Source organism: Pseudomonas sp. GM33, from assembly GCF_000282295.1.
Classification (GTDB): Bacteria; Pseudomonadota; Gammaproteobacteria; order Pseudomonadales; family Pseudomonadaceae; genus Aquipseudomonas; species Aquipseudomonas laurylsulfatiphila.
The window spans coordinates 1-57671 of the sequence record NZ_AKJO01000035.1 but is presented as its reverse complement, the minus strand read 5'-3'; the positions used below and the strand labels follow the sequence as shown (position 1 = coordinate 57671).

Below are 57671 nucleotides of genomic sequence, written 5' to 3'. Positions count from 1 at the left end.
GAGGCCTGGGCAGGTCCGGCACGATAGCAAATTGTTCGAAAAAGCACATAGAGGTGCATTTTTGACGGTCAAAATGAGAACCGGACGGTCGTCGCGGAGTCTACCGACCGATATACTCGCAGCCTTGCTCCGGTTTTTGAGGGTTGCTGTGCGAAAGCGCCTGTCAGGTTCATAGGCGATTTCGCAGAGTTTCCCTTTAGGCGCCTGATGGAAAACGTGACGAACGTAGTATGTTCGGTGCTGAATCGTTTTTCCCGAAGACGGCTACCACCAGCAATACCAACGAAGAGTCACGGGTCAGAGGCACCCCCGGCATGATAGAGCTCGAACAAGAAGATCCGATCCCGCAAGGCGACCTGGCCCTGCAAATCACCGCACTCCCTCGCGAAACCAACGGCTTTGGCGACATTTTCGGCGGCTGGCTGGTGGCGCAGATGGATTTGGCAGGCACTGCGATGGCCAGCAAGGTCGCCGGCGGGCGCGTTGCCACCGTTGCCATCGACCGCATGGCATTTCTGGTTCCGGTGGCAGTGGGCGCTCAGCTTTCCTTTTATACCCAGGCACTGGAAATCGGCCGCAGCTCAATCAAGATGATGGTCGAGGTCTGGAGCGACGATCCACTGTCCAGCGAGTGGCGTAAAGTAACCGAAGCGGTGTTTGTGTTCGTTGCCATCGACGGCAGCGGCCGCACCCGCTCGGTTCCGCCCAGGGCTCGATAAAGAGTTTCTAAACCTGGAAGCCGTTTTGCGGTCGATAGTCGTCCACGTTACTGATCGAGAGCTGTCCCATGAGCACGCCCAATGTTGAAGCCGTAAAACTGGATGAACTGAACTGCTGGCGCATCCGCCACGGTCAGGCCGAATTACTGGTGGCCCAGCAAGGTGCGCACATCCTCAGCTATCAGCTGGCCGGCCAGCCGCCGCTGATCTGGCTCAACGACGAGGCCGTCTTCAAGACCGGCAAGAGCATCCGTGCCGGCGTGCCGGTGTGCTGGCCATGGTTCGGTGTCTTCGACCGCAACCCGCAAAGTGTCAAGGCCATGCGTGTCAGCAATGACGCGCCATCGGCTCACGGCTTCGTGCGAGCGATGGATTGGGAACTGGGTGGCATCGAAGCCGAAGGCGAAAGCCTGAAGGTCGAATTCCTCCTGCCCTACCCCGAAGGCGGCTTTCCCGGCTGGCCGCACCAGGTGGACTTGACCCTGACCATTCGCCTCGACGAACAATTGCACATCCAGCTGACCAGCCACAACCGGGGCACTGATACCGTCAACATCAGCCAGGCGCTGCACAGTTACTTTGCCGTCAGCGACGTGCGCGAGGTGCACGTCGAAGGTGTGGACGGCCTCAACTACATCGAAACCCTGGACAACTGGAAAACCGTCACCCAGACCGGGGATCTGCGTTTTACCGGCGAGACCGACCGCATCTACCTCGACGCCCCGCCACAGTTGAGCATCGTCGATCCAGCCTGGGAACGGCGCATCGTACTGACCAGCAACGGATCGCGCACGGCGGTGATCTGGAACCCGTGGACCGACCGCGCCGCTGCGTTCAGCGACATGGCCGACGACGGCTGGCAGCGCATGCTGTGCATCGAGACGGCGAACGTGATGGGCGATGTGGTGAGCCTGAAACCAGGGGCAAGCCATACTCTGGGCGTGAGCCTCGGTAGCGCGCCGCTCTAAGTTACACCTGAAGCCAATGTGGGAGCGGGCTTGCTCGCGAAAGCGGTGTATCAGTCAGCATTGATGGCGACTGACACTCCCTCTTCGCGAGCAAGCCCGCTCCCACATTTACATCACTACAAGTCCGACTCCTGCACCACCCGCACCTTCTGCGCATCCAGCGCATAGGCCGCATCCGCCAGGTCATTGCTGACCTTCTCGATCTTCAGCGTGCCGGTCACCCACAGCGGCGTGTAGATATCATCCAGCTTCAGGCCCTTGGGATAACGCACCAGCACCAGTTGATTGGGTGGCGGTGGCGGCACGTGGATGCAGGCACCCGGGTACGGCACCAGGAAGAACAACGTACTGCGGCCCTTGGCGTCGGACTCCAGCGGCACTGGATAACCGCCAATGCGGATGCTTCTGTCGTTCATCGACGCAACGGTCTTGGTCGAGTACATCACCGCCGGCAAGCCTTTGGCCTGTTTCATCCCACCCTTGTCGGTGAAGGTGCCATTGGCTTCAGGGGAGTCGTGGTCGATTTCGGGCATGGCCTCAAGGGCCTTCTGGTCCGACTTGGGCATCAGTTCGAGCCAGTCGGTCTCCGGCAGTTCGCCGGCGTGGGCAAAGCCCGTACCCAGTAAAACGAGAGTCAGCAAAAGACGGCGCATGAAAGTGCTCGGCAAAGGGAAGAACAGAAAACGCCGAGCATTCTAGCCCTCCCGACCGATTTGGCGGAGAGGGCTTTATCGACTGGATCAGCTCTTTTTGACCAGTCCGTAGATCACCAGCAACACAACGGCGCCCACCAGCGCACCGATGAAGCCTGCGCCTTGGCCAGCCTGATAGATGCCCAGGGCTTGACCGCCGTAAGTGGCCGCCAGCGAACCGCCGATACCGAGCAGGATGGTCATGATCCAGCCCATGCTGTCATCGCCCGGTTTCAGGAACCGCGCCAGCAGGCCGACGATCAAGCCGATAAAGATGGTTCCGATAATTCCCATGGCATTTCCCTCTGATTTGGTAGATATGCCAAAGCCTAGTCAGACTTTGGCATCCTGCCATGAGAGAACGGCGGTCCCTGAATGGTTCCGCCGCTGCCACATGAAACTATTCAGCGATCAGCACTTCGACCTTGAGGATCTGCGCGGTCAGCGTTTCGCGATCCGCACAACGCAGGTTGGCGTGACCGACCTTGCGGCCGACCTTGAACGCCTTGCCATAGTGATGCAGATGGCAATCGGCGATGGTCAGGACCTTCTCGGTCTCTGGCACTTTGCCGATGAAGTTGAGCATCGCGCTTTCGCCGACCTTGGCCGTCGAACCCAGCGGCAGACCGGCAACGGCCCGCAGGTGGTTTTCGAACTGGCTGCACTCGGCGCCTTCGGTGGTCCAGTGCCCGGAGTTGTGCACGCGCGGGGCGATTTCGTTGGCCTTGAGACCACCGTCGACTTCGAAGAACTCGAACGCCATCACGCCGACGTAATCCAGCTGCTTGAGCACACGGCTGGAGTAGTCTTCGGCCAGGGCTTGCAACGGGTGATCGGTGCTGGCCACGGACAGCTTGAGGATGCCGCTTTCGTGGGTGTTGTGTACCAGCGGGTAGAAACGGGTTTCACCGTCGCGGGCACGCACGGCGATCAGCGAGACTTCACCGGTGAACGGCACGAAGCCTTCCAGCAGGCAGGCCACGCTGCCCAGCTCGGCGAAGGTGCCAACCACATCTTCAGGGGTACGCAGGACTTTCTGGCCCTTGCCGTCGTAACCCAGGGTACGGGTCTTGAGCACCGCTGGCAGGCCGATGGAGGCCACAGCGGCGTCCAGGTCGGCCTGGGACTGGATGTCAGCGAACGCCGGGGTAGGAATCCCCAGGTCCTTGAACATGCTCTTCTCGAACCAGCGGTCGCGGGCAATGCGCAAGGCTTCGGCGCTCGGGTAGACCGGGACGAATTGCGAGAGGAACGCGACGGTTTCCGCCGGAACGCTTTCGAACTCGAAGGTCACCAGATCGACTTCATCGGCCAGCTGGCGCAGGTGATCCTGATCGCCGTAATCGGCTCGCAGGTGTTCGCCCAACGCGGCTGCGCAAGCATCCGGCGCCGGGTCCAGAAAAGCGAAGTTCATGCCCAGCGGAGTGCCCGCCAACGCCAACATGCGACCCAACTGGCCGCCACCGATTACACCGATCTTCATCGTCAACAACCTCAGGCGATGCGTGGGTCTGGATTTTCCAGGACGCTGTCTGTCTGCTCAGCACGGAAGGTTTTCAGCACCGCATGGAACTGCGGGTGCTTGGCGCCAAGGATACTCGCCGACAGCAGCGCTGCGTTGATCGCACCGGCCTTGCCGATGGCCAGGGTGGCAACCGGAATGCCTGCCGGCATCTGCACAATGGAAAGCAGCGAATCAACGCCCGACAGCATTGCGGACTGAACGGGTACGCCCAGCACCGGCAAGTGGGTCTTGGCTGCACACATGCCTGGCAAGTGGGCCGCGCCGCCGGCACCGGCGATGATCACCTCGATGCCCCGCGCTTCGGCCTCTTCGGCGTACTGGAACAGCAGGTCCGGGGTGCGGTGGGCAGAAACCACTTTCACCTCGTAAGGGATGCCGAGCTTTTCCAGCATATCGGCGGTGTGGCTAAGGGTGGACCAATCGGACTTGGAGCCCATGATCACGCCAACCAGTGCACTCATCGTCGTGCCTCTTCTCTCTGGGCGCCCGCAGGCGCATCAAAAAACAACAAGCCACGCAGGATGCGTGGCTTGATTGTACGAATTATGGCCAGTCGTAACCGGCCGAAGGCCGCGCAGTATACCTCAATGAAGCCAATAAACAGCCCCCGTGGCGACCATCTGTCATCCGATGAAAAACAGCTGTTTTATTGACTCAAAAATCAAGAATGCCATCCCTGAACTACACCCACTAAGAAGTCAGATAAAGAACACCAGGAAATAAAAGCTAAAACACTGACACGCCCACCATACGTACTAATGATATATAAATATCATCAAAATCCAACAACTTAACTAATTAAACCTTAACAACACCCTACATATTTACCACCTTATAAATACTTCCCGCCGCCCACTACCCAAACCAGAAACCTATTGGAGCATTTTCAATGCCACGCCCATTACTGTTAGTTGTTTTCATTCACAAAGACTTAGCGGATCATGACGCTGACGATATTTACGAAAAACAATTTAGATGGCTGTCCAAGGAATTCGAAATAATTTCCGGACGGCCGCTCGCGATCATCTTCAAGTCACCTTCAGATGCGCCGGCCCTCACCCACCTTTCCTACAAAATTGACAGCCCTGACCAGACTCTTTTTTCCTGGTATCAAAAAGTCGACCAGTATAAAGATGACTATACAATCGGCAGTTATAATGATCACACTCGTAAATTTCTTCTGCTGACACGTGACAACCTCAGCAGCACCGTTGCAGGGAATGCAAGCCAAAAGGGCTATTGTGCAATTTCATCTATTAACGGTGACCAGACGCCAGCTCATGAAGTGGGTCATATGTTCGGAGCACGACATGAGGGCTTCGAGGTTTATTACAATGGCTGGTGGGACGAAACCATCATGACGCCTAGTACAATTGCATCCACTCTCAGAGGGAATGCCAAGCGCTTCAGCGACAAAAACAGGGAGAACATCCGCAATTATCTCGAAGAACATGATTGAAACGCTTTGAATCATGCGATTACAAAGAGTGAAACTCTTTTTTTGGCTTTCACTCTTGCAGGCCCCTCAAGTGGTGGAGCCCGCTGCCCCACCCTCCAATTTTCGCCATAACAACCGCACGTTCGCCTTGCGCACCAACGCACAGCGATACAGACGAATCTCCAGTGGCACATGCCATTGCGGGCCGCCGCATACCACCAGTTCACCACGCGCCAGTTCGGCGCGCACGCTGAGTTGGGGCACCCAGGCAATGCCCAGGCCTTCCAGGGCCATGCTTTTCAGGCTGTCGGCCATGGCGGTTTCGTAGATCGTGGTGAAGCGCAGTGCCCGTTGGCGCAGCAGCATGTTCACCGAGCGGCCGAGAAATGCCCCGGCGCTATACGCCAGCAGCGGTACGCTGGCTTCGCCCTCCAGATCGAACAGCGGTTTGCCGTCGGCGTCCGCCGCGCAAACCGGCAGCATTTCGGTGTGGCCAAGGTGCAGGGAGGGGAAGATTTCCGGGTCCATCTGCATCGCGGCGTCCGGATCGTAGAAGGCCAGCATCAGATCGCAACCGCCTTCGCGCAAGGCATGCACCGCGTCGCCAACGTTGGTCGCCACCAGTCGCGTGGCGATGTTCAAGCCTTCGTTGCGCAACTGGGCAATCCACCGCGGAAAGAAGCCGAGTGCCAGGGAGTGTGCGGCCGCTACCTGCATCACTTCGCCCTGCCCGCCTTCCAGATGATGCAGATGGCGCAATACTTCGCCGAGCTGCTCGACCACGGTGCGTGCCGTGACCAGAAACAGTTGTCCCGCCGCCGTCAGTTCGATCGGCGTGCGCGAGCGGTTGACCAGGGTCAGCCCCAGCGCCGCCTCCAGGCTGCGGATTCGCCGGCTGAACGCCGGTTGCGTCACGAAGCGCCGTTCGGCTGCCTGGGAGAAGCTGCGGGTGGCAGCCAGGGCACTAAAGTCCTCCAGCCATTTGCTTTCCAGATTCATCACGTCCTCCCGGACACGCACCAATTTAGGTCACACGCTCGCCGTCAAGCCGGCGTCACACGGGCATTATGCCGAATGTGCATAGGCTAGTGTTTAACAGCATTGGCCCAAAATTCTGCACAAGCCTAGCATTCACAGCGTTCCGGCACAGACCGGGTCCATATTGAGATGATTTCTATCATGTCCTCCGCTGCATCATTCCGCACAGAAAATGACCTGCTTGGCGCCCTCGAAGTACCGGCTCAAGCGTATTACGGTATCCAGACCCTGCGAGCGGTGAACAACTTCCGCCTTTCGGGCGTTCCGATTTCGCACTACCCGAAACTGGTTGTCGGTCTGGCCATGGTCAAACAGGCCGCTGCTGACGCCAACCGTGAGCTGGGTCACCTGAGCGAAGCCAAGCACGCTGCCATCAGCGAAGCCTGTGCACGTCTGATCCGCGGCGACTTCCACGAAGAGTTCGTGGTGGACATGATTCAAGGCGGCGCTGGCACTTCGACCAACATGAATGCCAACGAAGTGATCGCCAACATCGCGCTGGAGGCCATGGGTCACCAGAAAGGCGAATACCAGTACCTGCACCCGAACGACGACGTGAACATGGCGCAGTCGACCAACGACGCCTACCCGACGGCGATCCGCCTGGGTCTGTTGCTCGGTCACGACGCCCTGCTCGCCAGCCTCGACAGCCTGATTCAGGCATTCGCGGCCAAGGGTGAAGAATTCAACCACGTCCTGAAGATGGGTCGTACCCAGCTGCAAGACGCCGTACCGATGACCCTGGGTCAAGAGTTCCGTGCATTCGCCACCACCATGGGCGAAGACCTGGCCCGTCTGAAGACGCTGGCCCCGGAACTGCTGACTGAAGTGAACCTGGGCGGCACCGCGATCGGCACCGGCATCAACGCCGACCCGCGCTATCAGGCCCTGGCTGTACAGCGCCTGGCCCTGATCAGCGGTCAGCCGCTGGTTCCGGCCGCCGACCTGATCGAAGCCACCTCCGACATGGGCGCCTTCGTGCTGTTCTCCGGCATGCTCAAGCGTACTGCGGTCAAGCTGTCGAAGATCTGCAACGACCTGCGTCTGCTGTCCAGCGGCCCACGCACCGGCATCAACGAGATCAACCTGCCAGCGCGTCAGCCAGGCAGCTCGATCATGCCAGGCAAGGTCAACCCGGTTATTCCGGAAGCCGTTAACCAGGTGGCCTTCCAGGTCATCGGTAACGATCTGGCGCTGACCATGGCGGCCGAAGGCGGCCAGCTGCAACTGAACGTGATGGAACCGCTGATCGCTTTCAAGATCCTCGATTCGATCCGCCTGCTGCAACGCGCCATGGACATGCTGCGCGAGCACTGCATCGTCGGCATCACCGCCAACGAAGCCCGCTGCCGTGAACTGGTCGAGCATTCGATCGGTCTGGTCACCGCACTGAACCCGTACATCGGCTACAAAAACGCCACCCGCATCGCCCGTATCGCCCTCGAAAGCGGCCGCGGCGTGCTGGAACTGGTGCGCGAAGAAGGTCTGCTCGACGAAGCCATGCTCGCCGACATCCTGCGCCCGGAAAACATGATTGCTCCGCGTCTGGTGCCCCTGAAGGCCTAACCCGACGCGTTACTTGTAGCACCGCTCACCAGGTCGAGGGACTAGACACCTCTCACCTTTTGAGGGCTTGGAGATCATTCTTCAGGCCCTTTTTTTTAACTGTTTACCAGTGAAAACCGTATGTCTGGGGACTGACCAATGTGGGAGCGGGCTTGCTCGCGAAGGTGGCGGCACATTCAACAATGATGTTTTTGATACACCGCTTTCGCGAGCAAGCCCGCTCCCACCCAGAGCAGCTCCCACATAGCCTGACAGCAAAAATGTCAGGTGTTTCAAGGGCTTCGTTTCACCACATGCACCACAACCGTGCAGACGGACGGCACTGTCATCGGTATAGTGCCGCCCCTCTTCGCGTGAGCGGTCGTCGGTAGCGAGGCCTCAACCCATGCGAAACCCGAACTAATAACAAACCCGCGATATGAAACCGGGACGAACTTCGAACCGCCCGTTGTGCCGTGCGCCCACCGGTGTAACTCGATGTGTCTGCCCGGCAAGCATTTGCCAACACAAAAAACAGCGAGGAATAATCCATGCTCGAAGTCATTAACGACTTCCTCTCAGGGAAAGTACTGATCGTGCTCATTGTCGGGCTCGGTAGCTACTTCACGATCCGCTCGCGTTTCGTTCAACTGCGTCACTTCTTCCACATGTTCGCGGTGTTCCGCGACAGCCTCAAAAGCAGCGCCGGGCAACTGAGTTCATTCCAGGCCCTGATGCTGAGCCTCGCCGGCCGCGTCGGTGCGGGCAACATTGCCGGTGTCGGCATTGCCGTGACCCTCGGTGGACCTGGCGCGGTGTTCTGGATGTGGGTGACCGCACTGGTCGGCATGTCCAGCAGCTTCTTCGAATGCTCCCTTGGCCAATTGTACAAACGCACCGACTCCGACGGCACCTTCCGGGGCGGCCCGTCCTACTACATCCAGCACGGTCTGCAGAAGCGCTGGCTGGGCATGCTCATGGCATTCCTGTTGCTGGTGACGTTCGGCTTCGCCTTCAACGGCCTGCAGGCCCACGCCGTGACGCATTCGCTGAACAACGCGTTCGGCCTCGACACCACTTACACCGGCATCGGTCTGGCCGCGCTGCTGGGCCTGGTATTCATCGGCGGGATCAAGCGCATCGCCAAGGTTGCCGACCTGTTGGTACCGGTGAAAACCCTGGTGTACATCGGCGTGACCATCTACGTGATCGTGCTGCAATTCGACCAGGTGCCGGGCATGCTGATGACCATCGTCAAGAGCGCCTTCGGTCTGGACCAGGCTTTCGGCGGCCTGATCGGCAGCGCCATCGTCATGGGCGTGAAACGTGGCGTGTTCGCCAACGAAGCAGGCCTGGGCAGCGCGCCTAACGTGGCGGCGGTGGCGGCGGTCGAGCACCCGGTGGCACAGGGTGTGGTGCAGGCGTTCAGCGTGTTCCTCGACACCTTCGTGATCTGCACCTGCACCGCGCTGCTGATCCTGCTTTCGGGCTTCTACACCCCAGGCTTCGAAGGCGACGGCATTGCCCTGACCCAGAACTCCCTGGCCGCCGTGGTCGGTGACTGGGGCCGGATGTTCATCTCCGTGGCCCTGGCGTTGTTCGTGTTCACCTCGATCCTCTACAACTACTACCTGGGCGAGAGCAACCTGCGTTTTCTGATCGGTGAAAACCGCAAGGCGCTGATGGGCTATCGCGCGCTGGTACTGGTGCTGATCTTCTGGGGCGCCATCGAAAACCTCGGTACCGTATTTGCCTTCGCCGACATCACCATGACCATGCTCGCGTTCGTCAACCTGATCGCGCTGTTCCTGCTGTTCAAGGTCGGCATGCGCATCCTGCGTGACTACGATGACCAGCGCGCCGCCGGCATCAAGACCCCGGTGTTCGACTCCGCGAAGTTCCCGGACCTGGATCTGGATCGCCAGGCATGGCCAGCCAACCCGCCAGCCGCTGCCGGCAAGACTGAAGTTGAGCCGCAAGGTGTACCCGCAGCGCAACGCTGACAGGTGAATGACGGGCGCATCTCGCGCGCCCGTCAGTTAAAGTTCGAAAAACTGTGGGAGCGAGCTTGCTCGCGATGGCGCACTGTCAGTCAACATAGCGATGTCTGACATACCGCTATCGCGAGCAAGCTCGCTCCCACAGGAACTCTTCCTTTCGGAGAATCTTCATGAATTCGTCGACCTACCCTGCCGCCCAGCACGTCATGGTGCTCTACACCGGCGGCACCATCGGCATGCAGGCCAGTGCCCACGGCCTGGCACCGGCGTCCGGTTTTGAAGCGCGGATGCGCGAATACCTGCACAGCCAGCCCGAACTTGTCGTGCCGCAGTGGCGTTTTCGCGAGATGTCGCCGCTGATCGACAGCGCCAACATGACCCCGACGTACTGGCAGCAGTTGCGTGAAGCGGTGGTCGATGCGGTGGATGTTCAGGGCTGCGACAGCGTGCTGATCCTGCATGGCACCGACACGCTGGCCTACAGTGCCGCCGCCATGAGCTTCCAGTTGCTCGGCCTGCATGCCCGCGTGTGTTTTACCGGCTCCATGCTGCCGGCCGGTGTCACCGACAGCGACGCCTGGGAAAACCTCGGCGGCGCGCTGGTTGCACTGGGTCAGGGCCTCGCGCCGGGTGTGCATCTGTACTTCCACGGCGAACTGCTGGACCCGACCCGTTGCGCCAAGGTTCGCAGTTTTGGCCGTCATCCGTTCAAGCGCCTGGAGCGTCAGGGCGGCGGTGTGAAAGCCTCTTCGCTGCCAGCAGCGTTGAATTACAACCAGGCAAAACAACTGGCGAAGGTTGCCGTGTTGCCGCTGTTCCCCGGCATCGGTGCCGAGATCCTCGATGGCCTGCTCGACAGCGGCATTCGAGGTCTGGTGCTGGAGTGCTACGGCAGCGGCACCGGGCCGAGCGACAACCCGGATTTCCTCACCAGCCTCGGCCGTGCGCGGGACAAGGGCGTGGTGGTGGTGGCAGTCACACAATGCCACGAAGGCGGGGTTGAACTGGACGTGTATGAGGCAGGCAGTCGCTTGCGCGGTGTCGGTGTGCTGTCCGGTGGCGGCATGACCCGTGAAGCGGCGTTCGGCAAGTTGCATGCACTGCTGGGCGCAGGGCTTGAAACGGACGAAGTCCGTAGGCTTGTCGAGCTCGACCTTTGCGGCGAACTGAGCTGACAACACACAAAACCTGTGGGAGCGGGCTTGCTCGCGAAGGTGGCGTGTCAGATGACATCAATGTTGACTGACACGCCGCTTTCGCGAGCAAGCCCGCTCCCACAGGGGGCGTCGGCACACAACTTGCTCCGCATTCCAGCATCTCAAGGCTGGAAGTCCTCATGCTCCACTCCCACCTCACCACCCTCAATGCGGTCTCCCTGGTACTCGATGCCTTCAAGGCACAAGGCTTGTCCAGCGAAGCGCTGCTGGCCGGCAGCGGCATCAGTGCGGCGGATCTGAACCGGGCCGACACGCGCATCACCACCAATCAAGAAATGCAGGTCTGTGCCAACGCCGTTGCCCTCAAGCGCGACATCGGCCTGGAACTGGGTCGGCGGATGCACGTTTCCTGCTACGGCATGCTCGGTTACGCCCTGCTCACCAGTGCCACCTTCGGTGACGCATTGCGCCTGGCGATACGCTATCCGGCGCTGCTGGGAACACTTTTCGAGCTGAGCCTGGAGGACGACGGCGAGCGCATCTGGTTCGCCGCCGCCGATTACCGCGAAAGCCCGGCCATGGCGGTGTTCAACGCCGAATTCTGCCTTGTGTCGCTGAAAGTCACCTGCGATGACCTGCTTGGCCATCCCCTGCCCTTGCTCGGCGCACGCTTCGAACATGCCGCGCCCGACTACGAGCCGAGCTACGCCGAACACTTCAACTCCCCGCTGGATTTCGGGGCGCGCAACAATGCCTTCGCCTTCGACAAACGCTGGCTCGACCAGCCGTTGCCGCTGGCCGATGTCATCACCCATCAAGCCATGGCCGAGCGCTGCCGCAAACAGAACATCGAGTTCACCGGGCGTCAGGCATGGCTCGGACGGATCCGCCAATTGCTCAGCGCGCAATTGAATGCGGCGCCGGGGCTGGAGGGCCTGGCCGAACAGATGAATTGCTCGGCGCGAACCTTGCGTCGGCATCTCAAGGACATGGGCTGCAGCTATCAGGAATTGCTCGACGAACTGCGCTTCGAACAGGCCAAGCAAATGCTGTGTGAGGATCAATTGCCAATCTACCAGATTGCCGAGGCGCTGGGCTTCAGCGAGACCGCGAGTTTTCGCCATGCGTTCGTGCGCTGGAGTGGTGTGGCGCCGAGCCAGTTTCGACCACACGGATAACCCTGTGGGAGCGGGCTTGCCCGCGAAGAGGCCGGTACAACCGATACATCTCCATTGGCTGGAACACCGCTTTCGCGGGCAAGCCCGCTCCCACAGGTTTAGCATTTCATGCACTCACCCGGAACTCAGCCGTGAGCAAGGGGCGAATTTCGGTCAAATGTTTTGGCCATATCGATCCCCTTTTGGCCTTTCCTGCCGTTCTCCGAAATCGTCCGTGCCGCAAGACTGTGTTCAACCGAATCAGCCTGCGGAGAACAACAAAATGCTGACGATCTACTCGAACGATCACCACCTGCACCACGGCCGTTGTGAATTGATAGACGGGCAACTCAAGCCCTGCTTCGAAATGCCTTCACGTGCCGACCACGTGCTGGCACGGGTGCAAAATCAAAATCTCGGCCCTGTCGAAGCGCCGAAGGATTTCGGCCTCGGACCGATCGAACGCATCCACAGCCGCGACTACCTCGACTTCTTCAAAGGCGCCTGGGCACGCTGGACCGAGTTCAACACCGACGGTGACTTGCTGCCCTACACCTGGCCGGCCCGCACCCTGCGCCGGATCAAACCCGCCAGCCTGCATGGCGAACTCGGTTACTACAGCTTCGATGGCGGCGCCCCGATCACCGCCGGTACCTGGCAGGCGGCGTATAGCGCAGCGCAAGTCGCCCTCACCGCCCAGGCGGAAATCCAGCGCGGCGCCCGTTCGGCCTTCGCCCTGTGCCGTCCACCGGGACACCACGCTGCCAGCGATTTGATGGGGGGGTATTGCTACCTCAACAACGCGGCCATTGCCGCCCAGGCTTTCCTTGATCAGGGCCACAAAAAGGTCGCGATCCTCGACGTCGATTACCACCACGGCAACGGCACACAGTCGATCTTTTACGAGCGCAGCGATGTGCTGTTCACTTCGATCCATGGCCACCCGGAAGCCGAATTTCCGTTCTTCCTCGGCTATGAAGACGAATTGGGCGAAGGCCCCGGCGAGGGCTTCAACTTCAACTATCCTCTGGCCGCCGGTTCAGGCTGGGACACCTGGAGCGCGGCGCTGGAACAGGCCTGCAAAGAGATCGAAAGCTATGGCGCCGACATCGTCGTGGTCTCCCTGGGCGTCGACACGTTCAAGGACGATCCGATCTCGCAATTCAAACTCGACAGCCCGGATTACCTGGCCATGGGCAAGCGCATTGCGGCTCTCGGCAAACCGACGCTGTTCGTGATGGAAGGCGGCTACGCGGTAGAAGAAATCGGCATCAACGCCGTGAACGTTCTCGAAGGTTTCGAAAGCGCCCAATGAGGATTAGAACAATGACAAGACTCAAGCGTTTGATCGTTCCAGCCCTGGGCGCCCTGGTGCTCAGTGGCGTTGCCCATGCTGAAGAACGAACGTTGCGTGTCTACAACTGGTTCGACTACATCACCCCCAAGGCCCTGGAAGACTTCAAGGCCCAGAACAGCCAGACCAAGCTGGTCTACGACATTTTCGACACCAACGAAGCACTGGAAGCCAAGTTGCTGACCGGCAACTCCGGCTACGACGTGGTGGTGCCGTCCAACGTGTTCCTCGCCAAGCAGATCGAAGCCGGCGTGTTCCAGCCACTGGACCGCAGCAAGTTGCCGAACTGGAACCACCTCGATCCCAAGCTGATGAAGCTGATCGAGGCCAACGACCCAGGCAACAAATTCGCCGTGCCGTACATGTACGGGACCATCCTGATCGGCTTCAACCCGGACAAGGTCAAGGCCGTGCTCGGCGACAACGCGCCAGTGGACAGCTGGGACCTGATCTTCAAGGAAGAGAACATCAGCAAGCTCAAGCAGTGCGGCGTCGCCCTGCTCGACTCGCCCTCGGAGATCTTGCCGCTGGCCCTGCAACACCTCGGCCTTGATCCCAACAGCAAAAAGCCTGCGGACTACGACAAGGCTGAAGCGCTGCTGATGAAGATCCGCCCGTACATCACCTACTTCCACTCATCCAAGTACATGGCCGATATCGCCAACGGTGACATCTGCGTCGCGGTCGGTTATTCCGGCAGCTTCTCGCAAGCCGCCAACCGCGCCAAGGAAGCCAAGAACGGTGTGATCGTCGACATGCGCTTGCCGAAGGAAGGCGCGCCGATCTGGTTCGACATGCTCGCAATACCCAAGGGCGCGAAGAATCCGGAAGACGCCTACACCTTCATCAACTACCTGCTGCAACCCCAGGTGATTGCGCCGGTCAGTGACTTCGTCGGCTACCCGAACCCGAACAAGGACGCCACGGAACTGGTCGACCCGGTGATCCGCAACAACCCGAACCTGTACCCGACCGACACGGCAATGAGCACGCTCTACACCCTGCAACCGTTGCCGCGCGATGCCGAACGTGCGCGGACCCGAGCCTGGACCAAGATCAAGTCCGGCACCTGACAACCGTCTGGTTTGCACCCTCACCAGGACCTGCGCTCGCGCAGGTCTTTTTTTGCCCGCGATATTTATTTACCGCCAACCGCGCTTTGCCCGCCACTACTTTGCAACGGATTGCGCACCGACCCTTCGACGGTGCCTGCCGCCTCACAAAGGATGTGACCATGACCGACGTTTCCAGCCCTCCCGCCCAACCCGGCCTCCCAGCCGATCAGGATGCCCTGCTCACCCAATTGGTGGCCGGGCCGTCGATCAGGGAGGTTGCCACCCACGCACTGCAACCGGCATTGAAAACGCTATACCCGCAGCTGTCGATCGACCCCCGACTGGCGATAGTGGTGACGCCGACCTGGACGCTGCACGGGCAGCGCGTCATCGCCGGGCCACGACACTTCGAATCACTGACCGACACCCTTGTGCGCCACGGGGTCACGAAAACACCGGTGGTTTACCTGGATGGCGAGCACTACCTCACCCTGCAACCGCTGGAGCCGACACCGGCACAACTGCCCGTCAGCATCGAAGCCATCGGACGCCTGCTCAATGAGTTGGCGCCACTGCTATTCGACGCGTTTCAAGAGCAGCAGGTCGACTACTGGAACCAGTTCACCGCCCCCTCGACCCCGCGCTGGCAAGGCCTGTCCCACTCGCTGCGCGAACTGTGGAACATCCAGACCCAGCCGAACTGGCAGAACGACCAGTCTGCGATGGCCCGCAACCTGTTCGCCTACCCGGACAAAAGCACGCGCATGAGCCACGACTCCTACCGGTCCCGCGCCTGCCTGATCGATCTGGACTACAAGAATGAGGGTGTCTCGACCCACCTCAACACCCTGGACATGGCCGTTTTGATCGGGACGCTGGGCAACCGCACGTTGATCCTCAGCCACACCATCACCCAGGGCTTCCAGACCTACGAGTCGCTAGAGGAGCTGGGCAAGTCCCTGCTGACTTACACCAACGGGCAAGTACCCGGTGATACCTTGCAATGGCGTCTGATCGAACCAGAGGGCAACTTTTTCGACCACTTGGCGTGCACCCTGATCGCCCTGCAAGCGGATTCGATTGCCGCGCTGGCAAACGAGTCCGCAGACGAAAACCCCGACCTTGCACCGCACATCAGCCGCACCACCAATGAGCTAGCCCCATCGGACAAGCAGGCGCCCTCGCGCTTCAAACTGGTCGAGCAGGCGCTGCCGGACTGGATGGCCAACGCGTCATCGGGCGATCTCACTGCGTACAGCCGTCACCTGATGGATCTGGTAACCGTACAGAACCAGAACGCCGGGCAGTCCTTCCGGGACGGTATCAAACCGATCCGCGAATTCGCCCTCGATCAACTGCGCGAGGCCATGCTCGCCGAGCATCCCGAGGCCACAAGCTTGCAACTGGCGGACATCGAGATCGTGATCGACAGCGTCGTGGTCTGGGGCAGCTTTGTTCCGCCAGAGGAGCCTGAGCGCACTACGCTGAGCCTGGTCGAGCTGGCACTGCAAAACCTGATCGCCTTGCCACCGGGAAACAAATCCGTACGCAGTACCGGCACCACGGAGCTGCCGGGCTGGCTGACGGTCAGCTACCTGGAAGCATTGATCGTCAGCGTCAACATCGGTCAAACCTATCCGACGCTGATCAAAAGCAAACTGCTCGACGATCCCCTTGAAAGCCTGCGCCGTCAGAACCTGTTCACCAGCCGACTGCGCGTCGAGTTACCGCTGCTGGCCTTGCAGCAAAAAATCCGGACTCAGGGCGGGATCGATGAGCTGGGTTACCGCTACGTCGCAGCCGTGGTTCAGGTTCTCGACGCCAATCGCTGGGTCGACAGCCAGGAGATCGTCATTCGCCCACTGGCGTTCAGCCCCGCCTGGCGCCTGGGATCATCCACGGACGAAGTGAGCAACATGTTCGTGATCGGGCCGCGCCAGATGGACAAGGGACCGTGCCTGCTCTATCGGCCGTTGCTCGACCCTCCCCTGATCCAGTACCCGACGCCGGCCAACCTGATCTATGCCATCCGGCACGCTCCGAAGCTGCGCCAATCCGTGCTCGCCTGGCTGCCGGACAGGGTTCGCGCCAATTACGCCAACTACGTGTTCACCGGCGAGCTGCCTTCGGTCTGGAGTGTCTCGCAACTGCTGGCCGACCCGCTGACGTCCCTGCAAATGAGCGGCCCGCTGACGTTAGGCTCGCGGGTCCTGGCCACCGACTACCTGGCCAACCTGTACAAGGCCAACGTCAATGCGCTGGTGGAGTTGGCACAACGGCAATCGGTGTCCAACGCGCAGAGTCGCTGGGCAACGCTCAAGCAGGCAGCCTGGAAAATCCTCAACGGGGCGCTGCCTTTTCTTGGTCGGACCGTCGGCACAGCCGCGTGGATCTACCAGGTCCTCGATGACCTGCAACAGACCCTCGACGCGAGTGAGGCCGGCAACGACGAACAACAGAAAACCGCCATTACCGACCTGTTGCTGACCCTGGCCATGGTCCTCGCCCATCACGCCAGTACGCGCCGCTCAATGGCCCGCAGAACCGAGAAAAATCCCACGAGAGAGCCAACGGCCGAACCGGCGGAAAAACCGACAGCCACACCCATAGCCTTCGTTCAGCTGCCCGATATCATCGGCGCACCTACCGAATCACAGCACCGCATTTCAGTCGCGACCGATGCCGCTCTGAACCTGACCCGCACCCTGGATCGCTTCAAGATCGCCAAACCGGAAAGCCTTACGTCAGCCATCAGTACCCCCGGCATCCATCAACACCTCTATCAGCTCGAAAACCGCTTTTACGCCCCCGTCGGCGAGCGCTGGTTCGAAGTGGCCGTTGAAGAAACCGGTGAGGTGTCGATCGTCGACTCAAGGGCTGAGTCCCCGGCCAATGGTCCTGCATTGATCGGCAATCAGCGTGGTCAGTGGTTTGTCGACACACGCCTGCGCTTGCGTGGCGGTGGCTTGTCGACCCGGCGCAAAGCGTTGAAACAGCAAAACCGTCAACGCATTGCCGAACTCAAACGGCAACTGGCCGAATTCGATAACGAACGCGAGCGCGCACGGGATGAATTGATCGGCACCTACAACCAATTGAAAGCGGCCAGCGAAGATGCACGCGCCGGGATAAAACAGCAGTTTCTGGACAAGCTCGACCGGCGAACCGACGACTATGCCGCCCCCATCGAACAGTTGAAATCACTGAACCTGCTGGACTCGGTCCCCAATTACCGCACCGCCATGGTCGAGATGCTCGGCACCCAGTTGTTCTTCAACCAGACCTGGCTTGACCAGCAGAACGCGGTGTTCGCCCAGACCCTGCGTGAAACCCTGGCATTGCTGGAGGCGGAAGAAACGCCGGGAGGGACTGGCGATCGTGTGACGTACCAGAAAATGATCGACCTGACCGAGGGTGTGATCGACAAGATCCAGTTTGCCCAATCGCGGTTCGAGGAACTGAGCCGACTGGGCAGAAGTGCCGCCGAGGTCGCCAACACCTACAAAGCCAAACTGCCGGCCTACAGCCTCAACGATCTCAAGGCGCTACAGGTTTCGCTGGCGCGCGAGGCCTGCCTGAAGGAGGGCGACAGCGTTGCGCTGAGCGAAGCCCGAGGCGAATTCGCCCGGTTACTCGACTCCGCCAACCTGGTGATCCAGACCTCACAGGAGCTGATGCTCGAAGGCAGTGTCTGGAATGACGGTGAACGTACTGAAGCACTCAACGGCATGCTTGAACAGTTTGTCGCCATCGACCAGTCATTCGAAGACTTCGCTGTCAGCCACAAGGACGCCGTGGTGGAGCAACCGCTCAAGCATTTGCGCGCGCGGGTCAGCGAATTCCAGCAGCACGCCGAAAGTTACCTCGGGCAGCTACTGCGCGAGCAACAGCCGCCGCAACCTCAGCCCGGTCCCTCAAGGCCGGCACCGACGCCCGGCAAACGCGTGATCAAGACACGCTTCAAGGGCACGGTCGTGGGTGAAGTCCGTCGCTCGGCACCGGGGGAACCGGTGTTGCTGGATGTGCGTGCTCCCGTGACTGGCAAGGTCATCGCCACCTTTCATGAAAAGACTCCCGGCGTCTGGGTTGAGCGAGTGCCCGCAAAACGTCCCCGGCCAACTGCGCAACCTCCCGCACTCGATGTGCAGATCACCCAGGGGCAGGCGCTGCTCGATGGCGTGGAAACCTTCATCAGGCAAACCGAGGCAAGCTCTAAAAAACCGGGGCGTAGCCCGGTTGAAATCGAGGAGCTGCTTCAACACAAAGCCGATCTGCTCGACCAGGCTGCCCGAACGCTGGAGCGGTCCCTGACCGAATCGAACACCACCGAAAGCCCGGAAGTTGCCGCGACAACCCTGACCCGGGAACTCAACGAAGCACGCGACCGGTTGTACACCGAGGGATACCGGTTACGGGTCCAGATGATCAAGCAGCAACCGCCCACGGCAGCGCGCGTCGAATGGCTTGTCGGCAAAGGTGAAGTCGACATTGTGCGCAACGGTGAACAACGTCGCCTCAAGGGCCCGCGCAAGGATTTCCTGCAGGAATACGAAATCCGCGAGCGCAAGTCCAGGCAGGTGCTGTGGTACGCGCACTTCCACTACCCCGCCAAGAACGCCGCCCTCGACACCTTTACCGCTGCACATCTGAAGCTGCGTGATCAACGGCTGCTGGCAGGCGCCCTCGACCTGCGCTCGGCTGCCACCAACCCGCAACTGATTGCCATCTATCGCAGCGAGATCAGCCCGCAACTGGCGCGCTCGCTGTTCTTCTCACGACACTGAAACGTCAAAAAGGACAATGACGATGACCCCACATCCCGAGAATACCGAGTCCCCGGCCCTGCTGACCAAGAGCCTGGTGATCCACCAGACGAGCCAAGGGCCGACCGTCGATGAAGTCGCCGCCCAAATGCTGCGCAAGGCCCTGAAAACGCTGTTTCCCGACCGGGATCTCGATCCCGACCATTCGCTGATCGGCACACCGCAATGGCAAACGCTCGAGGGCGCGCTCGTGGCGCTGCCGACACGGTTCGAGTCGCTGACCCAGGCACTCGTGCGACAGTTTTTTACCTCCACCAACGCCAATTACCTGGAAGGCGAACACTTCCTGACGTCGAACCCGCAGGCCACGCCCGTGGTGCATCTGGACGTCAGCATCGAAGCCATCGCCGAGATGCTCAACGACTACGCACCCCTGCTGTTCGTGGCATTTGGCGAGCGCCAGTTGGCCTACTGGAACAGCCCCGGAAAACACGCACCGCACTGGCAGGAACTGTCCGATGCATTGCGCAAAGCCCTCGACGTGCAACACGTCACAGGCTGGGATGATGCCCAGTGTCGCGCGGCCAGGGCCGTCTCGCTTGAACCTGACAAAACGCAACGGCAATCGAGTGATCCGACGCTGTCGGCCATCCAGACCTGCCTGATCGACATCGACACTGTCGATGCCAATGGCAGCACCCGGCACCTGTTACTGGGCGGCGCCGCCGTGCTCACAGGGCGCTACGAACAACGTGACCTGGTGATGATGTACACCGTGGAAGACGGGTACGAATCGTTCGACTCCCTGAAGCAACTGGGTGACTCATTACCGGCGCGCATCGAGACGCGCCTGGCCGGCCGCGACATGAAGTGGCAGTTGTTCGAGCCCGAGGGAAATTTTTTCGACCACATGGCCTGGGCCCTGATCACCAGCCAGCTCGATACCATCACCGCAATCACCGCCGAAACGACGGATCCTGCCGAGCCTGCTTTCCCCTCCGATAGCACCAACGCTCGGGAGAAAAACACCCTCATTGGCCTCGACGATTCCATTCCCGACTGGCTGTTCGGTGCTTCGGCCGCCGACCTGGATGCCTACAGCCAATCCGTGAATGCGCTGGGCAAACTGTACAAGCAGGCCGACAAAAACCTGTTCCGGATTCAGCCCATCAACACGTTCGCCCAGCAACGCATGCGTGAAGCGATCGTTGCCGACACGCCCTCTGCGGCAACGCTACCCCTGGATAAACTTGAAATCACGATCACCCACAGTTTCGAATCCGGCGGGCTGACGCTGCCCAACCCGCATGACATCCACACCGAAACCCTGGGCGAATACGCCTTGCAAAACACGGCACCGTATCAGGCCAGCGTTCGATTCAACCCACCACAGCCTGTACCTGATTGGCTGACTGTGGCCTATCTGACGCAAATGGCGAGCAACGTCGATATCGGCGCGAACTACCCCAAACTGATCAAGGACAAGTTGATAGAGGACGCCGTGCAGGCCGGCTTGCAGCAGCACTTCTACATCAGTCAACTGCGTGCCTTGCTGCCGCTGATTGCACTGGAATGCAAGATCCGTCGCATCGGCGGCATCAATCAACGGGGTTACGGCTATATTCGCCAATGGCTCAACCCAACGCCAGGTTACCCGCAACCGATCGCCATCCGTCCGCTCGCCTTCCGCCATGCCGGGGACACCAGCGCAGACATTGTGGCGAACATGTTCATCATCGCTCCACGCCAGGCGGAAAACGGGCCGTGCCTGCTGTATCGCCCGTTGTTTGAACAGCCGTTATTGCAATTCCCCTCGGCGCAAAACCTGCTGTACGCCTTGCATCAACCGGGCGAATTAAGAGACTCGGTTCTGGCCTGGCTACCCGACTCGGCCACCAGCTTCAAATACGCCCAGTACACCTTCCCGGTCGGCCTTCCCAGCCCATGGCTGGAAGCCCAACTCCTTTCCGAACCCTGGACTTCCGTGGACTGGGCCGGCCCGGTCGAGCTCTCGGCCAATGAGCTGACCGGCGATGTTTTCCCCGTCCTGTTCAAGACCCACGCCCAGGCCATGGCCGAACTCGCTGATCGACAGTCGCTGTCCAATGCGCAACGCCGATGGGCCTTGCTGCGAGACAGCGGCTGGGCCCTGTTCAACGTCGCCGCGAATTTTCTCAGCGGTCCGGCAGGGGCTGCGGTGTGGGTCTGGCAAAGCATCAGCGACATCGAGCAGGTGCTGGATGCCCACCAGCATGACGACAAGCTCACTGAGTGGAGTACGGTCGCAGACATGCTGCTGAGCCTGGGCATCCTTCTCGCTCACCATGCCGCCGTGCGCCGCAAGACCGGCGCGCGATCGACGCCACGACGAATCGACAGCGGGATGCTCAAGCCCGAGACGCCAACGACCAGGCCGGCACGGCCCACCGCAACTCTCATTCCCACCCGTTTGACCGGTGAACTGCCCTCCAGCCATTACTCCTCACTGGAGGCCAGCGGCTCGGTGCCCCGTCGATCGCTCACGGCATTGGCCACGTATCTGGACACTTTGGCCGTATCAGCACCTGACCTCACGCTCCCGACTCTGGAAACACTCCAGCGGGATACCGCGTTCTTGTATCGCCTGGATGGCAAGACCTACGCAAAAGTCGGTGAACGCTGGTTTTGCGCGGTGGAAAACGACGATCAACAGGTACAACTCGTGTATCCGCACGAGCCCTCGAAAACCGGCCCGCTATTGATTCACAACCGACAAGGCCAGTGGTTTGTGGATACCCGGTTGCGCCTGCGCGGCGGTGCCGGTGGTAGCAGCTTGCAAAGCCAACTCAAGGCCCGGCGCAGGGAAAAGGCGCAGCAGAAGCAAGCGCTGAGCGTTGCGCTGGAGAACTTCAAACGTCAGGAAGCCGCCGGCAATGCCGCACTGAATAAGGCCCAGGCCGAAATGATGGGCACAACCGGGTCAGCCCATGAGCAGGCGACCGAGCGCTACCTCAGCCAGCTGGAAACGTTGATCGGCGATTACAGCCAGGCCCTGAAAAATCTGCAGCAAAGGCGCCTCCTGGGCGCAAGCGAAGGCTATCTCAATGATCTGCTGAGCATGACCACCCACCTGCAAAAGAACCTCAGCCTGTGGTTCGTCCTCAAGCGCAACGCCTACGCAATACTGACGGACAGGCTTGCGCAGAACACGCTCATTGATTCAAACACGTTATTGCAGGCCCACGTCGAGGACGTCCGGCAGGCGCTGGCGCTGAGCCAGGACATGATCGCCCGCCTGCAAGTGTCCGCCAGCTCCCTGGAGTCGCTCGACGCCATTGGCAGTGCCGGCCTGGTCGCCGCACAACGCTTGCGCCAACTGATGCCGACCTTCACCCAATGGGATTTGAAGTCCAACGAAATCGGCATGTCCCATGAGTTGTGCATGCGCAACGACGCCGGACTGGACAATGAAGCGGCCCGCACAGCGGTAGGAGAGCTGATTATCGAGGCAGCGACGGCCACGCACCGGCACGCGGTCTTGAACCGGAGCCCGCAAGGCGCTGAAGGTGCAGCGCTTCGCATCGACGATCTGAGCAGGCTGATCGATGTCTACGCCGATGCCGATCAGCGCCTTGAAGACCTTCCCGGTGAATATCCAGGCCAAGTGGAGCCCAGCGAACTTGAGCGAGTACGTGGCTTGATTGGCGAGTTTCGTCAACTTGCCCGGGAGCAACTGAGCGCGCTGTTGCCCGAGAGCGGCAAAAGCCTTACGCCGGCCTTGCCCGAACCTGCCATTGCAGGGCCCTCGCGGCCAAGCGTCAAGATAACCAAGAGTCGACCACGTGACCCGATGCCAGCCAAGGCCCCGCCACCCGAGGAACCCAGCCTCAAGGAAATGCTACCGGCCCGCCCCAAACCCGCGGCGCCGCCGGCTCTGGGCGATATCGACATCATCGCCGAAGGCCTGGACCTCAACGCGAATGTTCAGGACTTCATCAAGCGAACACAAAAAGATGCCCTCAAACCCAACCGCATACCGGCAGACATGCAGGACTTGTTCGATTTGCAGGCTCAACGGCTGGAACAGGCTGCCATCAATGTCACACAGGCCATGGCGCGTCTGCGCGCCGCAGGGCAAACACCCCCGCCGGTGGCTACCCTGGCCGCAGAACTTAACAGCGCCGCTGTGCAGTTACGCGCCAAAGGCATCGCTACTCGTGCCGGTCTGCTGAAAGAGCGCCAACCCCGACAGGCCTATCTGCAATGGCTGCTGGACCACCATCAGGTGCGGATCGAAAGAAACGACCAGGGACGGATCAGGACCAGGAAGCGCCAAGACTATTTTCAGGAATACCGGATTCTTGATATCACGAACAACGATCAGCCGTTGTGGCTGGCGCACTTTCACTACGATTCAGTGAATGCCCCGCTGGAGCAGTTCACCGCTGCACACCTTAAAATCGCCGAACCTTACTTGCAGACATTCAGCGCCGAGCGCCGTCAGACACTCACCAGCCTGGCACCGATCGACTACGTGTTGAGGCGCATCAGCGACCCGACGCTGTTCTTCAAGCTCGAAGCTAAACCCTGAAACAAGCCTGGCGGGCGGACTGAAAAGCCGCCCGCGTCAACGAACCATCCACACGCTGCGCAATCGCTCCAGCGCTGACTCGATCGCTTTTTCGGGCACGGCGGCGAAACCCAGCACCAGCCCCGCTCGCTGATCCATCGGCGTCCTGGAGTCGGGCAGCCAATAGCTGCTCAAGCCGTTGATCTCGACATCGACACTTTGCGCCAACTCGATCAATTCACGTTCGCGCGCCACGCTCTCGACCGGCACGGTCATGTGCAGCCCGGCGGCGACGGTGGGTAATGGTCCGACGCCGGGAATCTCCGCCGGCCAGCCATTGAGCAATGTATTACGGCGACTCAACGCCGCACGGCGCATGCGGCGAATATGCCGCTGGAAATGCCCGGCCGCCATGAACTCGGCCATCACCGCCTGGGTACTGACCTCGGAATGGCGTACGTCCACGGCACGGCGTTGAGCAAAAGCCTGCGCCAGCCCTGTCGGCAGCACCAGGTAACCCAGGCGCAACGCCGGAAACGCCACTTTGCCGAACGTGCCGACGTAGAGTACCCGGCCTTGCCGATCCAGTGCCGCCAAAGGCGCCAGTGGCGCACCGCTGTAGCGGTACTCGCCATCGTAGTCATCCTCGACGATCCAGCCCTGGGTGCGCTCGGCCCAGGCCAGCAGCTCCAGACGGCGAGCCAGGCTCATCACCACCCCAGTCGGGTACTGATGGGACGGGGTGACGTAGGTCAAACGGCAATCACGCAGCTGTGCCAGTTCAGCGCAGTCGATGCCCTCGCCATCCACCGCCACCCCATGCAACTTCGCACCTGCCACGGCGAACGCATGACCGGCCGCCCGATACCCGGGATTTTCAATCGCTACCCCATCACCGGGCTCCACCATCAGCTGTGCACAAAGGCTGATTCCCTGCTGCGCGCCACTGGTGATCACAATTTGTTCAGCCGTGCACTGCATGCCACGGGAACTGCGTAAATACGCAGCAATCATCCTGCGCAAGCGCGCATCGCCAGCCGGGTCGCCGTAGCACAGTTGCTGCAAATCCGGTTTGCGCCAGAAAGCCGCATTCAGCTTGGCCCAGACCTCGAATGGAAACAGGTCGAACGCCGGAACACCGACCCGAAATGCCCGGGGCGGACCGCTCGGCGGACTGGGTAAATGGTTGTTTTTCACCCTGGCCAACGGATCGTTGTGGATAACTTTGCTGGATGGATCCACAGGTAAATCCAGCCAATTTGTGGATAAGGTTGTTGATAACCCTGTTGAAAAGCCTGTGGATACTTTTGTGGATAGTTTTTTTGCCGGCAACGCCGCCTGAGGCAGTTGCGCAACATAAGTGCCGTCCCCGACTCGTCCCTCAACGAAGCCTTCGGCGTACAACTGATCGTAGGCACGAACCACGCTGTTACGGGAAATCGCCAGCGCTGCGGCCAGGTCACGACTGGCCGGCAGACGCGTTCCACTGGCCAATCGTCCGTCGAGGACGCGCAGGCGCAAGGCCTGATAGAGCTGGCGACTCAACCCCTGGCGACGGTCGAGTTCGATACCGGCCGGGTTGAACGACAAGGAAAGCGGCGCATCCGTCATGACAATGGACCCATGAAATTGGTCATTAATGGCTCTTACAACAGACCAATAGCCTGCCTAGGATGAAGACATTCGCCAAGGGAAATATCTCCATGTACACGCCACGCGCTTTTGCCATCGACGAGTTGTCCCAACTGCATGAACTGATCCTCGCCACCCGTCTCGCCATATTGGTGACCCACGGTGAGAGCGGCCTGCAGGCCAGTCATGTGCCGGTGCTGTTGCATTGCGAACAAGGCTTGAACGGCACGTTGTACGGGCATCTGGCCAAAGCCAATCCACAGTGGAAAGACCTGCGCGACGGTGCCGAAGCCCTGCTGATTTTTGCCGGTGCCGACGCCTACGTCAGCCCCGGCTTCTACCCGAGCAAGGCCGAACACGGCAAAGTCGTGCCAACCTGGAACTACGTCGCCGTACACGCCTATGGCCGAGCCGAAACCTTTAGCGATGGCGGGCGGCTGCTCGACATCGTCAGCACCCTCACCGACCGTCATGAAGCTGGCCGCGCCCAACCGTGGTCAGTGGCCGATGCCCCCGCCGATTACATCGACGGCATGCTCAAGGCCATCGTCGGTTTCGCCATTCCCATCGACCGTCTGGAAGGCAAGCGCAAGCTCAGCCAGAACCGCAGCCCCGCCGACATCGCCGGCGTACGCGAAGGCCTGGCCGCCAGCCCCGACGTCAACGACCAGACCCTCGCCCAATTGATGCGCTAAGGAAATCACCATGAGTCAAATCGACATTCGCCAAGTCACCGCCGGTGATCACGCGGCCTGGTTGCCGCTGTGGCAAGCCTACCTGCGCTTCTACAAAACCGAATTGCCGGAGGCCGTCACTCACAGCACCTGGCAGCGCATGCTCGACCCGAACGAACCGACATACGCCGCCCTCGCCTGGGCTGACAACAAAGCCGTGGGCATGGTGCATTTCATCTACCATCGTTCGAACTGGGCCATCGAAAACGCCTGTTACCTGCAAGACTTGCTGGTGGTCCCGGAAACCCGAGGCGCCGGCGTCGGCCGGCAACTGATCGAGTTCGTCTACACCACAGCCAAAGCCGACGGCTGCAACAAGGTGCACTGGCTGACCCACGAAACCAACGCCACCGCGATCCAGCTCTACGAGCGCATTGCAGAACGCCCCGGTTTCATCCAGTTTCGCAAAGCCATTTAAGGTTCAAGGAGAACAACATGTCGACTTCACTCGCCAACTGGAAAGGCGTCCCGGCCCCCACGACGCAACTGATCGAAGGACGCTTCATCCGCCTGGAAAAACTCGACCCGGCGCGCCACGGCGACGACCTGTTCAAAGCCCTGCAAGGTCCGGGCGCCGACCCGAAGCTTTGGGACTATCTGCCATACGGCCCCTTCCCGGAGCGCAGCGCCTTCAATGATTGGCTGAACAACCATGCGGCCAATAGTGACCCGTACTTCTTCAGCGTGATCGATCGCGCCAGCGGCGAGGTCCAGGGCATCCTCAGCCTGATGTCCATCGTCCCGGCCCAGGGCCGCATCGAAATCGGCCACGTCACCTTCGGCGCGCCGATGCAGCGCTCACCGAAAAGCACCGAGGCGGTTTACCTGCTGGCCAAGGAATCCTTCGCCCTCGGCTACCGTCGCCTGGAATGGAAATGCAACAACGCCAACGCCCGCTCCAAATATGCGGCCGAGCGTTTGGGTTTCAGTTTTGAGGGTGTGTTTCGCCAGCACATGGTGGTCAAGGGGCAGAACCGCGATACGGCGTGGTACTCGATTCTGGATTCGGAATGGCCGGCGATTGGGGCTGGGTTCGAGCATTGGTTGAGTGATGAGAACCAGACGGGGTCGGGGCAGTTGAAAAGCCTCGTTGAGTGCCGCGGCTAAAAGCATCAAAAGCAAAAGATCGCAGCCTTCGGCAGCGCCTACAGGGTCGGTATACATCCTGTAGGAGCAACGAAGGCTGCGACCCTTTGATCTTCAATACGCCGCTTTATCAAGCCGAATCAGGATGTGCGATCAGAGCAGTTTTAACTGATATCCCGTCGAATCCGCACCACACCCATTTTCAGTCCAAACGGACGGAACACTGCGTTCAAAGACTTCAGCGTCTGATTCCCTTCTCCATGTTCAATGTGCACCAACGTGCGCACCGAGATTTTGCACATTTTGGCGAATTGGGTCTGGTGCAAACCGGTGACTTCGACTCGCAAACGGCGAACCGCTTCGCCAATTTCAAGAGTGCCCTGAGCCAAAGCCTCTTGAATGCTTTCTATGAGCACTGTGCGTTCTGCAACGGTCATGCTCATTTCAAGCCCCATTCTTTCAAACGTTGTTCCAGATTTTTCAATGCAATTTGTGGGTGATTCATTGTCTGTCCAGGCAAACCGCTGGCCGAGAGAATATCGGGGAGTGCCATCAGGCGAGTTGCATCTTCACGCAGGCGCTCAAATGAATCCTGCACGTCACTCAAAGCGGCTAATGGATCATCCGGATCAGCGATGTCGGCCAATGTACGGCACACCCCGCGCCAATCAACGTCACCCGCTCTCTCCAGTTCTTTTGGCCACTTGGTGGTCCGTGTCACACCTTCGTCGTCCATCACCATGGGCGCTAAATCATAAATGGGTGCAAGACGAAACGAGGCGTCATCACGGATGATTGCGGTATTGCGTCCGTGGTTATCCGAGTTGCCAAGGATTTTGTTGATCAGATCCCGACGAAGATAATCGGCAACGAGATCCGGAATTTGATCCGCCTGCCCCGCCTCACGCCAAAGTCCTGCCAACAAGCGGATAACGTCCATGTGGTCCAAAGCACTACCCGGCGTCGTAATGTTTGCCAGCGAGTAAATTGACTCCACGGCAAAGCGCTCGACGCCTTGGTCGGTCACTTGACGGTCAAAACGCTGCATCCACAAGCTGGGTTTGGTCGCTTCTTCCAGTGCAAGCCCCTCGACGGCCACAGTCTCAATCCCCAGACTCTGGAGCGCCCTGTAGTAGTGATACTCGCTTCTGAGGATTACCTGATCAGTTTCCAGCCCTTTGTTGCGGGCGAACTTCACAAACCAGTGTTGAGTGACGTCGGCGTCCCCAAGTACTGCATCCGGGTACAGTAGCCCGGCCTTGTTCTGAGCCAACAAAAGCTTCGGAGCCTCGCCACCTGCACCTGTTGCGCCACCAATGGCAGCCCCCTGCTCGTAGGCATACTCAAGAAATCGATTATTGCGACTGATGACGTCCTGGCGCTCAAAACCAATCGGCTCACGCTGATCCACTGCTTCGGCAGACGCCTTGACCCGCATATTTCCGATCGGCGCCGGCGTGCTTCTGGCCAGCAGGTAAAGGTCTGCACTTACGTCCGCAGGCTTGTCTTTGCCTATATGCGCCAAAAGGAACCTTTTGGCTGCACCTGCCGGTGCAACATCATGTACAAACGCTGGCGCATTGGATCGTCTGCCATCCCAATCCAAAGGGAATCTCGCGCTCACTGCCTTGGCGAACGGCGTTCCAATATCTTCGTAATTTTCAAAAAGATACGTTTGCTGGTATCCAAAATTGCAGCGACTTTCGAAGCCTTTTTCAGGGCTGTCGAAGCTCAAAATCATGGCGTCGTGCCAGTTTCCTGCCCAATAGATCTGTAAAGTCAGATCGTACATGTCGTCACCACCTGCATTTAAATGCATATTCTCATGGCTGATTATCGCGATGAATGCAATATAGTGCACACAAAGAGCGCAGGCACAGTGGCCATGTGTATTAAAATGCAGATCTAACCACTTGCGTGGCAAAATAACGCAAAATAATGCAGATCACGCCGAACCAATAGTTCGAAAGCCACAAAATCAGAAATTGCTTTACGGACGATGCCGGAAACGTCGGCCGCGACAACAGGGGATGAGCGTCTGATCGCCAAATCCAGAGCATAAAAAAAGGGGAGCACATGCCCCCCCGAGGTTTAAAGCGTTGTATCGAGGCTGTTAACTCAGCCTTCGATCTCGATCAGGATCTCGCCCGGGTTCACCCGGTCGCCCTTGGCCACGTGAATGGCGGTGACTTTGCCGGCGATGGCTGCCTGGACTTCGGTTTCCATCTTCATCGCTTCAGTGATCAGCACGGCCTGGCCCGCCTTGACGGTGTCGCCCTCCTTGACCAGCACATCGACGATGTTGCCCGGCATGGTGGTGCTGACATGGCCCGGTGCAGTGGCTTGCTTGCGCTTGCTGCTGCCGCCGCCGACGAATTCGTTGAGCGGCTCGAACACCACTTCTTCCGGCATGCCGTCGATGGACAGGTAGAAGTGACGCTTGCCTTCAGCCTTGACGCCAACACCGGTGATGTCGACGCGGTAGGTTTCGCCGTGAACGTCGATGACGAACTCGGTCGGCACGCCTTCACCGCCCGCCGAGGCCACTTTGCCGGCTTCCGGAATCGGCAACAGCACTTCAGGTGTCAGGGTTCCAGCCGCGCGCTCTTCGAGGAACTTGCGACCGATGTCCGGGAACATGGCGAAGGTCAGCACGTCTTCTTCAGACTTGGCCAGAGCACCGATATCGGCGCGTAGCTTGGCCATTTCCGGCTTGAGCAGATCGGCTGGACGCACGTCGATCACTTCTTCGCTGCCAATGGCCTGGCGACGCAGTTGTTCGTTGACGGTGCCCGGCGCCTTGCCGTAGCCGCCTTGCAGGTACAGCTTCACTTCGTTGGTGATGGTCTTGTAGCGCTCGCCGGCCAGCACGTTGAAGAACGCCTGGGTGCCGACGATCTGCGAGGTCGGGGTGACCAGCGGCGGGAAGCCGAGGTCTTCGCGAACGCGCGGGATTTCGGCCAGCACTTCGCTCATGCGATTCAGCGCGCCCTGCTCTTTCAACTGGTTGGCCAGGTTGGAAATCATCCCGCCCGGTACCTGGTTGACTTGCACACGGGTGTCGACGGCGGTGAATTCGCTTTCGAACTGGTGGTACTTCTTGCGCACGGCGTAGAAGTACAGGCCGATCTCTTGCAGCAGTTCCAGGTTCAGCCCGGTGTCGAATTCGCTGCCTTTAAGGGCGGCGACCATCGACTCGGTGCCCGGGTGGCTGGTGCCCCAGGCGAAGCTGGAGATCGCGGTGTCGATGTGGTCAGCGCCGTTTTCGATGGCCTTCATCTGGCACATCGCGGCCAGGCCAGCGGTGTCGTGCGAGTGGATGAACACGGGCAGCGACTGCTCGGCTTTCAGGGCCTTGACCAGTTCGCCGGTGGCGTACGGGGTCAGCAAACCGGCCATGTCCTTGATCGCCACCGAGTCGCAACCCATGGCTTCCATTTGCTTGGCCTGGTTCACGAAGGCCTCGATGGTGTGCACCGGGCTGGTGGTGTAGGCGATGGTGCCCTGGGCGTGTTTGCCAGCGGCTTTCACCGCTTCGATGGCCACGCGCAGGTTACGCACGTCGTTCATGGCGTCGAAGATGCGGAACACGTCGATGCCGTTGACCGCAGCCTTGGCGACGAACGCTTTGACCACGTCGTCGCTGTAGTGGCGGTAGCCCAGCAGGTTCTGGCCGCGCAACAGCATTTGCAGGCGGGTGTTAGGCAGCGCCGCGCGCAGTTGGCGCAGACGCTCCCACGGGTCTTCCTTCAGGAAACGTACACAGGCGTCGAAGGTCGCGCCACCCCAGCACTCCAGCGACCAGTAGCCGACTTTGTCGAGCTTGTCGCAGATCGGCAGCATGTCTTCGGTGCGCATGCGGGTGGCGAGCAGCGATTGGTGGGCGTCGCGCAGGATCGTGTCGGTAACGTTTATCTTTTTAGAAACAGGGGGCTTGCTCATTATTCTATTCCTCACAGGCCTGCGTGGGCGGCGATGGCGGCGGCGATGGCCAGGGCCAGCTCTTCGGGTTTGCGCTTGATCGAGTAGTTGGTCAGTTCTGGGTGGCTTTCAACGAAGCTGGTATTGAACTGGCCGCTACGGAATTCCGGGTTACGCAGGATTTCCTGGTAGTACGCGGCAGTGGTCTTGACCCCTTGCAGACGCATGTCATCGAGGGCGCGCAGACCACGGTCCATCGCCTCTTCCCAGGTCAGCGCCCACACCACCAGTTTCAGACACATGGAGTCGTAGAACGGCGGAATGGTGTAGCCGGTGTAGATCGCCGTGTCGGTACGCACGCCGGGGCCGCCGGGTGCGTAGTAACGGGTGATCTTGCCGAAGCTCGGCAGGAAGTTGTTCTTCGGGTCTTCGGCGTTGATCCGGAATTGCAGGGCGAAACCACGGTGCTGGATGTCTTCCTGCTTCACCGACAGTGGCAGGCCGGAGGCAATGCGAATCTGCTCGCGGACAATGTCGATACCGGTGATTTCTTCGGTGATGGTGTGTTCCACCTGCACCCGGGTGTTCATCTCCATGAAGTACACCTCGCCCTCGGCGAGCAGGAACTCCACGGTGCCGGCATTCTCGTAGCCCACGGCCTTGGCTGCACGCACCGACAGGTCGCCGATGTAGGCGCGCTGTTCCGGGGTCAGTTGCGGGCTCGGGGCGATCTCGATCAGCTTCTGGTTGCGGCGCTGGATCGAGCAATCACGCTCGAACAGGTGCACCACGTTGCCGAAGCTGTCGCCAAGGATCTGCGCTTCAATGTGCTTGGGATTGACGATGCATTTTTCCAGGAACACTTCCGCCGAACCAAAAGCCTTGGTGGCTTCGGAAATGACCCTCGGGAAAGCCTGTTCGAGTTCTTCACGGCTGTTGCAGCGACGAATACCGCGACCACCGCCACCGGATGTGGCCTTGAGCATCACCGGGTAGCCAATGCGATCGCCTTCGGTCAGGGCTTCTTCGATGCCCGACACGTTGCCTTCGGTGCCCGGGGTAACCGGTACGCCAGCCTTGATCATGCTGCGGCGCGCTTCGGTCTTGTCGCCCATCCGGCGAATGACTTCAGCCGATGGACCGATGAACTTGATCCCGCGCTCGGCGCAGATTTCCGCCAGTTCGGCGTTTTCCGAAAGGAATCCGTAACCGGGGTGCAGCGCATCGCAACCGGTTTCCACAGCCAGGTTCACCAGCTTGCGCGGGTTCAGGTAACCGGCCAGCGGCTCGGCACCGATGCTGTGGGCCTCATCCGCACGCTTCACATGCAAGGCATGACGGTCGGCGTCGGAATAGATCGCGACCGAGCGAATGCCCATTTCGGCACAGGCACGTACGATTCGTACGGCAATCTCACCACGGTTGGCGATCAGGATCTTTGTTATCACTTGGAGTTTCCCTTGAGGCCGGTGGTACCCACGACCTGCTAGACCCAGGTCGACGCGTGACCAAATGTTTCAATTTGGTCGCAGGTCCACACTAGCGCCCACAAGGGATCAACAAAAATGAATAAAAATTGGGTCGTGCATAAGTAAAGACTTATAGTTGATTAACCAGCCAGCGACGAGAGTGACCGGATAATGCGTAAGTCATTGATGCGTATGACTTTGCGGCAATTGCAAATCTTCAATGAGGTCTGTGATTTGCGCTCTTACAGCCGCGCGGCCGACGAAATGTCGCTCACACAACCTGCCGTCAGCCTGCAGATTCGTCAGCTCGAAGAGCTGATTGGCCAGCCTTTGTTCGATTATGTCGGCAAAAAGCTCTACATGACCGAAGCCGCTGAAGCGTTACAGCGAGCCAGCCGGGATATTTTCGGACGCCTGGAAAACCTCGACATGCAGCTGTCGGACATGCAGGGCTCGTTGCAGGGGCAACTGAAACTGGCGGTGGAATCCAGCGCCAAGTATTTCGTGCCGCATCTGTTTGCCGCATTCAAACGCCAGCACCCGGAGGTGAACCTGCAACTGACGGTGGTCAATCGCGGCCAGGTGATTCGGCGTCTGTCGGACAACCGCGACGACCTGGTGATCATGTCCATGGTTCCTCAGGACATGGGCCTGGAGTTCCTGCCGTTCCTGAACAACCCGATCGTCGCCGTGGCGCCGCCGGATCACCCGCTGTGTCATATGGGGCCGCTGCGCTTGCAGGATCTCGAGCCCTACACACTGCTGCTGCGAGAGCCAGGCTCCGGGACGCGGTTGGCGTGCGAAGAATATTTCAAAGAGAAGCGCGTGCACTTCAACCAGACCCAGGAAGTCTCGTCTGCCGAAGCTCAGCGTGAATGCGTACTGGCAGGTCTGGGCGTTGCGCTGTTGACGCGCCACGCCCTGAACCTTGAGCTGGCAACCGGTGGGTTGATCGAGCTACCCATCGAAGAGCTGCCACTGTTTCGCAGCTGGTGCCTGGTGCAGGCCAAGGCGAAACGCCTGTCACCGGTGGCTCACGCCTTCCTGGCGTTTATCCGCAGCGAACGGATCCAGATCAGCGCGCTGGTTGAGCGTTTCGACGGGAAGTCGAGGGAGATGCCTGCCAGAAGTTGAGTTCCAACTCCGGAAAGTCGCCAATTTCGGCCAGAAGCTGACGGCGTTCGCAGCGATCTTCGATGGCGCGACGGAATTCCATACGGCGCTGGTCTTCTTGCTGACGACGGGTTTTGACAGCGCTGTTGCGTTCTTCGTAGGGCATGGCCATTTCGAGTCTCCCAAGGCGAGTACGGGAGTTTCAAGATAGGCGCGAGGGATGACGGTTTGGCGGCTTGATGGTTACAGACCGATGAATGTTGTTTGGTCCTGTGGCGAGGGAGCTTGCTCCCGTTCGGCTGCGCAGCAGTCGCACAATTCTTGGGGCCGCTTCGCGACCCTGCGGGAGCAAGCTCCCTCGCCACAGGGGGTCGCGCCGGCCTTGAAATCAGTCGTCCAGCGCTTTCACCGACTTGGGCGACAACCGCAAACTGCGCAAACTGCGTTTAACACTCTTGAGGTGATTGACCAGGCTCGGGCCACGGGCCATGGCCACGCCCATCGCCAACACGTCGATCACCACCAGGTGAGCGATACGCGAGGTCAGCGGCGTATAGATTTCAGTGTCTTCGTGCACATCGATCGCCAGGTTGACCGTCGACAACTCGGCCAATGGCGTCTGGCTTGGGCACAACGTGATCAACGAAGCGCCGCTTTCGCGCACCAGGTTGGCGGTGATCAGCAGGTCCTTGGAACGACCCGACTGGGAAATGCAGATGGCCACGTCAGTCGGCTTCAATGTCACGGCCGACATCGCCTGCATGTGCGGGTCGGAGTACGCCGCTGCGGTGAGCAGCAAGCGGAAGAATTTGTGCTGCGCATCCGCCGCGACCGCACCCGAGGCGCCAAAACCATAGAACTCGACGCGCTGGGCCTGGGACATCAGCGTCACGGCCCTCTGCAACTCCAGCGGATCGAGTTTCTCGCGAACCTCCATCAGGGTATGCAGGGTGGTGTCGAAGATTTTCAGGCTGTAGTCAGCGACCGAATCGTCTTCGTGGATCGCAAACTGGCCAAAACTCGCACCGGCCGCCAGGCTCTGGGCCAGCTTCAGCTTCAGGTCCTGAAAGCCGGAACAACCGATGGCACGGCAAAAACGCACGATGGTCGGTTCGCTGATACCCACGCTGTGGGCCAGGTCGGCCATGGAGCTGTGCATCACGGCCGCAGGATCAAGCAGCACGTGGTCGGCGACCTTGAGCTCCGACTTGCGTAACAGGTGACGAGACTGGGCGATGTGTTGCAGCAGATTCAAAGGGCTGGACTCTTTGTTATTGGCAGGTGCCGGGGATGTAGCACGCTTGTAGTTATACTACATGAATGGGCTTTTTGCCTCCTCAATGCGTAACCACATCCCTCGGCATTGGGGCACGCGCGCTCCATGTAGCGTTCATTGCCGGTTTTCCAGTTGCTCCTCCACGCTCGCCTTCTGGCGTTTCGGCAAAATTGCGCCTCGCATTACAAAGATCACCACCAGTTACTTAATTAACAACCCGCCACAAATATCAAATTACAAACAAGACAACCGTCATCACCCACAAACTGAGTAAAGCTGAATATATTAAACATGCAGGACGCAATTAACTTAATTACAGGAGTTACATACCATGCTTGATAATCTAGCCGACATCCGTTGGACCGCCCAAATCGACCGCATGCCAGGAGCGGCTTCTTTCCGGGTCTTTGGCACCATAACCGTAGGAAATACGGCCAATATACCAACGCTGGTACGAAGTGAAATTCAGGACAAACCTTGTGATTTAAGACTTGACCTGAAAGCTAACCCCAACCAAATTGGATTGACAGTTATAACGCAAGCCATCGTCGAGTATAAGTCTGCCGACATTCCCAATGTTACTAGCGTCAGTATCTATTTCGAAGGTAAATTAATGGCCTGCATTAATGAAATACTGATCACCGATTAAGAACACCCGCTGCAAACTTCCCGTCAGACCGCCAAGTCCTGACGGGAAGCCATTTCGGTCAATCCACACCATTCTCTCGCAGCAGAACGGCCAGGACCTGCGCCTCGACCGGCCGACTGATCAGATAACCTTGCACCTCATCGCAGCGCTCAGCCTTGAGAAACTCAAGCTGCTCCTGGTGTTCCACCCCTTCCGCGACAACCTTCAACGACAAGCCATGGGCCATGGCAATGATCGCCCGTGTGATCGCGGCATCTTCGGTGCCCTCGCCCAGTCCGCGGATGAACGCCTGGTCGATTTTCACGTAATCCACCGGAATGCGTTTGAGATAACTCAAAGACGAATACCCGGTGCCAAAATCATCGATCGCCAGTTTCACCCCGAGATCACGCAGCTGCTGGAAGGTTGCGATGATGTGTTCGACGCTGTCCAGCAACTGGCTTTCGGTGAGCTCCAGCTCCAGGAAATGTGGCTCCAGCCCGGTTTCCTCCAGCACCTGCCGTACCAGACTGACCAGCTTGCCCTGGCGCAATTGATGCACCGACAGATTGACCGACACCCGAATCGCATCGAGCCCCTGCCGCTGCCACTCACAGGCTTGCCAGCAGGCCTGACGCAGCACGAACTCACCGATCGGGCCGATCAATCCGGTTTCTTCAGCCAGGCCGATGAAATCCCCCGGCGGCACACGGCCCATGGTCGGATGATCCCAACGCACCAGCGCCTCGGCAGCATTCAGCTTGCCCGTGGCGAGGCACAGCTTGGGTTGGTAGAACACCTTCAACTGCTTCTCTTCGATGGCTTTGCGCAACTGGTTTTCCAGCTGCAAACGCTCCAGCGTGCTGGCTTGCAGGCTGTCGGTATAGAACTGGAAGTTGTTGCCGCCCAAATGCTTTGCGTGCTGCATGGCCATGTTCGATTGACTGACCAACGCGGAAATTTCCCGGGCGCTGTCCGGCAACAGACTGATGCCCATCGACGCACTGACCACCAGCTCATGGCCGTCAATGGTCACCGGCAAACGTAACTTGCTCGCCAGACGAGTCGCCACCCGCGCCAGGCTCGAAAGGTTGCCGTAGGCATTGAACAGCACGGCAAACTCATCGCCGGACAGACGCGCGATGGTGTCTGCTTCAGGCAATGCATTCACCAGTCGCCGGGCTATTTTCTGCAACAACTGGTCGGCGACTTCATGCCCCAGGCTGTCATTGAGTTGCTTGAAGCGGTCGAGATTGATGTGTAACAAGGCCAGGCTGCGATAACCGCCTTGTCGTACCCGTTGATGAGCCTCGCTGAGGCGTTCGCGGAACATCGCGCGGTTGGCCAGACCGGTAAGTTCGTCGTAATGGGTCAGGTAGCGCATTCGCTCTTCGGATTCCCGGCGGGCAGAAAGATCCGCGAAGAAGCCCACGATATGGCTGACATTTCCCCGGCTATCGCGCACGGCATTCAATTGCAGCCACTGCGGATACATCTCGCCGTTCTTGCGGGTTTCCACCAATTCGCCCTGCCAACTGCCTTGCTGCTCCAGCGCCTGATGGATCGTGGCGTAATGCCGACGCGCATCTCGACTGCAGGGCAACTCAACGACATTGCGTCCGATCATGTCTTCGATGGCATAGCCGGTCACCCGACTGAAGGCTTGATTGATCGCGATAAGGACGTAGTTCGGGTCGAAAATCACAATCCCTTCGCTGGCCGCCTCGAATACGGTCGCCGCCAGTTGCCGCTGCTCTTCCAGGTTTTTGCTGACGCTGATGTCGCGACGAGTGCCGACCATGCGCAAAACCCGTCCGTTCTCGGCACGCTCGACCGCCCGCCCACGGTCCTCGATCCAGACCCAGTGGCCATCGCCATGGCGCACGCGATACTCGATTTGATAGTCCTCGGTGCGGCCCTTCAGATGCTCGACCAGCGCCCTTTTCAGCGCTGGAAGGTCCTCGGGGTGAAGACGCGGCTTGAGGTGACGCAGGATTGCCGTGACCTGATCCGGCTCCAGGCCGAACAATTCCTGAATCTGCGTGTGATGGACTTCGTCGGTTTGCAGATTCCAGTCCCACAACCCCAACTCGCTGGCCTTCAATGCCAGCGCCAGGCGTGCTTCGCTCTTGCTCAGCGCCTGGTTGGCGGCGTCCAGCTCCAGGCTGCGCTGAGCGACGCGGTTTTCCAGGTCGACCTGGATCTCTCGCAATTCGTTCTCGGCGCGTCGACGCTGTTCGATCTCCTTGGCCAGCTTTTGATTGAGCTGATCACTGCTGCTTTGCGCCTGCTGTAGATGTTCGATCAATGCCTGATTCTGAAAGCGTCGCATCAAGCCCCGATCGATCAATCGATTGACCTGCCAGGCCACCACGCTCAATGCACCGAGCAGAATCAGCCCGAACCAGCCCCAGCCCTGTTGCTGCTCGTCACCGCCCCAAAACATATAGGCGATGGCCGGTAGCAGACAGGGCAAGGTGAAAGACAGAAAGGCCGGCAAACTGACGGCATAAGCCACGCTGGCCGAGAGCGCTGCGGCGCCGATGAGCCCGAAGACCCAGGCTTGCTGAATGAAGTTATCGGCGGGGACCAGGGCAATGCCGGCACCGGCCAGGGTCAGACCAGTGAGGCCGGAACCCAGCAAAAACATCCGTCGCCAAAGGGGCTGGGCTTGACGATTGGGGATGGCCGAATCGAAGGCTGCGACCTGAATCACCCGCAATGCCACTAACGACAACAACCACACCAGCCAGACACTGACCAGGAAATAGCGTTGCGGACTCCAGAGCAACCCGGCACAGACCAAGCCATTGATCAGCATGAACAACGTGGGCAGCAGCGATCCCTGATACAACAGGCGCGTGCGTTCGACCGCCATTTCCATGGCGTATTGCTTTCTGATAACCCGGGGCTCCACAGTGGGGCCCGACAGGTCGAAGCTGAGGGTCATAGGCGATGTTCTTGTTCTTATAATGATGAGCATGGGCCCGAAACTGCTCGGAGCATACACAAGCAATTGCCCGGACCAAACTGCTGCTGATCAATAAATCGCCAAATTTTTCAGCTGCCGCCTCACCCTGAAAACGCTCAAGGCACGCCCCGCCAACGCCTGCGGCCGATGACTGACCGGTCGTCCCTCGCATAACTTTCATCGGTTAATGCGAAGCGGGGTTTGCCCGGTGTGACGCGGCCCCCTAGAATGCCCCGATGCGCGATGATCTCTCCCTTCTGCTGAACTCCCTCAACGATGCCCAACGCCAGGCCGTAGCGGCCCCCGTGGGTCGTCAGTTGGTCCTGGCCGGTGCTGGTTCCGGTAAAACCCGAGTGCTGGTGCACCGTATCGCCTGGCTGATCCAGGTTGAAAACGCCTCGCCCCACTCCATCCTGTCGGTGACCTTCACCAACAAGGCTGCTGCCGAGATGCGCCAGCGCATCGAGCAACTGATGGGTATCAACCCGGCCGGCATGTGGGTCGGCACCTTCCACGGCCTGGCGCACCGCTTGCTGCGGGCGCACTGGCAGGAAGCGGGCTTGAGCCAGACTTTCCAGATCCTCGACAGCGATGACCAGCAACGGCTGGTCAAGCGGGTGATCCGCGAACTCGGCCTGGACGAGCAACGCTGGCCGGCCCGTCAGGCCCAATGGTTCATCAATGGGCAGAAAGACGAAGGTCTGCGCCCGCAACACATTCAAGCCAGTGGCGATCTGTTCCTGGCGACCATGCGCGGCATCTATGAGGCCTACGAGGCCGCGTGCCTGCGCGCCGGTGTCATCGACTTCTCCGAACTGTTGCTGCGCGCCCTCGATCTGTGGCGCGACCACCCGGGCCTGCTCGCTCACTATCAAAAGCGCTTCCGGCACATCCTCGTGGACGAGTTCCAGGACACCAACGCCGTGCAGTACGCCTGGTTGCGCCTGCTGGCCAAGGGTGGCGACAGCCTGATGGTGGTGGGCGATGACGACCAGTCGATCTACGGCTGGCGTGGCGCGAAAATCGAGAACATCTACCAGTATTCCGAAGACTTCCCGGACGCCGAAACCATTCGCCTGGAGCAGAACTACCGCTCCACCGCCGGCATCCTGAAGGCAGCCAACGCCTTGATCGCCAACAACACCGGGCGCCTGGGCAAAGAGTTGTGGACCGACGGTGGCGACGGCGAGGCAATCAATCTGTATGCCGCCTTCAACGAACACGACGAAGCACGTTACGTTGTCGAAACCATCGAAAGCGCGCTGAAAACCGGCCTGTCTCGCAGCGATATCGCGATTCTGTACCGCTCCAACGCCCAATCGCGGGTTTTGGAAGAAGCGCTGCTGCGTGAGCGCATTCCGTACCGCATCTATGGCGGCCAGCGCTTCTTCGAGCGCGCCGAAATCAAGAACGCCATGGCTTACCTGCGATTGCTCGAAGGACGGGGCAACGACGCCGCGCTGGAACGAGTAATCAACGTGCCAGCCCGCGGCATCGGCGAGAAAACCGTCGAAGCGATCCGCGACCATGCGCGCCACAGCGATGTGTCGATGTGGGAAGCGATGCGCCAACTGGTGGCCAACAAAGGCCTGACCGGTCGTGCGGCCGGCGCCCTTGGCGCGTTTATCGAGTTGATCGAGAACCTTGCCGCCAAATGCATGGAAATGCCGCTGCACCTGATGACCCAGACCGTCATCGAGCAGTCGGGCCTGATCGCCTATCACGAAGCGGAAAAAGGCGAGAAAGGCCAGGCCCGGGTGGAAAACCTTGAGGAACTGGTCAGCGCCGCACGCAACTTCGAAAACAGCGAAGAAGACGAAGACCTGACGCCATTGGCCGCGTTCCTCGGTCACGCGTCGCTGGAGGCCGGCGATACCCAGGCCGACGAGCACGAAGACAGCATTCAACTGATGACCCTGCACAGCGCCAAGGGCCTGGAATTCCCTTACGTGTTCCTGGTGGGCATGGAAGAAGGCCTGTTTCCGCACAAGATGAGCCTGGAAGAGCCCGGCCGCCTTGAGGAAGAACGTCGCCTGGCCTACGTCGGCATTACCCGGGCGATGCAGAACCTGGTGATGACCTACGCTGAAACCCGACGCCTTTATGGCAGCGAGACCTACAACAAGGTGTCACGCTTCGTACGCGAAGTGCCGAAAGGCCTTATTCAGGAAGTACGTTTGTCCAACAGCGTCAGCCGGCCGTTTGGTGGCAACCAGTCGATGAGTGGCAGCAACCTGTTCAGCGGCAGCGAAATTCCGGAAACCGGCTTCAGTCTGGGTCAGACCGTCCGCCATTCGATCTTCGGTGACGGCGTGATCCTCAACTTCGAGGGCGCCGGTGCTCAGGCCCGGGTGCAGGTGAACTTCAGCGAAGGCAGCAAGTGGCTGATGTTGGGTTACGCCAAGCTGGAAGCGATCTAAAAGACCGCCAGAGGTCTAATGTGGGAGCGGGCTTGCTCGCGAAGAACGATCACGCGGTGTTTCTGATGAACCGCGGTGCTGCCTTCGCGAGCAAGCCCGCTCCCACAGGGTTAGGCGTTGGCCTATGTGAATGAAAGGGAACAAATATGGGCTCAGGCTTTTTTTCCTCCTGGACATTCTGGGCCCTGTTATCGGCGGCATTCGCGGCGATGACCGCCATTTTCGCGAAAGTCGGCATCGAAAACGTCAATTCCGACTTCGCCACCCTGCTGCGGACGATCGTGGTATTGGTCAGCCTGGCCTTGATTTTGTACGCCACGGGCCAATATCAGTCATTGGGATCGATCTCGGCCAAGAGCTACCTGTTCCTGCTGTTGTCGGGCTTGGCCACTGGTGCGTCGTGGATCTGCTATTTCCGCGCACTCAAGGTCGGCCCGGCGTCACTGGTTGCCCCGGTGGATAAACTCAGCGTGGTGCTGGTGGCCGTTCTTGGCGTAGTCCTGCTGGGTGAAAAACTCGACCTGCGCCAATGGGGCGGAATCGGTCTGATCACGGCCGGAGTCGTCATGCTGGCATTACGTCGCTAGGCGAACGTCCTACAAAACTCATCCACTCATCTGACAGATCAAAGTCAAAAGGCCCTATTGCACTGACTGAAGCTGAATGAAACCTGTCAGGCAAAAGCCCGAAACACTCTGCCGCTAGCCAGTAACACTTCAGCTGTGCAACATGGCGCGCGTGCCTTCCACAAATGGGAATTCCCTTTATGAAACGTTTTCTTAGCATCGCCATGGCGTTGTGCATCGGCCTGACGATGAGTCTCGACGTCAATGCCGCCAAGCGCTTCGGTGGTGGCAAAAGCGCAGGCGCTGCGCCGACGCACCAGACCAGCCAGATGGCTCCTTCTTCTCCAGGCATGGGCGGCGCTGCGGCGACCGCTGGTGCTGCCGGTGCCGCTGGCGCCGCTGCCAAGGCCGGTGGCGCTTCGCGCTGGCTCGGCCCACTGGCCGGTATAGCGGCCGGCGGCCTGCTGGCATCCATGTTCATGGGCGACGGCTTCCAGGGCATGCAGATCTTCGACATCCTGATCATGGCTGTCATCGCATTCCTGGTGTTCCGCTTTATCGCCGCCCGTCGTCGCAAGCAGCAGGAGCATTACGCTCCGGCCGGCCACGCGCCGATGCAACGTGAAGCGTTCGAACAGAAGCCTGCCGGCGCTTCGATCTTTGGTGGTTCGCCAGCGCCTGTTGCCGCTCGCCCAGTGATCAACGCTCCAGCCTGGTTCAACGAAAGAAACTTCGTCGAAGCGGCGCGCAATCACTTCCAGTCCCTGCAACAGCACTGGGACGCGAACGAAATGGACAAGATCGCCGAGTTCGTGACCCCGCAAATGCTGGAGTTCCTCAAGCGTGAGCGTGCCGATCTGGGCGACGGTTTCCAGTCCACCTACATTGATAACCTCAATGTACAGCTGGACGGTGTGGATGATCGCGCCGACAAGACCATTGCCACCCTGACCTTCACCGGCGTGTCGAAAACCTCGCGTTTCGACCAGGGCGAAGTCTTCAGCGAAAGCTGGAACATGGAACGTGCACAGGGCGAAAACCAGCCTTGGCTGGTGGCCGGTATCCGCCAGAACGGCTGATCACCCTCCACGTTTCACCTGCTGCAATAAAAACCCCGGCCTCGGCCGGGGTTTTCTATTTCGCGGTTGCATCTATAGCAAGCTACTGTATAAACCGCCCCATATAAACCGCGCCATACAAGCAAGAGGATCCCGGACGTGGAAGAAATCATCGAACAACTGCGTGAAGCCAACGAACCGGTACCGGTCCCCTTGGAATTGCCTGACGAAGACCTGCTGGTCGAAATCGAAGAACAACTGTTCATCGACATTCCGTTCGTATTCAGAGAGTTTCTGCTGACCGTCAGCGACGTGGTCTACGGTAGCCTGGAGCCGGTCACCGTGACCGATCCGCAATCCCACACCTACCTGCCCGACGTTGCCGCCAACGCCTGGGACGCCGGCGTCGATCGCAGCCTGATCCCGATCTGCCAGGACGGTGACGACTACTACTGCGTCGAAGAAGACGGCACCGTGGTGCTTTGGCAGGCCGAAGAAGAGCTGATCGCCGAAGAAACCTGGGAGTCGGTGTGGCACTGGGCACGGGACGTCTGGCTGGAAAGCTGATCCCGTCAACGCCGCTGGGTGGTCAATGCCCGGACGACTCGTTGTGATTGTCGAGGGTCTCCAGCAACGCCACCTGCATCCGCGTATGCATACGAATGAACCAGCGCCACAACAGCGCCGCCACGGCGGCCGCGACCACGGCGATCAGTACCAGCAACTTGTTGGTCGGCAGAATACTGGCCGACAAGGCTGCCAACAGCAAAAAGATCACCAGCAGCGACAGGATCGGGATCACTTCGGCGATCACCCTGCGCACTCGCTGCGTGTGGCGCCCGGCCATCTCTGGCTTGACGCCCATTTCCGCCAGCAACATCGACAGGGCTTTGAGCTTGCGGTACGCCGCAATCAAAAAAGGCAGCGACAACAATAGCGCCCCACCCCATATCAATGCCTTCTGCCAGCTGGGGTCGCTGATCCAGCCTTGCACGTAAGCCGACATGCGTTCGGCGAAGTACGCGCCCGAGAAGAAAATCGCGATTACCAAAGCCAGGTTGACCCCGACCTGCAGCAAAATTCTTCTGATCATCGACGCCAGCAACGCCCCCTCACCCTGAGGCTGGATGCTGCGCAGCCATTCGCCGTACATCCCCAATACCCGTCCCAGGCGTTCCGGCATGACGCCCGCGAGCTTGATCGACAATGGATCAGCCGCGCGAATCAGATAAGGCGTCAGCAAGGTCGTGATCACCGACACCGCCACAGCCACCGGGTATAGAAAGTTACTGGTGACCTGCAACGTCATGCCCAGTGCCGCAATGATGAAAGAGAATTCGCCAATCTGTGAAAGACCCATCCCGACCCGCAGCGAGGTACGTCCGTCATTACCGGCGATAAACGCCCCAAGGCCGCAGGACAACATCTTGCCGAGCACCACGGCTATGGTGATTACGGCGATTGGCCAGGCGTACTGAAGCAGGATTGCCGGATCGAGCATCAGCCCGATGGCGACAAAGAAAATCGCGCTGAAAAGATCTCGAACCGGTTCAATCAAGCGTTCGATTTTCAGCAGTTGCCGGGATTCAGCCATGATCGCGCCAATCAGGAACGCGCCGAGCACCATGCTGTATTCAAGCCTGACCACCAGCAGGCAGAAGCCGAAACACAAGCCCAGCACGGTAATCAGCAGCATTTCGTTGCTCTCGAACCTGGCCACGTAGGCCAGCAACCGCGGCACCATCAGAATGCCGATGACCAATGCGACGATCATGAACAGCGACAGTTTGCCCACTGTAGAAAACACTTCGCCGGAGCTGACCGTACCACTGACGGCGATGCTGGACAGAAGCGCGATGATGCCGATGCCCAGAATGTCTTCGACGATCAGCACACCGAATATCAACTGCGCAAACCGCTCGTTCTTCAACTTCAGATCATTGAGCGCCTTGACGATGATGGTGGTTGAGGAAATCGCCAGGATCGCGCCAAGGAACAGTGAATCCATGGTGTTCCAGTCAAACCAGCGACCGATCTCGTAGCCGATCCAGATCATCAGCACGATTTCCAGGAATGCCGCGATGAAGGCCGTGGCACCGACCTTGAACAACTTGCGCAGGCTGAACTCCAGGCCCAGGCAGAACATCAGGAATATCACCCCGAGTTCGGCCAGGGTCTTGATGGTTTCTTCGTCATGGATCAGGCCGAATGGCGGGGTGTGCGGGCCAATGATGAAACCGGCCACGATATAGCCCAGCACCACCGGTTGTTTCAGGCGATGAAAAACCACCGTCACCACACCTGCGATCAACATGATCACTGCCAGATCCTGAATGAAACTGATGGCATGCATGGCGAGCGGCTCCCTGATTGAAGTTGCCCGACTCACAGACGCAGGAATGGTCTGATCGAGCCGAGCAAAAGTCTGCTTTGCGCGTAGGAAATGTCCCTGTGTCCGGGCTTTTTGCAGGGTAACACCGCGACTTCTGGCAGAAAGGCGGTGCAATATATGGAAACAGATCGATCCGGCGTGACGGCAGCTCTGCGCCCGGCGTCCCGATAACTGTTGGTTTGAAAAAACCGCCGAGGCACCCGCAGAGGTGCGTCCCTCAAACCTGGCCTTGACCCGTGAGAATGCTATGGAACCCGGAAACGCCCAGCTGTCGATGACGGTATTGATGACCCCTGACATGGCCAACTTCTCTGGCAATGTTCACGGTGGCACCCTGCTCAAATACCTCGACGAAGTGGCCTACGCCTGCGCCAGCCGTTATGCCGGCCGCTATGTGGTGACCCTGTCGGTGGACCAGGTCATTTTCCGTGAGCCGATCCATGTCGGCGAACTGGTGACCTTTCTCGCCTCGGTCAACTACACCGGCAACACCTCCATGGAGGTGGGCATTAAAGTGGTGACCGAGAACATTCGCGAGCGTTCGGTGCGTCACACCAACAGCTGCTTCTTTACCATGGTCGCGGTGGATGACCAGCGTAAACCTGCCCAGGTACCGCCGCTGCAACCGGACAATAGCGAGAGCAAACGCCGCTTCATCCAGGCCCAGCAGCGCCGGCAGATTCGCCAGGAACTGGAAAAGCGTTATCAGGAGATCAAGGGCGACGCCTGAGTTTGTTCAGTCAGGTTGATGCTGTTCTCTAGAGCGCCTTCGCGAGCAAGCCCGCTCCCACACCGGATCTATGCAACACCGAAGATCAAATGTGGGAGCGGGCTTGCTCGCGAATGGTTTCAACACTCAATCAGAGACTGATTGGTGTCGCCTCGAACCGCACCCGCGGATGGGCAATCCGGTCCTGAGCCCGAACCAGTTCCAACTCGTAGCTGGCACAGGCCTGGGTTTCCAGCAGCACTTCATGCACCGCCGACGCCGCGAACTCGAACGCAGCCACCAGGCTGTCACCCAACAGCACACGCGCCAGGAACAGCCCGGACGTCAGATCGCCCACGCCCACCGGCTGACGCGGGAACGCCAGCAACGGGCGCTGCAAATGCCAGCTGCCTTCGGCTGTCACCAGCAACATCTCGAAGACCTCTGCCGACTTGCCTGGGTAGTCCAGATGCTTGACCAGCACCGCTTTCGGGCCGCGCGCCAGCAATGCACGCGCCATGGCCAGGCAATCGAACAGCGATTGCGGCTTGCGTCCGGAGAAACTGTCCAGCTCCAGCTGGTTCGGGCACATGAAGTCCGCTACGGCGGCAGCCTCCTCAAGCAGAAAATCACTGACTTCCGCCGGAACACTGCAGCCTTTCTCCGGATGCCCCATGACCGGGTCACACAGGTACAGTGCCTTGGGATTCATCGACTTGATCCGCGTCACACCCGTCAGGATCGCCCGGCCCTGGGCCGCACTGCCGAGGTAACCGGAGAGCACCGCATCGCAGTTGCCCAGCTCGCCAATCGCCGCGATACCCTCGACCAGCTCAGGTATCTGGTGCGGTGCCAGCACTTCACCGGCCCATTGACCGTACTGGGTGTGATTGGAGAACTGCACGGTATTGAGCGGCCAGACATTCACCCCGACCCGTTGCATCGGGAAAACCGCGGCACTGTTGCCGGCGTGACCGAATACCACGTGGGACTGGATAGCGAGCAAATGCGGTGTACGTTTCATGCGGTGGATTTCCGTAAAACGATTGAAATTCTAGCCGCGCAGTATGCGACTAAACGCAGCCTGTACGACAGACCAGCGACGCAGTTAAGCTGACACTATCTTGTTGGAGCACCCTGTTGATGCTGACCCTTGGAAATATATTCGTGCTGATGCTGTTCGCCACTGCCGGCGCATGGCTATGGCACAACCACGGCTTGCGCGAGCGCGCGCTGGAGCGGGTCAAGCAGCATTGCACCAAGCTCGGGATCGAATTGCTGGACGGCAACGTGGCGTTGAAAAGAATCGCGTTCATCAGGGATGCCAGTGGTCGGCGACGCCTGGCCCGTGTGTATAACTTCGAATTCACCGTGACCGGCGAAACCCGCCACAACGGCACCATCACCCAGTTCGGCGCTCACAGCGCACAGATTGAACTGGCGCCCTACCCGGTCCCGTTCGACGAAACCGAACCGGTGGTCGATGTGGTAAAGCCTCGCGCAGAAGTGATCGAGCTGAGCCAGTGGCGTCAGGAACATACCAAGTGGCGGCCGTGAGCCGTTAAGCCGATTCGCCTCGGCACGCTGCCAGTTCGCTCTGCAATCGCTCCGCATCCTGGGGTTCACTGAAAATCAGCTCGATGCGTGAATCCTGCCGCCACTCGCTGGGCTGCCAGTCCAGCACCGAGTTATCCACCGCGTTCGCCGAGATCCATCCGTCGACACTGTGGATAACCAGCTTCGCCCGCCTCCAGCCAAGGCCTTCAAGCCACCGGCCAACCAACGCGGCATCCAATACCTGGCTTGGGTGCCAACGCCAACCGATGCTCCAGCCTCCATCCTGTTCCTGACTCAAGCAAATGGGCAACGCGGGATCGCTCCAGACCGCCGGCAGCGGTGCCAATCCCTTGGGCACGACGAAGTTATCCACACCTGCCCGCGCTTTGGCGTTCAGCCCCGGCAGTTCGCTCAAGGGTAAAACCGCCTGTTGCGTCCAGCACAGGGGGGTCGGCGGCAGTTGCCCGGCGATTCGCTGGCGACTGTCTTCCTCGAGACCTTCGGACTTGTTCAGCAGTAACAGTCCCGCATGGCTCAGGGCTTGCTGTTGCGCATCCGGCAACGGTTTGCCAGCGGCGAGCGCCTGGGCGTCCAGCACCAGCACACAAGGCTGGACAGCCAACACGCCTTGCCACGGCGCCTCGCTCAATTGCCTGAGCAACTGCGCCGGATGCCCCAAGCCCGAGGGTTCGATGAACAGCCGATCCGGTTGCGCCTTGCGCAACAAGCGCCCAAGGCCAATCTGAAAAGGTGCACCATTGACGCAGCACAGGCAGCCCCCGGCCACTTCACCCAGTGCGATACCATCGGCGTCCCGGGTCAGTAGCGCAGCATCGAGACCGATCTGGCCAAACTCGTTGATCAACACCGCCCACCGCTCGCCTGCCGGGCGCTGGGCCAACAGGTGCTTGATCAGGCTGGTCTTGCCGGCGCCCAACGGACCGGCAATGACATGAGTGGGGATATTCTGCAGCATGGTCGATGATTTCTGAGGAGGTGATGGATGCGGTTGATTGGCTTGTCGTTGCTCCTGGCACTCGTTTCAGGCGAGGCGCTGGCCCAGGCCTGTGTGGTGCACAGCCAGGCCGAGCGGCTTGATGTCCAGGTTTGCCAGCAGAACCGCAACATCCCGTCAAAACTCTTCGCCGACGGCTTCTGCCAGCCGAACCTGGCGGGGCAGAAAGTCGATGTGCAGTATGTCGATCAATGCCCCGGCGGCGCATTTGGCATCTGCAGCAACGCCCAAGTCGCCAATATGCCCTACCGCCAGGATATTCACTATTACGGCGTTGCCACCGACGCGGCATATTTGCAACCGTACTGCGAGGCCCAGAGCCAGGGCACGTGGCTCAAGCCTTGAAGCGCCATCAGAGGATCAGGCCGCTTCTTCGCACCAAGGGCCGAATGGATCAGGCAGCAAACGCCAGCCCTCTGCGCCCAATACCATTTCCTCATCGGTCAGCAGGCAGGCGTCCAGTTCGGCAGTAAGCTGCGTGAAGTCGATGTGCTGACCGATGAACACCAGTTCCTGACGACAATCCCCGCTGTCGGCGGTCCAGTTTTTCATGATCCCGGCAATACTTTCCGCATCCTGCGGCCATTGGTTTTTCGGTACGTAACGCCACCAGCGCCCGGCAAATCCATAGCGCATCAAACCGCCGGCCTGGGACCAGCTGCCGGCGTCCCTATGCTTGCTCGCCAGCCAGAAAAAGCCCTTTGAACGCAACAGCTTGCCGTTGTCCCAGGGGCCGTCGATGAAGTCGAAGAAACGCTGTGGATGGAACGGCCGACGTGCCCGGTAGGCGCTGGAAGCAATGCCATATTCTTCGGTTTCCGGCACGTGCTCCCCGCGCAGCTCCTGCAACCATCCCGGCGCCTGGGCAGCCTTCTCGAAATCAAAACGACCGGTGTTGAGGATTTTATCCAAGGGGATTTCGCCCATCGTCATCGGAATGATGTCCGCCCGGGCGTTGAGCCGCTCGAGGATGGCGATCAGTTCCTCGCGTTCGTGGCTGCTGATCAAGTCGATCTTGCTGAGCAAAATCACATCGGCAAACTCGACCTGCTCGATCAACAGATCGGTAATCGAACGTTCGTCTTCTTCGCCAAGTGTTTCTCCCCGGGAAGCCAGGCTTTCGGCAGCCTGGTAATCGAGCAGGAAGTTCATGCCGTCGACCACCGTGACCATGGTGTCGAGACGTGCGATGTCGTTGAGGCTCTGGCCGTTTTCATCGCGAAAGGTGAAGGTTTCCGCCACCGGCAGGGGTTCGGAAATGCCGGTTGATTCGATCAGCAGATAGTCAAAGCGACCCTCCCTGGCGAGTTGGCTCACCTCCTCGAGCAAGTCTTCACGTAACGTACAGCAAATACACCCGTTGCTCATTTCCACCAACCGTTCTTCAGCCCGATTAAGGCTGACATCACGCTGGACTTCGGTGCCATCTACGTTGATTTCGCTCATATCATTGACGATGACCGCAACCCGCAAACCATCGCGATTACGTAGTATGTAATTAAGAAGTGTACTTTTTCCGGCACCAAGAAAGCCGGAGAGAACGGTCACGGGGAGTCGATTGGACATCTGCATATTCCTCACAGGGATGCCCGGTCGCTGTGTCGGGCTTACATAATGTTATACTGTAACAATGCAAATAAACCATCCCCTCTTGCCCGGCCGGGTAAAGGACAGGATGCTGAACGTCGCTTCCGACGTGAGAAAGCCCATGCGCAACGCCCTGAAAACTGCACTGTTCATGCTTTCCCTGCTGGTGGCTGCCGACGCGATGGCCCAGGTCCCGAGCCTGGCCAGGTGCACCCGCAGCGCCAACCTGCTGGCCTGCGTGGACGCGGATGGCAACGCCTACAGCGTCAACACCGCCGGAAACACAATCTATCTGCGGGGCTTCGAAATGGTTGGAAAGCGCCATTGGGTGCAGACCAACAGCCGCTACGGTCAGCTGGTGTTTTTCACCGGCATCGCTTCCGATGGCGAGGCCTGGGTTGGCTACAACCAGCGCGTCGGATGGACCACGATCAACCGGTTTTCGAGTTCCGGTGGTAGCGGCGCGAAGTTCACCTGCAACCGGATCACTGGCTGTTAGGCCCGCACCGGCCAAAAACAGGCTAAGCACAAGGCGCCTGGGTATGACGAAGACCTGCCCATGAAAAAAGGCATCGTTGATTTGATTGATATACTATAACATATCAAAACAACTCCCACGATGGACCTGCTCATGAATGCGCTGACTCTGCCGGATATCGCCACGCAGGCCTCACGCCAAGCCCTGCCACTGGAGTGGGTGGGCATGTGCGGTATTGCTCTTCCCGTTTTGCTTGATGGCCAACGCTCGAATGCAAAGGCTGATGCGGGCGTGAGCCTCGACGATGGCAGTGCGCGCGGCATTCACATGTCACGGCTCTATCTGGCGCTTGATTTGCTGGAGCAGGAAAACCTTTCACCGGCTCTATTGCGGCGGGTTTTGCAGCGTTTTCTTGAGAGTCATGAAGGCCTGTCCAGCAGTGCGCACTTAACCATTCACGCCGAAGTGCTGCTGAAAAGACCGGCGCTGATCAGTCCACTGTCTGGCTGGAAAAGCTATCCGGTGAGCATCGAAGCGCGTTTGAAAAACGCGATGTTCCACGTGGAACTAAAAATCGACGTGCCTTATTCCTCAACCTGTCCATGCTCCGCGGCCCTTTCTCGGCAGTTGATACAGCAGCAATTCGTCGATGATTTCGCCAACAAGTCACTGCAACACGCCGACGTTTTAGCGTGGCTCGGCTCCACGAACGGCATCGTCGCCACCCCTCACAGTCAACGCAGCATCGCACAGTTGCGCGTAAGGCTGGCTGATTTCCTTGATGAGTTGCCTCTGATCGCCATCATCAACGACGCCGAAGCCGCACTCGGCACAGCCGTTCAAACCGCCGTAAAACGCGCCGACGAACAGGCCTTCGCCCTGGCCAATGGTCAGAACCTGATGTTCTGCGAAGACGCCGCACGCCGTTTGAACACGGCCCTGAAACGCTCCACAGGCATCAATGCCTTCCACATTCGAGTGATCCACACCGAAAGCCTGCACGCCCACGACGCCGTTGCCGAGAGCCGTTTCAACTGGGACAACCTCACCCCCCTGTACAACGCATTGAGCAAGCCATGATCCGCAAGAATCCATCCGGAGATTTACCGCTGATTGCCGAGTCGGCCTACGTCGACAAGACGGCAATCAATTGCGGCAAAGTGGTGATTGGCGAGAACGTGTTCGTCGGGCCCTACGCGGTGATCCGAGCTGACGAAGTCGACGAGTCGGGCGACATGCAGCCGATCACCATCGGCGCCAACTCGAACATCCAGGACGGCGTGGTGATCCACTCCAAATCCGGCGCGGCGGTGACCATTGGCGAGTTCAGTTCCATCGCCCACCGCTCGATCGTGCATGGCCCCTGCACCGTGGGCGATCGGGTGTTCATCGGCTTCAACAGCGTGCTGTTCAACTGCGTGGTCGGTGACGGTTGCGTGGTACGGCACAACTCGGTGGTCGACGGGCGTGACCTGCCTGAAGCCTTCTACGTGCCCTCCACCACTCGGATCGGCCCCACCACCGACCTCTCGCAATACCCGCCGGTGAGCGTCAGTGCGTCGGAGTTTTCCGAAGACGTGGCGCGCACCAACGTCGATCTGGTGCGCGGCTACAAAGCCTTGCAAAACGAGTTCTGACCATGAGCAACGTGCTGACTCGCAATGCCCGCCCCGTGAATGCGCCGATACAAAATGCCTGGCACGACAAAGGTCTTAATGACAGCAGCCAGGAATTAGCACTAGGTTTATGCGATAACGCTCGTTAGAAGCGACTGAGTACGCCGACCATGATCCAGATCACTCTGCCCGATGGTTCATTGCGTGAGTACGACCAACCGTTGTCCGTGCACGAGTTGGCCGCCAGCATCGGCCCCGAACTGGCCAGCGCGGCCGTAGCGGGCCGGGTCGATGGTGTACTGGTGGACTGCGAATACATGATCGAGGCGGATGCCAGGGTCAGCATTGTCACCCCCCGCGAGCCCGACGGACTGGAGATCCTGCGCCGTTCCTGTGCCTTGATGCTGGCCATGGCGGTCAAGCAACTCTACCCACATGCGCAAATGCGTGCGGGCAGGGAGTTGGGCGATGGCTTCTTTTACGAGTTTGTCGTCGAGCGTCCGCTGACTCCGGCTGACCTACCCCTCATCGAAGCGCGCATGCAGTCACTGGCAGCGACCAATCACTCGATCCGCCGTCGGCAACCGCGCGAACAGGAGTCGATGTACCGTCTGGGGGACACCGAGTACCAGAGCCATGGACCGCACGTCCCCACCACCAAAGTCTTGCAGGCATTCGCCCTCAATCACATCAGCGGCACGTTGCAACAACGGATCTATGGCACATGCTGGTCCAGCCATCAGGAACTGCAGCACTGGAGCCTTGCACCCCATGTGGTCGTCGTCAGCATGGATGACCGCCAGACGACTTACGCACAGGCGGTGACCGAATCCTTGCGCCAAAGGGGGGTGCGCGCAAGGGCCGACCTGCGCAACGAAAAAGTCCACTTCAAGATTCGCCAGCACAGCCGGACCGTGCCGTACCTGGTGGTGGTCGGCGAAAAAGAACAGGCCGGAGGGTTTGTCAGTGTGCGCAGCCGAACGGGGGAGGATTTTGGCCGGATGGCTGTCGAGGCGGCGTGTGAGTGGTTGAGTCAGTCGGGGATTCAGGGCGGCTAAATTGACGCCTTCGCGAGCAACCCCGCTCCCACATTTGATCTGTGGTGTTCACGAAACCAATGTGGGAGCGGGCTTGCTCGCGAAGCTCTTAAGCTCTCGGCTTCACCGTGCCGCAATCCTGCCCCAGCCAGACAGCGCGGGATTCAAGGCTGCCCTTCTGCTGAATGCCGGTGGCGTTGAACGTCCCATTGACCTTGGTGGTGAATTCGCGGTCACTGAGGAATGTCGCCACGCCGGCACCCTGGGCTCTCGGGCAGCTGAAGCGGAATTTCCACTGGTTACCTGAGCGGTCGGTGATTTCCTGCTTGCAGCCCGACTGCGGATCGGTCAGCGGAATGTTATCGGTCTTGACCTGCTCTGGCGTCAGGCACGCCCGGATCCCTTTGCCCCCCATGGTGATCCCCTGTTTTTCCAGCTGCGCGCGCTGCTCAGGGGTCATCTGGCTCTGGAGCTGACCAAGGATCAATTGCAGGTCCGGCATATTCTGCTCATCGACCTTCATATTGCTCGTGGTCAGCTCCCACAATCCTGGTTGCAGCATTTGCGCGTGAGCCGCCACAGGAAGTGCCAAACCCAGTGCCATGGCCAAACCCAGCAGACGAACGTTCATCGAGTAACTCCTGATCAGTAGTGGCCGTTAGACGTCAGCCGCAGGCTTCGGTTCATGGGCCAATTAATTAGCGACATTCTGCACGGAACATGGTCTGTTAAGCACTGAATCTTCAGGAGCAAGGCAGCCCCCATGGATTATTTCGGACCGCATATTTTCGGTTATACCATCGCCCTGCTGCACTCGCTGGGGATGATCGCGGCCATCCACGCCGTGTTGACCGTCCGTACTGCCCAAGGCTCCATTGCTTGGGCCCTTTCGCTGTTTTTCATCCCTTACCTCACGCTGATCCCGTACCTGGTGTTTGGCCGCAGCACCTTCGACGGCTATATCAAGGCCCGGCGGCAGGCCAACGAGCAAATGCGCAAGGCCGTTTCCGAACTAAATTGGCGACCCTGGGTAGAAGAAGCCCTCACCGCCCGCGCTTCCTCGGCGTACGCCTCACTCAGAGCGATGCCGAAGCTGGGACACATGCCGTGCCTGGCCAATAACGAGACGCGGCTGTTGATCAACGGTCAGTCGACGTTCGAGGCCATTTTCGAGGCGATCAGCCAGGCGAAAGCAGCCGTTTTGATCCAGTTTTTCATCGTTCACGACGACCGCCTCGGCCAACGCCTGCAAACCCTGCTGTTGAAGAAAGCCGCCGAGGGCGTGGCGATTTACCTGCTGTATGACCGGATCGGCAGCCACTCCCTGCCCCATAGCTACGTGCAGGCCTTGCGTGATGGCGGAGTCGAGGTCAAAGCCTTCGCCACCCGCAGTGGCTGGCTCAATCGCTTTCAGGTGAATTTTCGCAACCACCGCAAGATTGTGGTGGTGGACGGCATACTCGGTTTTGTCGGCGGGCATAACGTCGGTGACGAATACATGGGCGAGAAACCGCCCCTGGCTCCATGGCGCGATACCCATGTGCAAGTACGCGGTCCGGTGGTGGCCTGCATGCAGGAGTCTTTCGCCGAAGACTGGTTCTGGGTGGCTCGTGCACTGCCGCCGCTGATCCTGCCCGAGGTTTATCCGGAAGACGGCGTGCTCTGTCAGTTGCTCGCCAGCGGGCCGGCCGATGCCTACGAAACCTGTTCATTGTTCTTTGTCGAGGCCATCCACGCGGCGACCGAGCGGGTCTGGATTACCACCCCCTATTTCATCCCCGACGAAGCCGTGTTCGCGGCACTGCGCCTGGCAGTACTGCGGGGTGTGGATGTGCGGCTGCTGTTGCCGTCTCGACCCGACCATCGAATCGTCTACGCCGCCTCCAGCCTCTACGCCTTCGAAGCCGTGCGCGCGGGTGTGCGGGTATTCCGTTACGAACCCGGGTTCCTGCATCAGAAAGTGGTGTTGATCGACAGCGAAATCAGCGCCATCGGCAGCGCCAATCTGGACAACCGTTCGTTCCGGCTGAATTTCGAAGTGATGTTGCTGACCGTCGACCGCGCATTTGCCGCCGAGGTGGAACAGATGCTCAACGATGACTTTGCCAACGCCCACGAAATCGCCAAGGAAGAAGGCCGGGAGACCCGCCGCGTTCAACAGCTCGGCATGCGAGTCGCCCGGCTGATTTCACCGATTCTTTAAAGGTAGATATCGTCCCGGGTCCATGGCAGTTCATGACTGCCATCGGCGTGGGCCTTCACGGCGAGAATCTGGTGCAGGTTGATCCAGCCGCGGGCGAACGCGTAGGCACAACCGGCCAGGTACAGCCGCCAGATACGCAGGGCTTGTTCGGGTACCAGTTTGGAGGCCGCTTCGAGATTGTCTTCGAGGCGTTCGCTCCAGTGATCGAGCGTGCGGGCGTAGTGCAGGCGCAAGCTTTCGACGTCGACGATTTCCAGCCCGGCCTCACTGATCTCGGCAGAAATCATCGACAAGTGCGGCAGCTCGCCGTTGGGGAACACATATTTCCCGATGAAGTCACCGGCACCGCGCCCCACCGGACGGCCATCGGTGTATTTGGCGGTGATGCCGTGGTTCATCACCAGGCCGCCCTCTTTCACCGCACCGAACAGAGTCTTGCAGTACTCCGCCAGATTGGCGTGGCCAACGTGTTCGAACATGCCGACGCTGACAACCTTGTCGAAGCGGCCATCCTGCGGCAAGTCGCGATAGTCGAGCAGTTGCAGTTCGACCAGGTCCTCCAGGCCCTCCGCTTTTACGCGCTCCCGGGCCAGAGCCAACTGCTCCTTGCTGAGGGTTATACCAAACACTTTCGCGCCAAACTCTCGCGCAGCAAAACGCGCCAATCCGCCCCAACCACACCCCACATCCAGCAGATATTCGCCGGGCAGCAGGCGCAGCTTGCGACACAAATGACGGAACTTGGCTTGCTGGGCCTGCTCGAGGCTTTCGCTGCCGGTCTCGAAGTAAGCGCAGGAATACGCCATGTCGCTGTCGAGCCAAAGCTGATAGAACGCATTGGAAAGGTCGTAGTGGTAGGAAATCGCCTTGGCGTCTGTATCTTTGTCGTGAACACTACGAACAGGCTGATTGTCATCGTCTTCGTCCAGCAACGCCTGGCTCCATTCATCGCAGACGCGGATCACATCGCTGATGGAGCCTTCGAGCTCCAGTTTGCCTTCGACAAAAGCAGCACCGAGGGCATCCAGGCTTGGATGGGTAAACTGGGAGACCATTTGCGGGTCCTTGACCACAATCGTGACGCTGGGCGTCGGCCCCAGATTGAATTCATGGCCGTCCCAGAGTCTCAGGCGAAGCGGTAACTGCAGATTCTGTAAGGCCGGTGGAAGTTGCGCGAGCATGGAGAATCCCCCTTGTTTCAGACGTCTGATCAGAGGGTAGACCATCCTTGAAAAATAGCTGGCTATCGAATTAATAGCCGTTTTCAATGATTCGCGACGCCTACACCTGCCGCCGCGAACGCGAAAAATGATGTGCCCTCACTTCCAATGACTACACACCACGCCCACAGTTCTAAAAATTTGAAGACCCTTAATCACCCGATCTAGAGCATTCGCCTTCAGACTTCGTCCTTGAGTTTGAGCAATGGCTCATGAAATCGCAGCAATCGACCGGCATTGCCCAGGACCAGCAAGGTGCTGAGGTTATGCAACAACGCTGCAATCATCGCCCCGGCAGCGCCGAGCCAGCCGAACGCGGCGAAGGCCACAATGGCCAGGGTCCAGCCCAGCCCGATGATCACATTGACCTGCAATGTCTGGCGGCATTGGCGACTCAGGCGCACGCAGGTGCCCAGGCGACGCAGGTCACTGCCGATCAGCACGATGTCGGCCGATGCCAGGGCGATGTCTGCACCGCCCGCGCCCATGGCTACACCGACCACACCCGCCTTGAGGGCCAGTGAATCATTGATGCCATCGCCAACCACCATCGGCCGGAAGCCGCTGTCAATTTCCTTGAGCACGCGGTTGAGTTTGTCTTCGGGCAGGGCTTGCGCTTCGACGTCACTGATCCCGACATCCCGGGCGAGCGTCTGTGCGACGCTGTGTCGATCGCCGGTGAGCAACAACTGGCGACTCAGACCCAGTTCACGCAACTCACCCAAGGCAAACTGCGCCTCGGGTTTGACGCTGTCGGCCAGCAACAGCCAGGCAAGAAACTCCCCGTTGAGCGCCAGCCCTGCAATCGGACCATCGTGATCGGGAACCGCCGTTGTACTGATGCCCAGTTGCGCAAACAACTCCGGCCGGCCGAGCGCCGCTTCGCCCTGCCCGGTCCTCGCCACCACGCCAAGTCCCTGGCGTTCATGAATGTCGGTCAGCAGCAGAAAATCTTCCTGGGCCACCAACCCCGCGAGGGCGCGGCTGACCGGATGACTGCTGGCCGAGCCGAGGCTCCCCCCC

The 57671-nt window shown here is 59.5% G+C and carries 48 protein-coding genes; 28 read left to right on the top strand and 20 right to left on the bottom strand.

Annotated elements, in window-relative coordinates; genetic code table 11:
* Positions 1 to 314: 314 nt before the first annotated feature.
* Positions 315 to 719 (top strand): acyl-CoA thioesterase, encoded by a 405-nt coding sequence (locus PMI26_RS23115; protein WP_007942704.1) that lies wholly within the window; start codon positions 315 to 317, stop codon positions 717 to 719.
* A 68-nt stretch (positions 720 to 787) separates the two neighbouring features.
* Positions 788 to 1687 carry a D-hexose-6-phosphate mutarotase gene (locus tag PMI26_RS23120; protein WP_007971737.1) on the top strand — a complete coding sequence of 300 codons (900 nt, stop codon included), beginning with the start codon at positions 788 to 790 and terminating at the stop codon, positions 1685 to 1687.
* 116 nt (positions 1688 to 1803) lie between these two features.
* On the opposite strand, the gene PMI26_RS23125 is transcribed toward PMI26_RS23120, so the two are convergent.
* The 4 genes from PMI26_RS23125 to purE all read right to left on the bottom strand — a co-directional run bounded on the left by PMI26_RS23125 (position 1804) and on the right by purE (position 4365).
* A complete protein-coding gene (locus PMI26_RS23125; RefSeq protein ID WP_007971736.1) occupies positions 1804 to 2340 on the bottom strand; it encodes a DUF3299 domain-containing protein in 537 nt (178 codons plus the stop codon).
* An 87-nt stretch (positions 2341 to 2427) separates the two neighbouring features.
* The gene (locus tag PMI26_RS23130; RefSeq protein WP_007971735.1) at positions 2428 to 2673 is read right to left on the bottom strand and encodes a GlsB/YeaQ/YmgE family stress response membrane protein; all 246 of its coding nucleotides are present in this window, start codon (positions 2671 to 2673) and stop codon (positions 2428 to 2430) included.
* 106 nt (positions 2674 to 2779) lie between these two features.
* A complete protein-coding gene (locus PMI26_RS23135) occupies positions 2780 to 3862 on the bottom strand; it encodes a 5-(carboxyamino)imidazole ribonucleotide synthase (RefSeq protein WP_007971733.1) in 1083 nt (360 codons plus the stop codon).
* A gap of 11 nt (positions 3863 to 3873) precedes the next feature.
* Positions 3874 to 4365 carry a 5-(carboxyamino)imidazole ribonucleotide mutase gene (gene purE / locus PMI26_RS23140; protein ID WP_007971731.1) on the bottom strand — a complete coding sequence of 164 codons (492 nt, stop codon included), beginning with the start codon at positions 4363 to 4365 and terminating at the stop codon, positions 3874 to 3876.
* A gap of 428 nt (positions 4366 to 4793) precedes the next feature.
* Here purE and PMI26_RS23145 point away from each other — a divergent pair, with 428 nt between their 5' ends.
* Positions 4794 to 5363 carry a hypothetical protein gene (locus PMI26_RS23145; protein ID WP_007971729.1) on the top strand — a complete coding sequence of 190 codons (570 nt, stop codon included), beginning with the start codon at positions 4794 to 4796 and terminating at the stop codon, positions 5361 to 5363.
* Between the two features lie 66 nt (positions 5364 to 5429).
* Here PMI26_RS23145 and PMI26_RS23150 read toward each other — a convergent pair whose 3' ends face one another.
* Complete coding sequence (locus tag PMI26_RS23150; protein WP_007971725.1) at positions 5430 to 6341, bottom strand: LysR substrate-binding domain-containing protein; 912 nt, start codon at positions 6339 to 6341, stop codon at positions 5430 to 5432.
* A 180-nt stretch (positions 6342 to 6521) separates the two neighbouring features.
* On the opposite strand from PMI26_RS23150, the gene aspA reads away from it, so the two are divergent.
* From aspA to PMI26_RS23190, 8 genes are all read left to right on the top strand, one after another.
* Positions 6522 to 7946, top strand: a complete 1425-nt coding sequence (gene aspA, locus PMI26_RS23155) for an aspartate ammonia-lyase (RefSeq protein ID WP_003229645.1) — start codon at positions 6522 to 6524, stop codon at positions 7944 to 7946.
* A gap of 530 nt (positions 7947 to 8476) precedes the next feature.
* A complete protein-coding gene (locus tag PMI26_RS23160) occupies positions 8477 to 9928 on the top strand; it encodes an alanine/glycine:cation symporter family protein (protein ID WP_007971723.1) in 1452 nt (483 codons plus the stop codon).
* A 167-nt stretch (positions 9929 to 10095) separates the two neighbouring features.
* On the top strand, positions 10096 to 11100 hold the full coding sequence (locus tag PMI26_RS23165) for an asparaginase (protein WP_007971722.1): 1005 nt from the start codon (positions 10096 to 10098) through the stop codon (positions 11098 to 11100).
* 161 nt (positions 11101 to 11261) lie between these two features.
* Positions 11262 to 12260 (top strand): AraC family transcriptional regulator, encoded by a 999-nt coding sequence (locus PMI26_RS23170; protein ID WP_007971720.1) that lies wholly within the window; start codon positions 11262 to 11264, stop codon positions 12258 to 12260.
* Positions 12261 to 12522: 262 nt separating this feature from the next.
* Positions 12523 to 13554, top strand: coding sequence for a histone deacetylase family protein (locus PMI26_RS23175; protein ID WP_007971719.1), 1032 nt, complete (start codon positions 12523 to 12525; stop codon positions 13552 to 13554).
* Positions 13555 to 13565: 11 nt separating this feature from the next.
* Positions 13566 to 14666: a polyamine ABC transporter substrate-binding protein gene (locus PMI26_RS23180; RefSeq protein WP_007971717.1), complete on the top strand. Its 1101-nt coding sequence runs from the start codon at positions 13566 to 13568 to the stop codon at positions 14664 to 14666.
* Between the two features lie 161 nt (positions 14667 to 14827).
* On the top strand, positions 14828 to 19432 hold the full coding sequence (locus PMI26_RS23185; RefSeq protein ID WP_007971716.1) for a dermonecrotic toxin domain-containing protein: 4605 nt from the start codon (positions 14828 to 14830) through the stop codon (positions 19430 to 19432).
* Between the two features lie 22 nt (positions 19433 to 19454).
* On the top strand, positions 19455 to 23981 hold the full coding sequence (locus tag PMI26_RS23190) for a hypothetical protein (protein ID WP_007971715.1): 4527 nt from the start codon (positions 19455 to 19457) through the stop codon (positions 23979 to 23981).
* 36 nt (positions 23982 to 24017) lie between these two features.
* On the opposite strand, the gene pdxR is transcribed toward PMI26_RS23190, so the two are convergent.
* Positions 24018 to 25571, bottom strand: coding sequence for a MocR-like pyridoxine biosynthesis transcription factor PdxR (gene pdxR, locus PMI26_RS23195; protein ID WP_007971714.1), 1554 nt, complete (start codon positions 25569 to 25571; stop codon positions 24018 to 24020).
* Positions 25572 to 25663: 92 nt separating this feature from the next.
* Here pdxR and PMI26_RS23200 point away from each other — a divergent pair, with 92 nt between their 5' ends.
* From PMI26_RS23200 to PMI26_RS23210, 3 genes are read left to right on the top strand one after another with little or no spacing between them, the layout of a single operon-like run.
* Positions 25664 to 26287, top strand: a complete 624-nt coding sequence (locus PMI26_RS23200) for an FMN-binding negative transcriptional regulator (RefSeq protein ID WP_007971713.1) — start codon at positions 25664 to 25666, stop codon at positions 26285 to 26287.
* A 10-nt stretch (positions 26288 to 26297) separates the two neighbouring features.
* The gene (locus PMI26_RS23205) at positions 26298 to 26744 is read left to right on the top strand and encodes a GNAT family N-acetyltransferase (RefSeq protein ID WP_007971712.1); all 447 of its coding nucleotides are present in this window, start codon (positions 26298 to 26300) and stop codon (positions 26742 to 26744) included.
* Between the two features lie 17 nt (positions 26745 to 26761).
* Positions 26762 to 27433, top strand: a complete 672-nt coding sequence (locus tag PMI26_RS23210) for a GNAT family N-acetyltransferase (protein ID WP_007971711.1) — start codon at positions 26762 to 26764, stop codon at positions 27431 to 27433.
* 143 nt (positions 27434 to 27576) lie between these two features.
* Here PMI26_RS23210 and PMI26_RS23215 read toward each other — a convergent pair whose 3' ends face one another.
* The 4 genes from PMI26_RS23215 to PMI26_RS23230 all read right to left on the bottom strand — a co-directional run bounded on the left by PMI26_RS23215 (position 27577) and on the right by PMI26_RS23230 (position 32781).
* Positions 27577 to 27855 (bottom strand): helix-turn-helix domain-containing protein, encoded by a 279-nt coding sequence (locus PMI26_RS23215; protein ID WP_007971709.1) that lies wholly within the window; start codon positions 27853 to 27855, stop codon positions 27577 to 27579.
* Positions 27852 to 29204, bottom strand: a complete 1353-nt coding sequence (locus PMI26_RS23220) for a HipA domain-containing protein (protein ID WP_007971706.1) — start codon at positions 29202 to 29204, stop codon at positions 27852 to 27854. The genes PMI26_RS23215 and PMI26_RS23220 overlap by 4 nt, the downstream gene beginning before the upstream one ends.
* 326 nt (positions 29205 to 29530) lie before the next feature.
* On the bottom strand, positions 29531 to 31354 hold the full coding sequence (oadA, locus tag PMI26_RS23225) for a sodium-extruding oxaloacetate decarboxylase subunit alpha (RefSeq protein ID WP_007971704.1): 1824 nt from the start codon (positions 31352 to 31354) through the stop codon (positions 29531 to 29533).
* An 11-nt stretch (positions 31355 to 31365) separates the two neighbouring features.
* Positions 31366 to 32781, bottom strand: a complete 1416-nt coding sequence (locus tag PMI26_RS23230; protein WP_007971702.1) for an acetyl-CoA carboxylase biotin carboxylase subunit — start codon at positions 32779 to 32781, stop codon at positions 31366 to 31368.
* 192 nt (positions 32782 to 32973) lie between these two features.
* On the opposite strand from PMI26_RS23230, the gene PMI26_RS23235 reads away from it, so the two are divergent.
* Complete coding sequence (locus PMI26_RS23235) at positions 32974 to 33936, top strand: LysR family transcriptional regulator (RefSeq protein WP_007971700.1); 963 nt, start codon at positions 32974 to 32976, stop codon at positions 33934 to 33936.
* Here the strand turns inward: PMI26_RS23235 and PMI26_RS23240 are convergent.
* Positions 33878 to 34087 (bottom strand): PA3496 family putative envelope integrity protein, encoded by a 210-nt coding sequence (locus PMI26_RS23240; RefSeq protein WP_007971698.1) that lies wholly within the window; start codon positions 34085 to 34087, stop codon positions 33878 to 33880. The two genes, PMI26_RS23235 and PMI26_RS23240, sit on opposite strands and share 59 nt — an antisense overlap.
* A 216-nt stretch (positions 34088 to 34303) precedes the next feature.
* Entirely contained in the window at positions 34304 to 35170 is an 867-nt protein-coding gene (gene hexR / locus PMI26_RS23245) for a transcriptional regulator HexR (protein ID WP_007954250.1), read from the bottom strand.
* A 352-nt stretch (positions 35171 to 35522) separates the two neighbouring features.
* Here hexR and PMI26_RS23250 point away from each other — a divergent pair, with 352 nt between their 5' ends.
* Complete coding sequence (locus PMI26_RS23250) at positions 35523 to 35840, top strand: hypothetical protein (RefSeq protein WP_007971697.1); 318 nt, start codon at positions 35523 to 35525, stop codon at positions 35838 to 35840.
* 58 nt (positions 35841 to 35898) lie between these two features.
* On the opposite strand, the gene PMI26_RS23255 is transcribed toward PMI26_RS23250, so the two are convergent.
* On the bottom strand, positions 35899 to 38769 hold the full coding sequence (locus PMI26_RS23255) for an EAL domain-containing protein (RefSeq protein WP_007971695.1): 2871 nt from the start codon (positions 38767 to 38769) through the stop codon (positions 35899 to 35901).
* Between the two features lie 257 nt (positions 38770 to 39026).
* On the opposite strand from PMI26_RS23255, the gene uvrD reads away from it, so the two are divergent.
* The 4 genes from uvrD to PMI26_RS23275 all read left to right on the top strand — a co-directional run bounded on the left by uvrD (position 39027) and on the right by PMI26_RS23275 (position 43401).
* Complete coding sequence (gene uvrD / locus PMI26_RS23260) at positions 39027 to 41210, top strand: DNA helicase II (protein ID WP_007971693.1); 2184 nt, start codon at positions 39027 to 39029, stop codon at positions 41208 to 41210.
* Positions 41211 to 41356: 146 nt separating this feature from the next.
* A complete protein-coding gene (locus PMI26_RS23265; RefSeq protein WP_007971691.1) occupies positions 41357 to 41797 on the top strand; it encodes an EamA family transporter in 441 nt (146 codons plus the stop codon).
* A gap of 179 nt (positions 41798 to 41976) precedes the next feature.
* A complete protein-coding gene (locus PMI26_RS23270) occupies positions 41977 to 42855 on the top strand; it encodes a Tim44 domain-containing protein (protein WP_007971689.1) in 879 nt (292 codons plus the stop codon).
* Between the two features lie 138 nt (positions 42856 to 42993).
* Positions 42994 to 43401 (top strand): SMI1/KNR4 family protein, encoded by a 408-nt coding sequence (locus tag PMI26_RS23275; RefSeq protein WP_003187120.1) that lies wholly within the window; start codon positions 42994 to 42996, stop codon positions 43399 to 43401.
* Between the two features lie 22 nt (positions 43402 to 43423).
* On the opposite strand, the gene PMI26_RS23280 is transcribed toward PMI26_RS23275, so the two are convergent.
* Entirely contained in the window at positions 43424 to 45187 is a 1764-nt protein-coding gene (locus PMI26_RS23280) for a cation:proton antiporter (protein WP_007971686.1), read from the bottom strand.
* A 286-nt stretch (positions 45188 to 45473) separates the two neighbouring features.
* Between PMI26_RS23280 and PMI26_RS23285 the strand changes: the two genes are divergently transcribed.
* Positions 45474 to 45956, top strand: coding sequence for an acyl-CoA thioesterase (locus PMI26_RS23285; protein WP_007971685.1), 483 nt, complete (start codon positions 45474 to 45476; stop codon positions 45954 to 45956).
* 130 nt (positions 45957 to 46086) lie between these two features.
* Here PMI26_RS23285 and pdxY read toward each other — a convergent pair whose 3' ends face one another.
* Positions 46087 to 46959: a pyridoxal kinase PdxY gene (pdxY, locus tag PMI26_RS23290; protein ID WP_007971684.1), complete on the bottom strand. Its 873-nt coding sequence runs from the start codon at positions 46957 to 46959 to the stop codon at positions 46087 to 46089.
* Positions 46960 to 47078: 119 nt separating this feature from the next.
* Between pdxY and PMI26_RS23295 the strand changes: the two genes are divergently transcribed.
* Entirely contained in the window at positions 47079 to 47492 is a 414-nt protein-coding gene (locus PMI26_RS23295) for a DUF3301 domain-containing protein (RefSeq protein ID WP_007971681.1), read from the top strand.
* 4 nt (positions 47493 to 47496) lie between these two features.
* On the opposite strand, the gene PMI26_RS23300 is transcribed toward PMI26_RS23295, so the two are convergent.
* Positions 47497 to 48468 carry a CobW family GTP-binding protein gene (locus PMI26_RS23300; protein WP_007971679.1) on the bottom strand — a complete coding sequence of 324 codons (972 nt, stop codon included), beginning with the start codon at positions 48466 to 48468 and terminating at the stop codon, positions 47497 to 47499.
* A 27-nt stretch (positions 48469 to 48495) separates the two neighbouring features.
* Between PMI26_RS23300 and PMI26_RS23305 the strand changes: the two genes are divergently transcribed.
* Positions 48496 to 48852: a hypothetical protein gene (locus PMI26_RS23305; RefSeq protein WP_007971678.1), complete on the top strand. Its 357-nt coding sequence runs from the start codon at positions 48496 to 48498 to the stop codon at positions 48850 to 48852.
* 15 nt (positions 48853 to 48867) lie between these two features.
* Here PMI26_RS23305 and zigA read toward each other — a convergent pair whose 3' ends face one another.
* On the bottom strand, positions 48868 to 50073 hold the full coding sequence (gene zigA, locus PMI26_RS23310; protein ID WP_007971677.1) for a zinc metallochaperone GTPase ZigA: 1206 nt from the start codon (positions 50071 to 50073) through the stop codon (positions 48868 to 48870).
* 142 nt (positions 50074 to 50215) lie between these two features.
* Here zigA and PMI26_RS23315 point away from each other — a divergent pair, with 142 nt between their 5' ends.
* The 4 genes from PMI26_RS23315 to PMI26_RS23330 all read left to right on the top strand — a co-directional run bounded on the left by PMI26_RS23315 (position 50216) and on the right by PMI26_RS23330 (position 53246).
* Complete coding sequence (locus PMI26_RS23315) at positions 50216 to 50593, top strand: hypothetical protein (RefSeq protein ID WP_033047525.1); 378 nt, start codon at positions 50216 to 50218, stop codon at positions 50591 to 50593.
* A gap of 132 nt (positions 50594 to 50725) precedes the next feature.
* A complete protein-coding gene (gene folE2, locus PMI26_RS23320; protein ID WP_007971675.1) occupies positions 50726 to 51652 on the top strand; it encodes a GTP cyclohydrolase FolE2 in 927 nt (308 codons plus the stop codon).
* Positions 51649 to 52209, top strand: a complete 561-nt coding sequence (locus PMI26_RS23325) for a gamma carbonic anhydrase family protein (RefSeq protein WP_007971674.1) — start codon at positions 51649 to 51651, stop codon at positions 52207 to 52209. The genes folE2 and PMI26_RS23325 overlap by 4 nt, the downstream gene beginning before the upstream one ends.
* Positions 52210 to 52358: 149 nt before the next feature.
* Complete coding sequence (locus PMI26_RS23330) at positions 52359 to 53246, top strand: His/Gly/Thr/Pro-type tRNA ligase C-terminal domain-containing protein (RefSeq protein WP_007971672.1); 888 nt, start codon at positions 52359 to 52361, stop codon at positions 53244 to 53246.
* Between the two features lie 88 nt (positions 53247 to 53334).
* Here the strand turns inward: PMI26_RS23330 and PMI26_RS23335 are convergent, their stop codons facing one another.
* Positions 53335 to 53856: a DUF3617 domain-containing protein gene (locus PMI26_RS23335; RefSeq protein ID WP_007971671.1), complete on the bottom strand. Its 522-nt coding sequence runs from the start codon at positions 53854 to 53856 to the stop codon at positions 53335 to 53337.
* A 132-nt stretch (positions 53857 to 53988) separates the two neighbouring features.
* Here PMI26_RS23335 and cls point away from each other — a divergent pair, with 132 nt between their 5' ends.
* Positions 53989 to 55428: a cardiolipin synthase gene (gene cls / locus PMI26_RS23340; protein ID WP_007971670.1), complete on the top strand. Its 1440-nt coding sequence runs from the start codon at positions 53989 to 53991 to the stop codon at positions 55426 to 55428.
* On the opposite strand, the gene cfaB is transcribed toward cls, so the two are convergent.
* Positions 55425 to 56609, bottom strand: coding sequence for a C17 cyclopropane fatty acid synthase CfaB (cfaB, locus tag PMI26_RS23345; protein WP_007971668.1), 1185 nt, complete (start codon positions 56607 to 56609; stop codon positions 55425 to 55427). The genes cls and cfaB overlap by 4 nt on opposite strands.
* A 218-nt stretch (positions 56610 to 56827) precedes the next feature.
* Positions 56828 to 57671 (bottom strand): HAD-IC family P-type ATPase (locus PMI26_RS23350; RefSeq protein ID WP_007971666.1); only part of this gene is annotated, 844 nt, incomplete at its 5' end.

Coding starts and splice junctions, on each gene's coding strand:
- PMI26_RS23115 (WP_007942704.1), top strand. CDS start 315: ATGATAGAGCTCGAACAAGAAGATCCGATCCCGCAAGGCGACCTGGCC.
- PMI26_RS23120 (WP_007971737.1), top strand. CDS start 788: ATGAGCACGCCCAATGTTGAAGCCGTAAAACTGGATGAACTGAACTGC.
- PMI26_RS23125 (WP_007971736.1), bottom strand. CDS start 2,340: ATGCGCCGTCTTTTGCTGACTCTCGTTTTACTGGGTACGGGCTTTGCC.
- PMI26_RS23130 (WP_007971735.1), bottom strand. CDS start 2,673: ATGGGAATTATCGGAACCATCTTTATCGGCTTGATCGTCGGCCTGCTG.
- PMI26_RS23135 (WP_007971733.1), bottom strand. CDS start 3,862: ATGAAGATCGGTGTAATCGGTGGCGGCCAGTTGGGTCGCATGTTGGCG.
- purE (WP_007971731.1), bottom strand. CDS start 4,365: ATGAGTGCACTGGTTGGCGTGATCATGGGCTCCAAGTCCGATTGGTCC.
- PMI26_RS23145 (WP_007971729.1), top strand. CDS start 4,794: ATGCCACGCCCATTACTGTTAGTTGTTTTCATTCACAAAGACTTAGCG.
- PMI26_RS23150 (WP_007971725.1), bottom strand. CDS start 6,341: ATGAATCTGGAAAGCAAATGGCTGGAGGACTTTAGTGCCCTGGCTGCC.
- aspA (WP_003229645.1), top strand. CDS start 6,522: ATGTCCTCCGCTGCATCATTCCGCACAGAAAATGACCTGCTTGGCGCC.
- PMI26_RS23160 (WP_007971723.1), top strand. CDS start 8,477: ATGCTCGAAGTCATTAACGACTTCCTCTCAGGGAAAGTACTGATCGTG.
- PMI26_RS23165 (WP_007971722.1), top strand. CDS start 10,096: ATGAATTCGTCGACCTACCCTGCCGCCCAGCACGTCATGGTGCTCTAC.
- PMI26_RS23170 (WP_007971720.1), top strand. CDS start 11,262: ATGCTCCACTCCCACCTCACCACCCTCAATGCGGTCTCCCTGGTACTC.
- PMI26_RS23175 (WP_007971719.1), top strand. CDS start 12,523: ATGCTGACGATCTACTCGAACGATCACCACCTGCACCACGGCCGTTGT.
- PMI26_RS23180 (WP_007971717.1), top strand. CDS start 13,566: ATGACAAGACTCAAGCGTTTGATCGTTCCAGCCCTGGGCGCCCTGGTG.
- PMI26_RS23185 (WP_007971716.1), top strand. CDS start 14,828: ATGACCGACGTTTCCAGCCCTCCCGCCCAACCCGGCCTCCCAGCCGAT.
- PMI26_RS23190 (WP_007971715.1), top strand. CDS start 19,455: ATGACCCCACATCCCGAGAATACCGAGTCCCCGGCCCTGCTGACCAAG.
- pdxR (WP_007971714.1), bottom strand. CDS start 25,571: ATGACGGATGCGCCGCTTTCCTTGTCGTTCAACCCGGCCGGTATCGAA.
- PMI26_RS23200 (WP_007971713.1), top strand. CDS start 25,664: ATGTACACGCCACGCGCTTTTGCCATCGACGAGTTGTCCCAACTGCAT.
- PMI26_RS23205 (WP_007971712.1), top strand. CDS start 26,298: ATGAGTCAAATCGACATTCGCCAAGTCACCGCCGGTGATCACGCGGCC.
- PMI26_RS23210 (WP_007971711.1), top strand. CDS start 26,762: ATGTCGACTTCACTCGCCAACTGGAAAGGCGTCCCGGCCCCCACGACG.
- PMI26_RS23215 (WP_007971709.1), bottom strand. CDS start 27,855: ATGAGCATGACCGTTGCAGAACGCACAGTGCTCATAGAAAGCATTCAA.
- PMI26_RS23220 (WP_007971706.1), bottom strand. CDS start 29,204: ATGTACGATCTGACTTTACAGATCTATTGGGCAGGAAACTGGCACGAC.
- oadA (WP_007971704.1), bottom strand. CDS start 31,354: ATGAGCAAGCCCCCTGTTTCTAAAAAGATAAACGTTACCGACACGATC.
- PMI26_RS23235 (WP_007971700.1), top strand. CDS start 32,974: ATGCGTAAGTCATTGATGCGTATGACTTTGCGGCAATTGCAAATCTTC.
- PMI26_RS23240 (WP_007971698.1), bottom strand. CDS start 34,087: ATGGCCATGCCCTACGAAGAACGCAACAGCGCTGTCAAAACCCGTCGT.
- PMI26_RS23250 (WP_007971697.1), top strand. CDS start 35,523: ATGCTTGATAATCTAGCCGACATCCGTTGGACCGCCCAAATCGACCGC.
- PMI26_RS23255 (WP_007971695.1), bottom strand. CDS start 38,769: ATGACCCTCAGCTTCGACCTGTCGGGCCCCACTGTGGAGCCCCGGGTT.
- uvrD (WP_007971693.1), top strand. CDS start 39,027: ATGCGCGATGATCTCTCCCTTCTGCTGAACTCCCTCAACGATGCCCAA.
- PMI26_RS23265 (WP_007971691.1), top strand. CDS start 41,357: ATGGGCTCAGGCTTTTTTTCCTCCTGGACATTCTGGGCCCTGTTATCG.
- PMI26_RS23270 (WP_007971689.1), top strand. CDS start 41,977: ATGAAACGTTTTCTTAGCATCGCCATGGCGTTGTGCATCGGCCTGACG.
- PMI26_RS23280 (WP_007971686.1), bottom strand. CDS start 45,187: ATGCATGCCATCAGTTTCATTCAGGATCTGGCAGTGATCATGTTGATC.
- PMI26_RS23285 (WP_007971685.1), top strand. CDS start 45,474: ATGGAACCCGGAAACGCCCAGCTGTCGATGACGGTATTGATGACCCCT.
- pdxY (WP_007971684.1), bottom strand. CDS start 46,959: ATGAAACGTACACCGCATTTGCTCGCTATCCAGTCCCACGTGGTATTC.
- PMI26_RS23295 (WP_007971681.1), top strand. CDS start 47,079: ATGCTGACCCTTGGAAATATATTCGTGCTGATGCTGTTCGCCACTGCC.
- PMI26_RS23300 (WP_007971679.1), bottom strand. CDS start 48,468: ATGCTGCAGAATATCCCCACTCATGTCATTGCCGGTCCGTTGGGCGCC.
- PMI26_RS23305 (WP_007971678.1), top strand. CDS start 48,496: ATGCGGTTGATTGGCTTGTCGTTGCTCCTGGCACTCGTTTCAGGCGAG.
- zigA (WP_007971677.1), bottom strand. CDS start 50,073: ATGTCCAATCGACTCCCCGTGACCGTTCTCTCCGGCTTTCTTGGTGCC.
- PMI26_RS23315 (WP_033047525.1), top strand. CDS start 50,216: ATGCGCAACGCCCTGAAAACTGCACTGTTCATGCTTTCCCTGCTGGTG.
- folE2 (WP_007971675.1), top strand. CDS start 50,726: ATGAATGCGCTGACTCTGCCGGATATCGCCACGCAGGCCTCACGCCAA.
- PMI26_RS23325 (WP_007971674.1), top strand. CDS start 51,649: ATGATCCGCAAGAATCCATCCGGAGATTTACCGCTGATTGCCGAGTCG.
- PMI26_RS23330 (WP_007971672.1), top strand. CDS start 52,359: ATGATCCAGATCACTCTGCCCGATGGTTCATTGCGTGAGTACGACCAA.
- PMI26_RS23335 (WP_007971671.1), bottom strand. CDS start 53,856: ATGAACGTTCGTCTGCTGGGTTTGGCCATGGCACTGGGTTTGGCACTT.
- cls (WP_007971670.1), top strand. CDS start 53,989: ATGGATTATTTCGGACCGCATATTTTCGGTTATACCATCGCCCTGCTG.
- cfaB (WP_007971668.1), bottom strand. CDS start 56,609: ATGCTCGCGCAACTTCCACCGGCCTTACAGAATCTGCAGTTACCGCTT.